This is a genomic window from Achromobacter marplatensis, assembly GCF_002209535.1.
Taxonomy (GTDB): Bacteria; Pseudomonadota; Gammaproteobacteria; order Burkholderiales; family Burkholderiaceae_B; genus Achromobacter; species Achromobacter marplatensis.
On record NZ_NJIG01000005.1, the window covers coordinates 168947 to 226617 of the forward strand.

The following is a 57671-nucleotide window of genomic DNA, read 5'->3' on the forward strand; positions in this document are numbered from 1 at the left end:
GAACTGCCCCACGACGCGCTGATCGGCGAAGCGGGTGCGGGCTGGGCCCAGGTGAGCGCCGAACTCGCGTTCGAGCGCAGTGGGCCCGAGCGCCTGTATTCCAGCATCGCGCTGCTCGAGTGCTGGTTGACGCATTGCCGCGGCCTGTCGGACAACGCCGGCGACCGCGCCACGCTGGGCAGCATCCTGGCGCAGATGGCGGTGCTGCGCGCCATGTCGCTGTCGGTCGCGGGCAAGCTGGCGGCGGGCGGCAGCCCCGCCACGGAAGCCGCGCTGGTCAAAGACCTGGGCACCGAACTGGAACAGCTTATTCCGCGCTTGATCGGCGATGCGCTGGGCCGCCGCCCCGATGTGCCGCCGCCGTTGCCGCTGCTACGCACGCTGGCGTACCTGGAACAGGTCAGCCCCACCTTTTCCTTGCGCGGCGGCACGCGCGAAATACTTCGCGGCATCATCGCCCGCGGCCTTGGCCTTCGATAAGGACGAACATCATGGACACTCTGCTTGGCGACGCCGCCGAACGCCTGTTCGCCCAGACTTGCTCACCCGCGCTGATTCGCGGCATTGAACAAGGCCAACCAGCCGCCGCCGCGTGGCAAGCCTGCGAAGACGCCGGCTTTGCCGACGCGCTGGTCCCGGAGGCGCAGGGCGGCGCGGGACTGGACCTGCCCGATGCGCTGCCCGTGATGCTGGCCGCCGGCCGCCACCTCTGCCCCTACCCGATCGCGCACACGATGCTGGCGCGCGCGTGGCTTGCCGGCGCGGGCCGCGCACGGCCAACGGGATCGATCGCCATCGCTGCGCACGGCCTGTCGATCCAGGGCAGACGCGTGATGGGCGCCAACGTGCCGTGGGTCCGCGTGGCGGACAACGTCCTGGCGCACATCAACGGGCAAGCCTGGCTGCTGGCCACGCAAGCCGGCCAGGTTGAACCGAACGGCGTGCATGGCAGCCTGGACGGCGAGGTCTCGTGGGCACTGGCCGATGCGCAATGCCTGGGCAGCGGCAGTCCGCTGGACGAACTGGCGGCCGCCGCCTATGCCGGCCTGATGGCCGGCGCCATGGACCGAGTGCTCTCGCTGGCGCTGGACTACGCCAACACGCGGGCGCAGTTCGGCAAGCCCATCGGCCGCTTCCAGGCCGTGCAGCAGCAGATCAGTGTGATGGCCGAACAGGTCTGGGCCGTCCGCATGGCCGCGCAGTTGGCGTTCCAAGGTGCAGGCGGCCGGCCACAGGCGATGCTGGCCGCGATGGGCAAGGCACGCGCCAGCTTGGCTGCGCCTGTCGTCGCCGACATCGCGCACGCGGTGCATGGCGCCATCGGCGTCACCGCGGAGTACGACTTGCAGTTGTACACCCGGCGGCTGCGCGAGTGGCGGCTGGCCGGCGGGTCGGAATCCTATTGGCACGAACGCATCGGCGCCCATGCGCTGGCCAGCGGCGCGGATGCGCTGACCTACCTGCGCGCCGTATCATCCACGGGAACCATCCTCCCGGGCCGCCCTCATGGACTTCCGCCATCTACAACAGTTCCTGGTTCTTGCCGAGACGCTGAACTTCCATCGCGCGGCGGAAAAGCTGCACATGTCGCAGCCTCCGCTGTCGGTCTCGATCCGCAAGCTTGAAGAGATGGTGGGCGTGCCGCTGTTCGTGCGCGGCCGCCAAGGCGTGCAATTGACCGAAGCGGGCCTTGCCGCCCTGGACGAAGCGCGCCGCGCCCTGTTCCATGCCGAGCAGTTCCGGCTGGCCGCGCGCGCGGGCGCGGCGGGCGAAGGCGGCACCGTGCGGATCGGTTTCGTGGGGTCGGCCACGCACGGCATCCTGCCGCGCATCCTGCCTCTCTTTCGCCAACGTTATCCCGGCGTGACGGTCGTACTGCGCGAAGCCACCTCGATCCGCATCATGCAGGACCTGGCGGAAGACACATTGGAGGTCGGCATCGTGCGCGTGCCGGTGGCCATGGGGTCAAACGTGCGCCTGGCCCCGCTGACCACCGAGAATTTCGCGCTGGCGGTGCCCAAGGGGCATCCGTTGGCGCGGCGCGGCCGCATCCGGCTGACCGACTTGGCGGACGAGGCCTTCATCATGTACACCGCGACGGAAGCCGCGGGCTTGCGCATGGCGGCGATCAACGCCTGCCAGCTGCGCGGCTTCACGCCCCGCATCACGCAGGAAGCGGTGCAGGTGCAAACGCTGCTGAGCCTGGTCGAAAGCGGGCTGGGCGTGGCGCTGGTGCCCGCCGGCAGCCGCCGCCATCCCGGGCCCAATGTGGTCTATAAGACGCTGGCCGACTTCCCCGCCGATGCCTCCATCGGCATTTCACTGGCATGGAATCCCGATACGGAACGCAGCGCCGCGCGCAACCTGCGCGAGATGGCCAGCCAGGCGTTCCGAGACAAGCCCGCCAAATATCCGGTGCCGCGCTTGCGGCAAGGTGGCCGGCAGGCTTAGGATGGAGCATGGTCGTGCCACAGCACCCCGCGGGGCTGGGCGTGCGGCGCGCGGCCCAAAGTTGAACCTTGCCAGCGATTCGGGAGCACATCGTGAAGACAGTTGCTGAGATTCTCAGGGAAAAGCCGAACCAGTCCGTCGTAACGGTTTCACCGGACTCATCGGTGTACGACGCCATCAAGACCATGGCCGAGCGCAGCATCGGCGCGGTGGTGGTCGTAGAGGGCGATACCGTGCTGGGCATGATGTCCGAGCGCGACTATGCCCGCAAAGTCGTCCTGCAAGACCGCTCGTCGCGCAGCACCAAGGTGCGCGACATCATGACGGACTCGGTCTATTACGTGGGTCCCGGCGATACGCGCGAGCACTGTATGGCCATGATGACCGAGCGGCACTTTCGCCATCTTCCGGTCATCGACAATGAAAAATTGATCGGGCTGCTGTCCATTGGCGACCTGGTCAAGGACGTCATGAGTGAACAGAAGTTCATCATCCACGAATTGGAACGCTACATCAGCGGCGGCCACGCCTGACGCATTGCCGCGGCGCCGATGGCCAAGCGGCGGGTCAGCCCGCCGCCAGGATCCGCGCCGCCGGCACGATCAGCCCCAACCCGGCGGCCAAGAGCAGCACAAAGACCATGCGCTTGATGGTCTTCATCGAACCTGCCGAACCATAACGGCGCGCCACCCAGGTCACGGCGATCACGACCGGAAATGCCTGCACGCTGAGCCAGAACGACGACGCCATGAACGCCCCTTGTCCGGTCACCAGCCCCAAGCGCACCACGGCGTTCAGCGAAAACAGCACCAGCAGGCTGTTGCGGATGGACGCCAGCGGCAAGGGCTGGCGATACAGGTGATAGACCATCGGGGGGCCGGCGCTTGAGAACAAGCCGCCCAGCACGCCGGATATCCCCCCGAAGAATACGAATGACGCCTTGGACGACAGCCGCTCCAGCGGTTTGGCGCGCGCCACCAGCAGGACGGCGCAAGCCAGGATCGTGACGCCCAGCAGCAGTTGCAGCAGCACCGTCGTCGACCCGCTGATCCACGTCAGCACGGCCACGCCCACGCCCACTCCCACCAGGCTGGCCGTCATGGCCGGCCCCATCAGCGACCAGTTCACCTGCGGCTTGGCGCGCGCCAGCGTCACGGCGGCATTCACCAGCGACAGCACGCTGACCACGTTCGCCACTTCGGACACCGACGCCAACTGGAACACGCCTGACAACCCCAGCAGAACGAGCCCGAACGCAAAGCCGGTCATGGTCTGGGCATAGGTGGCAAGCGCCACGCAGGCCAGGAACAGCAGATGTTGGGAGATGCTCATGCGTCGGGGATGTCGGAGGGCGGGCACGGATGGCGTGCGCGGCGCGGGGCTTTCCAAGGCGGCGATGATATCACCGGGGTATCGGCGCCCCCGGCCGGCGCCGCGCGTGTCGCAATCACATATCTTGTCACAAATGGAAGCGTCCCTGCACCCCGTCCCCGACGGACTGCCGCTATTCTTGCCGCCCTGTCAGTCCTTGCCGGTTAGACCTCGCCTGAATGACGCCCAAACACACCACGATCAATACCGTGACCCTGACCTGCTCGACTTGCGGCAGCGCTCAGTTCACCAAATTGGCCCCCAACGAATATCGCTGCAACCACTGCCACGCCTTGACGCTGGTAGAGGACGATGTCGCCCAGCGGCTGGAAAAGATCCTGCGCGGCATGCAGCAGCCCAGCCCGACGCCGCAGGTCCAGCCCGCGGTGCTCGCGGCCATCGGCTTGGCCGTGGCGGCGGTGATCGCCATTCCCCTGGTGGCCTCGCTGCTGAGTTCAGGCCGTGCACCGGTGCCGCAACGCCTGGTGCAACCGCCGCCGATCGATGCGTCGCTGGTGAAGCTGACCGACGTGCGCGAGGTGCAGCAACGCGGCCGCAAGCAGCTCGTCATGATGATGCGCAACGAGACCGGCAAAAAGATCGACGCGCCGCGCGTGACCGCGACCTTCTTCCAGGGCGAATTGACGCTGTCGTCGTCCTGGGGGTCGCCGTCGGCGCGTAGCTTGCAACCCGGCGAATACGCCCCCGTGCTGATTTCCGTGCCGGACAAGGCCTACAGCCGCTACACGCTGGAAGTCGCCACCCCCTCGCCCGCGCGCGGCAAGAACAACGATGTGGCGCCCAGCAAGGTGCAACTGGTGCGCAACGACGGCTCGTACCGGCTGGTCGGCCTGCTGAAGAACCAGGGCGCGACCGAGGCCAACAGCACTCAGATCACCGTCATCCTCTACGGCGACGACGGCGCGATGATCGGTACCGGCAACGGCTACGCCACCGCCAGCCCCCTGGCGTCCGGCGCGCTGACGTCGTTCGACGTGCACTGCGAGATGCTCGGCGACGGCAACGTCGCGTCCTACGATTACATGGTGCAAAGTGAACGCTGACCGCTCCGAAGCGAAACCCCTGTCCCGGCCGGCCAAGGCCGGGCTGGTGCTGATCATCCTGGCCGCCATCGGCTTCGCGCTGTACAAGCACACCCCCGTGCGGCCCTGGGCCATGCAGAAGTTCGCGCCCGCCCCCGCGCCGCAAGCCGCCGCCTCGTCCAAGGACACCCCGCCCAAAGAGGCGGGTCCTGCCAGCCGCATCGTGCGGGTCAGCCCGGCCAATACCCGGGTCATCGACCAGGTGCGCTTGACCACCGAAGAACTGCTGGACCCGGACTTTGCCCTGTTCGACCCGAAGGCGTTCAGCCTGTCCGCGCCGCGCCGGCTGCTGGACGAAATCGAACGCCCCGTCCTGTATACCGAGCTCGTCAACACCAGCGACACCTATGTGGCCCTGTCGCCGCGCGTGAAAATCGCCGTCTTCGACGGGTCGCGCGCGGTGGACTTGCGCCAGGAATGGGAACTGCCTACACACCTGTATCCGGGCGAGCGGGTGCCGATGGCGCTGCCGGGCGGCCGCTATGATCGGGTGACCGAGATGAAGGCGGATTGGCGGCCCGTCAAGCGCGCCGCGATGCCCGGCCCCCGCCCCAAGCTGGCCGTCACGGTGGAGAACACCGAGGCCAACATCGGCACGGGCACCCTCAATTTCAGCTACCGCTACCGTTACAAGTACGTCACCGTCCACGGCCGGGTACGCAATGAGGACCAGGCGGAGGTCGACAACGTGCGGGTCTGGATCAGCTTGTACGACGCCCAGGACCAGTTGTCCGGCGCCACGTTCAAGGAATTGCGGCTGCCCAAGCTCAAGCCGGGTGAGAGCGCGCCATTCGAAGCCCAGGTCAAGCAATACGGCGGCAATTTCGCCCGGGTAGGCCTGGTCTACGACGCCGTGGCTCGCTAAGCCGGGAACGGGCGCCGCCTCTGCGCGTCTGACGAAAAAGGCGGCTCACAGGGCCGCCTTTTCCTTGCCCGCGCCGCACAGCCGCCCGCGCGCCGTCGCCCGCAAGCAACAGCTATCGGCCCAGGTCTTATATAAGATATAAGACATTTGCTTGCGCCCCCCTCTTCCCTCTACAATTCCGCCAACAACCCTTCTTCCAACCCGACTTTGAGCAGGCCTCACATGCTGGATAACTACCGCCAACACGTTGCCGAACGCGCGGCTCTGGGGATTCCCCCGCTGCCCCTTACGGCTAAACAAACCGCTGAACTGATCGAACTGCTGAAGAACCCGCCCGCTGGCGAGGAGCAGAATCTGGTCGAACTGCTGACCTACCGTGTGCCGGCCGGCGTGGACGATGCCGCCAAGGTCAAGGCGTCCTACCTGGCCGCCGTGGCGCTGGGCAAGGAAGCTTGTGCGCTGATCAGCCGTGCCAAGGCGACGGAACTGCTGGGCACGATGCTCGGCGGCTACAACATTGGCCCGCTGGTCGACCTGCTGGATGATGCGGAAATCGGCACCATCGCCGCCGATGCGCTGAAAAAGACCCTGTTGATGTTCGACGCCTTCCATGACGTGAAGGAAAAGGCCGACCGCGGCAACGCCAACGCCAAGTCCGTGCTGCAAAGCTGGGCGGACGCCGAATGGTTCACCAGCCGTCCGGAACTGCCGGAAAGCCTGACCATCACCGTCTTCAAGGTGCCGGGCGAAACCAACACCGACGACCTGTCGCCGGCGCCTGACGCCACGACCCGCCCCGACATCCCGATGCACGCCCTGGCGATGCTGAAGAACAAGCGCGACGGCGCCGCGTTCGAACCGGAAGAAGACGGCAAGCGCGGCCCGGTCAAGTTCATCGAATCGCTGAAGGAAAAGGGCCACCTGGTCGCCTACGTGGGCGACGTGGTCGGCACGGGTTCGTCGCGCAAGTCGGCCACCAACTCGGTCCTGTGGTTCACGGGCGAAGACATCCCCTTCGTGCCGAACAAGCGCTTTGGCGGCGTGTGCCTGGGCAACAAGATCGCCCCGATCTTCTACAACACGATGGAAGACGCCGGCGCCCTGCCGATCGAGCTCGACGTTTCCAAGATGGAAATGGGTGACGTGGTCGAACTGCGCCCCTACGAAGGCAAGGCACTGAAGAACGGCGAAGTCATCGCTGAATTCGAAGTGAAGTCCGACGTGCTGTTCGACGAAGTGCGCGCCGGCGGCCGCATTCCGCTGATCATCGGCCGCGGCCTGACCAGCAAGGCGCGCGAAGCGCTGGGCCTGGCCCCGTCGACGCTGTTCCGCCTGCCCAAGGATCCGGTCGACACCGGACGCGGCTACACGCTGGCCCAGAAGATGGTCGGCCGCGCCTGCGGCCTGCCGGAAGGCCGCGGTATCCGCCCGGGCACCTACTGCGAACCGAAGATGACCTCGGTCGGCAGCCAGGACACCACCGGCCCGATGACCCGCGACGAACTGAAAGACCTGGCTTGCCTGGGCTTCTCGGCCGATCTGGTGATGCAGTCGTTCTGCCACACCGCCGCCTACCCGAAGCCCGTGGACGTCAAGACGCATCACACGCTGCCCGAATTCATCAGCACCCGCGGCGGCATCTCGCTGCGCCCGGGTGATGGCGTGATCCACTCGTGGCTGAACCGCATGCTGTTGCCCGACACCGTCGGCACCGGCGGCGACTCGCACACCCGTTTCCCGATCGGCATCTCGTTCCCGGCCGGTTCGGGCCTGGTGGCCTTTGCCGCCGCCACGGGCGTGATGCCCCTGGACATGCCGGAATCGGTGCTGGTCCGCTTCAAGGGCAAGCTGCAGCCTGGCGTCACCCTGCGCGACCTGGTCAACGCCATCCCGCTGTACGCCATCAAGCAAGGCCTGCTGACGGTTGCCAAGCAAGGCAAGAAGAACATCTTCTCCGGCCGCATCCTGGAAATCGAAGGCCTGCCCGACCTGAAGGTCGAACAAGCCTTTGAGCTGTCGGACGCCTCCGCAGAACGTTCGGCCGCCGGCTGCTCGGTCCACCTGAACAAGGAACCGATCATCGAATACATCAACAGCAACATCGTGATGTTGAAGTGGATGATCGCCAACGGCTACGAAGACGAGCGCACGCTGGGCCGCCGCATCAAGGCCATGGAAGCCTGGCTGGCTGATCCCCAGCTGCTGGCTCCGGATGCCGACGCCGAATACGCCGCCGTCATCGAAATCGACCTGGCCGACGTGCACGAGCCCATCGTGGCCTGCCCGAACGACCCGGACGACGTCAAGACGCTGTCGGAAGTCGCCGGCGCCAAGATCGACGAAGTGTTCATCGGCAGCTGCATGACCAACATCGGCCACTTCCGCGCAGCCTCCAAGCTGCTGGAAGGCAAGCGCGACATCCCGGTCAAGCTGTGGATTGCCCCGCCGACCAAGATGGACGCCACGCAGCTCACCGAAGAAGGCCACTACGGCGTGTTCGGCACGGCAGGTGCGCGCACCGAAATGCCGGGCTGCTCGCTGTGCATGGGCAACCAGGCCCAAGTGCGCGAAGGCGCGACCGTCATGTCGACCAGCACCCGCAACTTCCCGAACCGCCTGGGCAAGAACACGAACGTGTACCTGGGCTCGGCTGAACTGGCCGCCATCTGCTCGAAGCTGGGCCGGATTCCGACCAAGGAAGAGTACATGGGCGATATGGGCGTCATCAACAAGAGCGGCGACCAGATCTACCAATACCTGAACTTCGACAAGATCGCGGACTACAAGGACGTGGCGGACGTAATCGAGGTCTAAGCCTCGCGCGATAGCCAGGTTTTCAGCCTGCACGACGGCCCCGGAGCGATCCGGGGCCGTTTTTCTTTGTCCGCCGCAAACGGATCCCGGCCGAGCGGACCAAAAATTTAAGGGACGGAACTTTTCCGGCGATACGTTTTCATACAATCGCGCTACCTTGTGACACTTAGCCCTTAACCCGGCGCGGCTTGCCGCCTGCGCCCCCCTTATCCAGGAGGACGCCTGCCAATGACCCGGCTTTTGCTGCCGCCGCTGCTACTGCTGGCGCTTGCCGGTTGCGCCACCGCGCCGCCATCCAATCCCGAGAACATCTGCGCGATCTTCCGCGAAAAGCCGGACTGGCATGACGCCGCCCTGAAAGTGCAGAAGAAGTGGGGCGCGCCCGTCCCGGTGCCGATGGCTATGATGTACCAGGAGTCCTCGTTCAAGCAGGACGCCGTGCCGCCCCGCTACTACTTCCTGGGCATTATCCCCTGGGGCCGCGTCAGTTCCGCCTACGGTTATGCGCAAGCCAAGGACGAAACCTGGGCCGACTACAAGAAAGAGGCAGGCGGCTGGGGCTCCAGCCGCGACAACTTCGCCGACGCGCTGGATTTCATGGGCTGGTACATGAGCAAGTCGCAGCGCATCAACGGGGTGTCGAAGTGGGATGCCTACGGCCAATACCTGAATTACCACGAAGGCTGGACCGGCTACCGCAACCGCAGCTACGACCGCAAGGCATGGCTGAAGACGGTGTCGCAAAGGGTGCAGGCGCGCGCGGAGAAGTTCACGTCGCAGTACAAGAGCTGCGAGGCGGATCTGACGCGGGGGGGATGGTTCTGGTGACGTCCGGACACGAGCCAAGGCCTACGTCTGGCTAAATATACAAAAATTTGTATAATCAGGCCATGAAAGTCCGCAAACCCGTGGAATTCGTTGGCACGGCACTCGACGATCTACGGACCTTTCCCTTGTCCGCCCGGCGTAACGCGGGTCACCAGATAGACCAAGTGCAACGGGGTCTTGAACCGGACGATTGGAAGCCTATGGCGACCATCGGACAGGGGAGTCCGCGAGATTCGAATTCGTGATGACTTAGGCGCCTTCCGAGTCATCTATGTCGCGAAACTGGCCGACGCCGTCTATGTCTTGCACTGCTTTCAAAAGAAGACGGCGAAAACTGGTAGACCTGACCTGGATCTGGCGATCAAACGATACCGGAGCTTGTTGAAGGAGTTGGACCAATGACCAAGCAAAGATATGCCAGCGTGTGGGACGCGATAGAAGATACGCCCGCCGAAGCCGAAAACATGAAATTGCGCTCCGAACTGATGCTGGCGTTGAAGAATCACATTGCCCACGCAGAAATGAGCCAGCAAGAAGCGGCGCAACTATTCGGCGTCACCCAACCGCGCATTTCCGACCTGATGCGTGGAAAAATAAACCTGTTTGGATTGGACGCCCTGGTCAACATGGCCGCCGCTGCCGGTCTGCATGTGGAACTGCGCATCCACCAGGAAGCTGCCTGACAAAACGGGAAGTTCCATGCAAAACCCCGGCTTGGCGCCGGGGTTTTGCATGCATGCCGGCTCATGCCGGCCACGATCAGAAGTCCATGCTGGCCGACAGCAGGAACGTGCGCGGACCGCCCAGGACCAGGTAGCCGTTGCCCGGGTAGCCGCCCACCGACGACCAGTAGTTGCGGTTGGCGATGTTCTCGACGCGCGCGCGCAGGGTCACGACGTGGCCGTCGACGTCCATCATGTAACGCAGGCCGGCGTCAAAGCGGGTCCAGCCCGGCACCTTGAGGGTGTTGGCATCGTTCGCATAGGACGAACCGGTGTAGACCACGCGGCCGTCTACAGCCAGGCCCTGGACGCCCGGAATATCCCATTCCACGCCCATGTTGGCTTGGAAGCGCGGCACGCCGATCACGCGGTTGCCGTCCAGCGAAGCCGTGCCGGTCGAGCGCTGCTCGGCGTCCAGCCACGTCAGGCCGCCCAGTACGCGCACGCTCTTGACGGGTTCGCCGTAGACGGTCAGTTCCGCGCCCTGATGGCGGTCCTTGCCCGAGGTCGTCAGCTCGTTGCTGGCGTTGTACATCGCGCGTGGCTTGTCCGTGGAGAAGAGCGCCAGACCGGCGCCCAGCCCGTCGCCTTCGTACTTCACGCCGATTTCCTTTTGCTTGGACACGTAGGGCTGCAGGCTCTGGCCGACGTTGGGCACCGGCCGGCCGTTGGCGTTCGCGGGCGCCGTCGGTCCTGCAACCAGCGCCTCAATGTAGTTCGCGTACAGCGAAACGCTGGGCGCCACCTTGAACACGATGCCGGCGGCAGGCGAATTGCGGCTGGCGTCATAGGCGCCATTTTCCTTGCCGGTGTTGTAGGCGTAGTCGCGTTGCGACAGGCGCTGGTGGCGGATGCCCAGGGTCAGCAGCACCTTGTCGTCCAGGAAGGACAAGGTATCGCCCAGGGCATAGCTGCTCATGCGCGTGCGCCCTTGCAGCGCAGGGTTGTCGATATCGTTGCCGCGCAGCGCGCCGGCGCTGAAGGCAGGCTTGTCGTAAGACACCGGGTCATAGATGTTGGTGGCAAACGTGTTCGCGTAATCCATGATGTAGGCATTCTTCTTCTTCAGATCGAAGAAGGACGCCGACACGACGAACTCATGGCCCACCGGACCCGTGCGCACCTTGGCGCGCAGACCCAGTTCGCCGGTGTTGACGCTGTCTTCGCGGGTATTGTCGAAGCGGTAGAAATTGCCCGCGCCCGTGCTGCCGTTGGTCAAGGTCACGTTGCCCAGCGAGTTCGCTTCATCGCTGCGGCGAAAACCGTAGGCGGCCCAACCGGTCAGCTTGTCGCTGAAGTCATGTTCCGCGCGCACGGTGCCGAACACATCGCGCTCGTTGGAATACGACCACGGCTGCGCATAGTTGGAGCTGGCGTCGGGCGCATCAGGCACGCTGGTCACGCCTGCGCCCATCGTCACGTTCGGACGCGCGCGCTTGAGCTTGTTTTCCTGCCAACCGATATCGCCCGACAAACGCGTATCGGCCGAGCGCCAATCCAGGCCCAACGACACCAGGCTGGTGCGGGAATGTTCGTCATCGATCGCCGTGTCGCCGCTGCGCTGCGCCGCGTTCAAGCGGATGCCCGTGCTGCCGTCCGGACCGAAGCGCCGGGCGATATCGGTGGACACCTGGAACTGGCCGCCGCTGGAAATGCCCGTGGTGACGCGGGTCAGCGGCTCGTTCGGCGCACGCTTGGGCACCAGGTTGATGACGCCGCCGATGCCGCCGCCGCCAGGCGTCGCGCCCGTCAGGAACGCCGACGCGCCGCGCAGCACTTCCACGCGTTCGAACAGTTCGGTAGCGATGTACTGGCGGGGCAGCAGGCTGTACAACCCGTTGTAGGCCACGTCGTCCGAGCTCAGGATGAAGCCGCGGATGAAGTAGGACTCCTGGAAGTTGCCAAAGCCGCGCGCCACGCGCACGCCCGAGTCGTTCTGCAGCACGTCGCCCACGCTGCGCGCCTGCTTGTCCTGGATCAGTTCGTTCGTATAGCTGGTGATGCTGAACGGGGTGCTCAGGTTGTCTTGCGTGCCCAGCACGCCGACGCGGCCGCCCGTGGCCACCTGCCCGCCCGCAAAGGGCGCAGCCAGGCCGCCGGCCGACGCATCGGCGCTGGCCTCGACTTTGATGGCTTCCATCGACACGACTGAGCCGTTGGGCGCGGCGGGTTGGGCTTGGGGTGCGGTTTGACCGTAGACGACACCCAGGCACGGCAGCGTAGCGGCCACGCAGGCAAGAGTTCTGATTTTCATATCGGGATCGAGAGGGGGCAAGAGAAGCGCGTCGCTGCGCAAAGAAACGCAAAATCCCGATGGGTCACGCACGGAAAACGGCTGATCAGTCGCACCACCGCAAGGCCGGAACGGCCTTGCCGAGCCCGTTCACCAAGGGGTCTTGAGGTCTTACGCAGGAAATCTTATCAAACAGAGAATCATTATTATTACATCCCCAATAACAGAAAGACGGTTCGTTGTCGCCACGCAACAAACGCCCCTTATGGCGGCAGGGTCAAGCCGCCTGATCCTGCCGCAACTGTCCGAAGTCGCCCGCCTCGTAGGCGGCCAGTGCCCGCGTCAGGTCCCGCTGACTCGCCATTACGATCGGGCCGTGCCGAAAGACGGGTTCGTCCACGGCGGGGCCGGCGATCAACACAAAATGGGCGGGCACCTTGCCCGCCATCAGCAGCAGCACGCCTTCATCGTCGGCGGATGTCGCCGATGCCGCCAACGCGGCCGCCTCTCTGAGCACGGCAAAATCCGGGTCCCACCCTGCCGCTTCGGCAAGGGCGGCGCTCCATGTCGACGATGCCGGGCGCGCACCCCCAGCTCGCCCTGCACGGCGTAGACCCAGGCGTTCCAGCCGGGCGGCAGCGGAAGCAACTGGGTCGCGCCCGGGCGCAGCCAGCCGTCCAGGATCATCAGCGCCTCGGGGGTGGCCAGCGGCGACTGCCAGCCGCCGTGGCTGCCCGCCACGACGCGGAAGCGGCCGGCGTCCGTCTGAATGACCGGCATCTCCCAGGCGCGCAACAGCGACACGGCCGGTGGCAGGGTCTTCAACCGGTCCGGCAGGTTCAAGGCGATGCGCAGCCCGTTCAAGCGGGCCGGGCCCGTCGGCTGCTGCGTGCGCAGGATGCCCTTGCCAGCGACCGTCCAATGCAGGTCGCCCGCCCTCGCCTCATGGTCGTTGCCCTCGCTGTCCCGGCATTGCATGACGCCTTTGGCATCTTCCAATAGCAGCGTAGCGGCGCACAGGCCGGCGTACGGCAGGGGCGCGGCCGTGGGGCCGGTCATGATGAAGTGATCCACCATGACGACGGGCGACGGGCTATGGGAAAAATCGGTATGCAGGAACTGGCGGAGGGTGCAGGCCTCGCCCACTGACTGGGGCTGGCCGGCAACGACGCTACTGAGATGGATAGTCAAAAAATGCTGCCTGATGAGGGAGTGACGCTAGGGCCTGTACACGTGAAAAGGAAATTCCCTTTTGCGTGGACAGGCCCTAGCTGACGCGAAGCTTATGGGTTCCGCGTAACCCGCGCAATCCCCCATTTCCCCGCAGTCGTCCCGACGCCCGGGTGTGCTCAGTCGAGCTTGATTTGGTTCGCCCGGATCACCGCGCCCCAGCGTTCGCGGTCTTCGGCGACGTACCGGTCGGTCTCGGCCTGGTCGCGCGGTGCCTGGATCACCAGCCCCAGGGTCTGGAAGCGTTCCCGGAAATCCGGCTGCGCCATGACGCGGGCCACGGCATCCTGCAGGGCCTTGGCCTCGGCGGCCGGCGTGGCCAGCGGCACGGCAACGCCGAACCACGTCGCCGCGCGGAAGCCCGGAAAACCGCTTTCAGCCACGGTGGGCACGTCCGGCAGCACGGGCAGCCGCTCAGCCGTGGTCACCGCCAGCGCCTTGATCTTGTTTTCCTTCACCAGCGGCAAGGACGTGCTGATGACGTCGACCATCAATTGCGTGTCGTTGGCCATCAATGAACTGAGCGCGGGCGCGCTGCCGTTGTACGGGATGTGGGCAATATCGATGCCGGTGCGTGTCTTGAGCAATTCGGTCGCCAGCTGCAAGGGGTTGCCGATCCCGACCGACGCATAGTTCAACTTGCCGGGGCGCGCCTTGGCATAGCTGACGAACTGCGCCCAGGTCGTGGCAGGCACCTCGTTGTTCGCCACGACGACCAGCGGCAACTCGGCCACCACCGACAGCACGCGGAAATCGCGCGCCGCGTCGTAGGAAATCTTCTGATAAAGCATGGGGTTAAGCACCATGCTGGCGTTGCTGGCCAGGAACAGCGTATAGCCGTCGGGCTGCGCGCGGGCCACCTGGGTGGCGGCGATCATGGTGTTGGCGCCCGGCTTGTTTTCAACCACGACCGACTGGGAAAGCTCGCGCGACAGGCGCTCGGCCAACACGCGCGACAACTGATCCGCCGCGCCGCCAGGCGTGTAGGGCACCACCAGTTTGACTGGCCTGTCGGGGAATGCCGCCAGGGCCTGCGGGGCGCCTGCGGCGCACACCAGCATGGCGGCCGCGGCGCGTCCGAACCAACGATTCATCTGCAACATGCTTGTCTCCCGAGTCTTTACCGACTCTTATATTGGGTACTGCCTGAAGGGACTGGACGACGGCGCAGGCGGTCTTTCGTAAGGCCGCACCGGGCCGCTACACCTTGCGCGCGTGGCCCTCCCAGAATTCCGCCCGCAGGCGGCGCTTGGCGATCTTGCCGTTGTCGTCGCGTGGGAGCGCTTGCCGCATTTCTAGCCCGCGCGGCACCTTGTAGCGGGCGATCCGGGAGGTCAGCCAAGCCATGGCGTCTTCCAGGTCCAGCGCGGCCCCCGGCGCGGGCTGGACCAAGCCCAGCAGGCGTTCGCCGAACTCCGGATCCGGTACGCCGAAGACCGCGCAATCGGCCACGCCGGGGTATTGCATCAGGTGGTGCTCGATTTCCGCCGGATAGATGTTCACGCCGCCCGAAATCACCAGATCCGATTCGCGATCGCATACGAAGAGATAGCCGTCCTCGTCGACGTACCCCAGGTCGCCCAGCCCGATCAGGCCATCGCGCTCAACCGCCTGCCGCGCCTCGGGATGGTTGCGGTAGGTGAAGTCGGCATACGCCGGCTGGCGTACGTAGATGCGGCCGACTTGGCCGGGCGCGCACACCGAGCCATCCTCCGCGTAAATGCGCACCTGCGCGGGCCCAATCGGCCGCCCAGCGCTGCCGGGCTTGGCCAGCGCTTCATGCGAATCGATCGCGGTCACCATGCCCGCTTCGCTGGACGCGTAGGTTTCATGCACGACCGGCCCCAGCCAGTCGATCATCGCGCGCTTGAGTTCCGGGGCGCAGGGCGCGCCCGTCGAAGCCACGAAGCGCAGCGAAGACAGATCGAATGACGCCCGCGTTTGCGCATCCAGCTTCAATAGGCGCACATACATAATGGGCACGAGATAGACCGTATCGATGCGGTGCGTCTCGATCAGGCGCAAGACCTCGACCGCGTCGAAACGCCGCGTCAGCACCAGCGTGTCACACACGCGCAGCGCCACCTGCGCGAAGACGCTGGGCGCGCTGTGGTAGATCGGCGCCGGCAACAACGCGCGGCTCCCCGGGCGCAAGCCGTAGGCCCGCTCGACCACAGCCTCCACGGCCGCCAGGTGCTCGGCAAGCCGGTCCACCGGAAAAGGCTGGCGCACCACGCCCTTGGGGCGCCCCGTCGTGCCCGACGTATAGGCCATGTGGCCGCGCGGCGCGACCAGCGGGCCGTCATACCGGGGCTGGACGTTACGCCAGGCCTCGTAGTCGTTGGCCTCGAAGGCCGCGCCCGCCTCGGCCATGACCCGCAGCACGGGCAAGCCGGCAGGCAGCGCCGCCCATACCTGGCGCCACAGGTCGTCTTCGGCGATCAACAACTTCGCGCCGCTGTCGTTCACCAGAAAGGCCACCTCGTCGGCCGTGTAGTGCCAATTGATCGGGCAGTAGTAGCAGCCCAGTCGCTTGCAGGCCAGGATGATTTCCAGATAGGGCATGCCGTTGCGCAGCAGCACCGCGATCACGTCGCCTTCGCGTATGCCCATGGCCGCCAGCCCCGCCGCCACCTGCTCGCCTCGCGCGGCGAGCGCGTCGCGGTCAAGCTGGAGGTCGCCCGCGATGATCAGTCCGCTCATGCCGGCTTCCCGGCGCGCAGGGCCTTGTCCTGCGCGGTGCGCGCTTCGATCGCGGCGCGGGCCGCAGCCCAGTCTTCCTCGGTCCATTCGAAGTACTGTTTGAAATACGCGCCGTTGGCCAGATAGTCGCCGCCGTCCAACGCAATCGTCTGGCCGTTGATCCAGTCGTTGCCCGGCCCCAGCAGAAAGGCCGCCAGTTCCCCGATATCGTGCCCCGTGCCCAGTCTCCGCATGGGGTTCTGCTGGATCAGGGCGTCCTGGCCGTCGCCATTCGGGCGCAGCCGCGCGGTCGCGCCTTCCGTGGGGATCACACCCGGCGCGATGGCGTTCATGCGGATCCCGTGCCGGCCCCACTCAACCGCCAGCGATTTGGTCATCGCGTCGATGCCGGCCTTGGACATGGCCGAGGGCACCACGAACGGCGATCCGGTCCAGACCCACGTCACGACGATGGACACCACCGCGCCCTGCGCCCCGGTGGCGATCCAGCGCTTGCCCACGGCCTGGGTCGTATAGAAGGTGCCGCGGAATACCGTATCGGCAATGGCGTTGAAGCCGCGCGCCGACAGCTTTTCGGTCGGGCTGATGAAGTTGCCGGCGGCGTTGTTGATCAGGCCGTCCAGGCCTCCGTGCGAGGTCCAGATCCCCTCCACCATCGCATCGACCGCGTCCGCGTCACGGATGTCCACCGCGTGGGCATGCGCCTCGCCCCCGTGCCGGGCGCGCAGGGCGGCAGCAGCTTCCTCCAAGACGGACAAGCGGCGTCCGCACAGATGGACGGTGGCGCCCAGGGACGCCAATTGATCGGCCATCGCGTAGCCCAGCCCGGTTCCCCCGCCCGTAACGAGGATGCGCTGGCCGCGGAACAAGTCCGCCCGGAACATGCTTTGCGGCATGGTTTGTCTCCTGTTGTCATTGGAATTGCCGGCACCGGACGCGTGGTGCCGATGCGGTTCAGGGCCAGAATATCAACGCACAGATATCGCGACAATCCTTCACCCTGAGTAAACTCTGTTTCCTCACAGGCAACAATCGACGACGCCCATGTCCGCCTTGCCCACGCTAGACCTGAACCTGATCCAGCTGTTCGTGACCATCGTCGAAGCGGGCACGCTCAGCGAAGCGGCGTCGCGCCAGGGCGTCACCCGGTCCCACGTCAGCCGCAATCTGCAGAAGCTGGAGCGGGCGTTCGGGGCGCAGTTGATCCGACGCACCACCCGCCGCCTGGAACTCACGCATCAGGGCACCGTGCTGTACGAGCACGGCGCCCGCATGGCCGGCGAGGTGGAATCGGCGCGCCACGCCTTGCAGAAGCTGGGCGCCGAACCCACCGGCCACGTTCGCCTGTCGCTGCCGACCGGGCTGGGCGAACTGGATGCGCTGCGCCCGCTGTTGGTGCGCTTCGCGCTGGCGCATCCCAGCCTGAGCCTGCGCGTGCTGTTTTCCAACCGGGTCAGCGATTTGATCTCGTCCGAGATCGACGTGGCCCTGCGCGTGGTCTCATCACCCCCGCAGGACTACGTGGCGCGCGAACTGGGGGACGTGAAATGGCATCTATGCGCCGCCCCCGCCTATTTGCAGCGCGCCGGCACGCCCGCGCATCCGCGCGACCTGGGGCGGCTGGACTTTCTTTGCCCGCCCGGCCCCAAGCCCCAGGCGACGCTGCGTCTGCACCGCAAAGGGCAAAGCTACGAGGTCAAGCTGGCGCCCCGGCTGCAATCCGAATACTTCCCGTTCCTGGCCGAGGCGGCCCGCGACGGCGCGGGCGTGGCGCTGCTGCCGGCCTACATCGTGCAGCCCGACCTGCAGGCCCGGCGGCTGCGCGAGGTGCTGCCCGCCTACAAGGCCGAAGGGCCAGGCGACAAGCTCTTCATCCTGACCTCGCCCACCCCCTACCCGTCCACCGCCCAGCGGGCGCTGGTGGATTACCTGAAGGCCGAACTCGAGCCCCTGCTGCGCGATTTCCTCGCCTGAAACGCCCCCGCCCCGCCGGCCGCCGGCCCCCGGCGCGGCCCGCCATGCAACGGTAGGACTTCTTTGGTAAAACCGCGGGGTCTTGCAGGCTTGGCCCTTGTCCGCCAAAGTAGGGGTTTTGCAGCAGTTCCGGCTGCCGCTTTCCGGAACAGGGGCGGAACTTTGACGCGCCACCCAAGTCTTATATAAGATATAAGACATAAGGACGCGCACGGGCCTGTCTCCCCTACAATGACAAACGCGCCAAAACGCCAAAAAATGCCGCCTGCGCTTGGGTAACAGTAAGCCAGGCAAAACCACGGAGTCCATCATGCCGCACAACACCCTCGATACTCTCAAGAATTTCAAGATCGGCAATAAATCCTGTCAGTACTACTCGCTGCCGGCGCTGGGCAAGTCCCTCGGCATCGATGTGCAGCGGCTCCCGGTTTCGATCCGCATCGTGCTGGAATCCGTGCTGCGCAACTGTGATGGCAAGAAGGTCACGGAAGAACACGTCAAGCAGCTCGCCAACTGGCAGGCCAATGCCCGCCGCGAAGACGAGATCCCGTTCGTCGTGGCCCGCGTCGTGCTGCAGGACTTCACCGGCGTGCCGCTGCTGGCTGACATCGCCGCCATGCGCTCGGTGGCCGACAAGATGGGCAAGAGCCCCAAGAGCATCGAACCGCTGGTGCCGGTGGACCTGGTCGTTGACCACTCGGTCATGATCGATTACTTCGGCACCAAGAATGCGCTGGACCTGAACATGAAGCTGGAATTCAAGCGCAACCAGGAGCGCTACCAGTTCATGAAGTGGGGCATGCAGGCGTTCGACACCTTCGGGGTCGTGCCTCCGGGCTTCGGCATCGTCCACCAGGTCAACCTGGAGTACTTGGCGCGCGGCGTGCATCAGGACAAGAAGAACAATGTCTACTACCCCGATTCGCTGGTGGGCACCGACAGCCACACCACGATGATCAACGGCATCGGCGTGGTGGGCTGGGGCGTGGGCGGCATCGAAGCCGAAGCCGGCATGCTGGGCCAGCCCGTGTACTTCCTGACGCCCGACGTGGTGGGCGTGGAACTCAAGGGCCAGTTGCGCGGCGGCGTCACCGCCACCGACCTGGTGCTGACCATCACCGAAATGCTGCGCCGTGAAAAAGTGGTGGGCAAGTTCGTCGAATTTTGCGGTGAAGGCACCGCCAGCCTGACGGTGGCCGAACGCGCCACCATCGGCAACATGGCGCCGGAATACGGCGCCACCATGGGCTTCTTCCCCGTCGACGAACGCACCATCGACTACTTCCGCGGCACCGGCCGCACCGAAGACGAGATCGCCGCCTTCGAAGCCTATTTCAAGGCCCAGAAGATGTTCGGCATCCCGGCCGCCCAGGACATCAACTTCACCAAGCTGCTGACGCTGGACCTGTCCACCGTGGCCCCGTCGCTGGCCGGCCCGAAGCGCCCGCAAGACCGCATCGAAATCGGCAACGTCAAGAACACGTTCATTGACCTGTTCTCCAAGCCCATCGCCGAGAACGGCTTCAACCAGCCCGCCGAAAAGCTGGGTGAAACCTTCACCACCAGCACCGGCACCAAGATCAAGAATGGCGACATCCTGATCGCCGCCATCACGTCGTGCACCAACACGTCCAACCCCAACGTGCTGCTGGCCGCCGGCCTGCTGGCCAAGAAGGCCGTGGAAGCCGGCTTGAAGGTACCCAAGCACATCAAAACCTCGCTTGCCCCCGGATCACGCGTCGTCACCGACTACCTGACCAAGACGGGCCTCCTGCCCTACCTGGAAAAGCTGGGCTTCGACGTGGCCGCCTACGGCTGCACCACCTGCATCGGCAACGCGGGCGACCTGACGCCGGACCTGAACGAAGCCATCACCGGCAACGATCTCGTCTGCTCGGCCGTGCTGTCGGGCAACCGCAACTTCGAAGCGCGTATCCACCCGAACATCAAGGCCAACTTCCTGGCCTCGCCCCCGCTGGTCGTGGCCTACGCGCTGGCCGGCACCGTCACGCGCGACCTGATGACCGAACCCGTGGGCCGCGGCAAGAACGGCGACGTCTGGCTGGGCGACATCTGGCCCACGTCCGAAGAAGTCGAAGCGCTGATGAAGCATGCGCTGGACCCGAAGGTCTTCGAAGCCAACTACGGCCAGGTCAAGAGCAACCCGGGCAAGCTCTGGGAGAACATCAAGGGCGTCAACGGCGACACCTACAACTGGCCGGAATCGACCTACATCGCTGAGCCGCCCTTCTTCGAAGGCTTCGGCATGACGCCGGCCGCCATGCCGGCCGTCAAGGGCGCACGCGCGCTGGGCGTGTTCGGCGACTCGGTCACCACCGACCACATCTCGCCCGCCGGTTCCATCAAGGAAACCTCGCCCGCAGGCAAGTGGCTCAAGGCCAACGGCGTCATGAAGGCCGATTTCAACAGCTACGGCTCGCGCCGCGGCAACCACGAAATCATGATGCGCGGCACGTTCGCCAACGTGCGCATCAAGAACCTGATGATCCCGTCGCTGCCGGACGGCAGCCGCTTCGAAGGCGGCGAAACCCTGTTCCAGCCCACCGGCGAACAGATGTCCATCTATGACGCGGCCATGAAGTACGTGGCCGACGGCACGCCCACCGTGGTGTTCGGCGGCGAAGAGTACGGCACCGGATCGTCGCGCGACTGGGCGGCCAAGGGCACCCAGCTGCTGGGCGTGAAGGCCGTCATCACCCGCAGCTTCGAACGCATCCACCGCAGCAACCTGGTGGGCATGGGCGTGCTGCCGCTGCAGTTCAAGGGCGCCGACAGCGTGCAATCGCTGGGCATCACCGGCGAAGAGACCTACGACATCTCGGGCCTGGAAAATGGCATCAAGCCGATGCAGGACGTGACGCTGACGATCACCCGCAAAGACGGTTCGAAGCAGGACGTGACGGTGCTGCTGCGCATCGACACCCCGATCGAGGTCGACTACTACCAGCACGGCGGCATCCTGCCCTTCGTGCTGCGCCAACTGCTGGCCGCCTGAGTCCGCTCGCGGCCTTCGCAATAGGGAAAGCCCCGGAACCTTGCGTTCCGGGGCTTTTTTTCGCAGGCAATTGGCGGATTCAGTCGTCGAACTGATAGGCGTCCATCGCCAGCGCCCCGTACGAGATCTCGTCGTTCAGCCGCTTGGCTGATGACCCACCCGCCCCCAGCGCCACGTACAGCGGCATCAGGTGGTCGTCATGCGGATGGGCCTGCATGGCGCCAGGCGCCTGGGCCTGCCAGTCCAGCAGGGCCGGCACGTTGTGCTCGGCCAGATTACGTGCATACCAGTCCTGGAATGCCGGCACGTAAGGCACGGCCGGCGCGTTCTGCGGCATCCGCACGTGGCGCAGATTGTGCGTCAACGACCCGGACCCGATGATCAGGATGTCCTCGTCGCGCAAGGGCGCCAGCGCGCGGCCCAGCTCCAGCTGCCCCGCGGCGTCGCGCCCCAGGTCGAGCGACAACTGCACCACCGGCACGTCGACCTCGGGATAAAGATAGCGCAGCGGTACCCAGGCGCCGTGATCCAGCGGCCGGCGCGGATCGCGGTCGGCGGCGATGCCGGATTCGGCCAGCAAGGCCTGCACTCGCGCCGCCAGTTCGGGCGAACCCGGCGCGGCGTACTGCAGGGTGTAGAGCTCGGGTGGAAAGCCGCCGAAATCATGCCAGGCCACCTGCTGGTCACGCGTGGACAGCGCCAACCCCTCCCCCATCCAATGGGGAGACACCACGAGGATGCCCCGGGGCTTGCGGCCTTGCGCAAGGCTCCAGTCCGCCAGCACGGGGCCGGTCAGGCCGGGTTCGACGGCCAGCATGGGCGAGCCGTGGGAAACGAAAAGCGTAGGCCAACGCATGGCGATGCCTCCATAGATCAAGTCGATGAAAGCATTTTCGGATGTTTCTATTCGGCAATAAACCCCCTTCCCGGGGATAATCTGTTGCCATATAGGCATCAATGCAGACACCTGCGCAAACGCATGCCCGCCGGTCTCCATGACAGCGCATGAACCGCACGCCCGGGTCCGCCCCCAATGCCGAGGCGCGCGGCGGGCGTTAAACTACACCGTTACACCACTTACTGGACGTCCTCCGAAGTTATGGCCCGATCCCGCAGCCAATCCGCTCCCCGCATGACCCGTGACGCGACCCGCCTGGTTGCGCTTGCCCAGGCGCTTAACCGCTCGGGCAGCCGCGTCGAAGACGTGTTCTGGGAGAACCAGCTTGGCGAAGCGATTCCCAAGCTGCTCAAGGCTGGGCAGGACGCCCCGCTGGAAGCAGCCCTGGACCACCTCGCGCAAAGCGACATAGGCGCCTACGAAGTCTTGATCGAACAGGCGGAAACCCTGTCCGAATCAATGAAGATCGAAAAGAACGGCGTTCTGTACGACGTCTTGCTGATCGTCGCGCCCATCGTCGCCTGGACCCGTTACGCAATTCCCACCGGCCCCGTTGCGGCGCCCGCCCAGCAGGCACTGCTTGCCCAGCTGCATGGCCATGTGCTGTCCAGCCAGGCGCGCACGGCGTTGATGCCCATGCTGGTCAGCGTGGACCAGATGCCCCGCACCTTCGGCGAAACCTGGCAATGGCTGCAACGCCTGGGCTCGCAGGCGCTGGGTGCCGAAACCACCAAGCCTGCCCTGAACACCGAAGCCGAAACCGCGAACATGCTGGCCGACACGCGCTACATCATCGGCGCCGTGGCGGTGCCCGAGAACGCGCCGATCTTCCGCTGGCAGGAACAGATGGGCGAAGCCGACGCCAGCCGCGACGCCTGCCAGGAACAGTGGGCCGCGCAGGCGCAGCCCACCCTGGCCGCCCTGATGCCGGGCTGCGGCTTCGAAGCGCTGCTGCCTGACGCCTATTACGTCAGCAACCGCGAAGCCGACCGCCGGGTGCGTCCCTTGTCGTTGCGCGCGGCCATCAGCTGGCTGGAAGGCGCGGTCAGCCTGGAAGCGTCTCAGTTGCGCGCGGTCGTGGCCGGCTGCGGCGAAAGCCGCATCGACGAATACCGCATCGGCTTTACGGCGCGCAACAACAATGACGTCTACTACGGCTGCGTGTGGCCCTTGTACGGGCGCGAGGAAGAACTGCCGTCCGACGAAGGCCAGCCCGACGTGGTCGACGAGATCACGGCGTTGCTCAAGGAATACGGCGTGACCGAAGTGCGACGCATCCCCGGCGTGCTGCCGGCGGAATACTGCGAAGACTGCGGCGCGCCCTACTTCCCGAACCCACTGGGCGAACTGGTGCACGCCGAACTGCCCGAAGACGCCGAAGCCGCGCCCGCCAAGTTCCACTAAGCCGCCATGCAAGCAGACATCTTTTGCCGGGTCGTCGACAACTACGGCGACATCGGCGTCTGCTGGCGGCTGGCGCGCCGGCTGTCGCAAGGCCGCGGCTGGGATATCCGCCTGTGGGTGGACGACCTGGCCAGCTTTGCACGCATCCAGCCCGGCATCGAACCCCAAGCGGCACGGCAGCAACTGGGCGGTGTGGACATCGTGCATTGGTCCGATGCGCCGGACCCGGCCCTGACCGCGCGCGACGTCGTCATCGAAGCGTTCGCCTGCGATCCCCCGCCGGTGTTCGTGGACAGCATGCGACGCGTGCATCCGGTCTGGATCAATCTGGAATACCTGAGTGCCGAGGCCTGGGTGGAAAGCTGCCACGGCCTGCCGTCGCAGCGGCCGGACGGGCTGGTGAAGCATTTTTTCTTTCCCGGTTTCACGCCCGCCACGGGCGGCCTGTTGCGCGAACCCGGGCTGGATGCCGAACGCGACGCCTTGCAGGCGTCCATGGACCTGCAGAATGCGTTTCTGCGATCGCTGGGCGTGGACGAAGCCCTGTTGTTGCGTCGCCGCGACGGTGCCCGCACGGTGTCCCTGTTTTGCTATCCCACGGCGCCAGTCGACGCGCTGGTCCAGGCGTTGGCGGCCAACGCGCAACCCAGCGTGCTGCTGGTTCCCGAGGGCGTGGCCCCCGGCCTCGAAGCCGCGTGCGCCGCGCCCGGCTCCCCCCTTCTGGCGCGCCTGCCCTTCGTGGCCCAGCCGGATTTTGACCGCCTGCTCTGGTGCGCGGACCTGAACTTCGTGCGCGGCGAAGACTCCTTCATCCGCGCGGCCTGGGCGGCGCGCCCGCTCGTGTGGCAGATCTACCCGCAAGACGAGAACATCCATCTGGAAAAGCTGGAGTCCTGGCTGGCCCGCTATCCGGCCCCCGATTCTGCGCATGCGCTGATCCGGGCGTGGAACCAGCCCGAAACCGCGCAGACGGCTGCAGCCACTGCCCAAACCCTGGCGCCTGACGCCTGGCAAGCGTGGCGTGCCGCCGCCCGGCAGTGGGATGCCACGCAGGCCAGCCAGCCGGATCTGGCTGAAAATCTGGCGGACTTTTGCGCAGACTTGGCCAAGAAACGTTAGAATAGAGAGTTTTCTGAGTCGCCCTGGATTTGTCGGGCCTCAACAATGAACGCCTCCCGGGGTGTGCATGAAACCGCAAGCAGGGTCTTTTGCTGGGTCTTACGGCCTGTCTTCCGACCCCTTTCTTTTGTCCGTGTCTTTCGCGGCAGCGGCTTTTTGCAAGCACGGCGAGTGCACCCATCACCCCCGGAGTTTTATCGATGAAAACCGCTCAGGAATTGCGAGTCGGCAACGTGGTCATGGTCGGCAAGGATCCCCTCGTGGTCCAGAAAGCCGAATACAACAAGTCTGGCCGTAACGCTGCTGTTGTGAAGCTGAAGTTCAAGAACCTCTTGACCGCCTCGGCCAGCGAATCGGTCTACAAGGCCGACGAAAAGTTCGAAGTCGTCCAGCTGGATCGCAAGGAGTGCACCTACTCCTACTTCGGCGACCCCATGTACGTCTTCATGGACGAAGAGTACAACCAGTACGAAATCGAAGCCGAAAGCATGGGCGATGCCCTGAACTACCTGGAAGAAGCGATGCCCGTGGAAGTGGTCTTCTACGACGGCCGCGCCATCTCGGTTGAACTGCCCACCACGCTCGTTCGCGAAATCACCTACACCGAACCCGCCGTCCGTGGCGATACGTCGGGCAAGGTCACCAAGCCGGCCAAGATCAACACCGGCTACGAACTGAACGTGCCGCTGTTCTGCGCGATCGGCGACAAGATCGAAATCGACACCCGCACGAACGAATACCGCAGCCGCGTCAACAACTGATCCGGCCAGCAGGTACAAAAAAGCCAGACCTTCCGGTCTGGCTTTTTTTTGCCCATATTGCCGACATCTTCTACTGCAAACGCTCATCGTCCAGGAAGTCGGGCACCGCCATGACTTCGATGCCATCGTCGGCCAGCGCTTCGCGCTCTTCGGGCGTGGCCGTGCCGCGGATGGGACGCTCGTCGGCGTCGCCCTCATGGATGCGGCGCGCCTCTTCGGCGAAACGCGGCCCCACGTTTTCGGTATTGCGCAACAGCGCGCGCACCTGCTTCATCACGACGGCCTGCAACGCGGCCATTTTCTCGGCGTCCGACGCACCGGCCGGCACGGCTGGCGGTTGGGCCGGCGCATGCAGGTGGGAGACGTTCAGACGCGGCGCAGACAGGCGCTTGGTGATGCTGGCCGACCCGCAGACGGGACACGTGACCAAGCCACGCGCCTGCTGCGCGTCATAGTCATCGTGCGATCCGAACCAGCCTTCAAAAATGTGGCTGTGCTCGCACTGGAGGTCGAAAACTTTGAGAGCCATGGTTGCTATATGGGGTCCAGCAGCCAGAATACAAGAATCCGCCCGTGGCGGGCGCCCCCCCGCCTCAGGCGGGGATAGGGCAGCCTCCAAGTAAAAACGGGCCCGAAGGCCCGTCCTGACGATTGGCGCCGCTTACTTGCCGCGCTTGGCGGCCGGGCTGGCGTCGATTTGCGCCTGCTGAGCCTGCAACGAATCGATCTGGCGCTGCAGATCGCGCAGTTGCTGGCGCACGTCCTTTTGCTGATCGGCCAATGCCGTGGTTTCCTGGCGCGACTGCTCCTGGCGGGCGGCGACCTGCTCTTCCTGCTGCATGCGCAGCGTGCGGTCGGCCTGCAAGGTGCTGAGCTGCGCGCTGCGGCTGGCCAACAGCTTTTCGGCGTTCGCGTATTCGGCTTGCAGCTTGATACGCTTGATGTCCACTTCGGCCAGGTCCGCGGATTGCGTGGCGAACGCGCGGTACGTGGCTTCCGCCTGCTTTTCCGACACAGTCTTCAGCACGCGCCAGAAGTCTTTCTGTTGGAACAAGGCGACGTAATAGGTCAGGTCGTCCGGCTTGAACAGCAGGCTGGCGCCGTACGTGCCGTTATAGGCGGTACGCAACTCGGAAACCTGGCGGTTCTGGATCAAGCCTTGCAATTCGGCCACGGTGGACGACGGCCGGGCGGCAGCCGTGGGCGCGGCTGCGGGCGGCGGCGGTGTCACCGGGGTGGATGCGGCCGGCTTGTCCTCGACCTGCTTAACCGTGGGCCGTGGCGCTTCGGATTGCGCGCTGGCGCAAGCCGCCAGGCCGGACAGTGCCGTGCCTAACAGCGCCATGCGAGTGGCGGCACGGATAAATTGGACGTTCATGCCTTCCCCAAAAAAATCGTTGCGGAACTATAGCAATTTATTTCGCTCACGGCAGACTCACTTACATTCGCCGCAAGCAAATTTGTGGCCCCGTACGGGCCTTTCCCTATTGCACGATCAGGATGCCTCGACCGTCCCTTCCGTCGTTTCACCCTGGCCGCCCCCCAGATGCAGTTTGCGCATCTTTTCCCAGAGCACCTTGCGGCTGATGCCCAAGGTATTGGCGGTGTCCTGGCGACGCCAGCCGTTGACGTCGAGCGCGGCCAGGATGCGGGCGCGCTCGGCGCGCTCGGCATCGGTGAAGACAGGCGGTTCGCACAGCGTGCCGGCGGCGCGCAGCGGCTCGGCGATCTGGTCAAAAATGCGCTCGATGCGCGCCTGATCCCAGCTCTTGAACTGCCGCCGCATGATGGCCACGCGCTCGGCCACGTTGGACAGTTCGCGCACATTGCCCGCGTAGCGGGTGCGCGCCACGCGCTCCAGCAGCCAGTCCGGCGGGTCGCCCTCGCCACCCAGGCGCTCCAGCAAGGCGCGGAAAATCGCGATCTTCTCTTCCGCCCCCCGCTGTTCCAGGTTCGGAATACGCAGTTCGATCACGGCCAGGCGGTAATACAAGTCCGCCCGGAACTCGTCCTGGCCCACCAGCACCCGCAGATCCTTGTTGGTGGCAGCGACCAAACGGAAATCTACCGGGATCTCCACCGTGGAACCCAGGCGCGTAACCGCGCTCTGCTCCAGTACCCGCAGCAGCTTGACCTGCTGATACAAGGGCAAATCGCCGATTTCGTCCAGGAACAGCGTGCCGCCGTTGGCCTGCTCGAAATACCCCTTGTGGGCGCCGACCGCGCCGGTAAAGGCGCCCTTGGCGTGGCCGAAAAAATGGGCTTCGAACAGGCCTTCCGGAATGGCGCCGCAATTGACCGCCACGAACGGGCCGTCCGACCATTCCGCCCGATCATGCAGGAGCCGGGCGATGCGCTCTTTGCCGACGCCCGTTTCGCCGTGGATCAGCGCGTTGCTGCGGCAATCGGCGAACATTTCGGCTTCGGCCAGCAACGCACGCATCGGCTCGGACACCGCGATCAAGGGCTGTTCGCGCTTGGGCGCGGTACGGTTGAACTGGTCCAGCGTTCCCAGCAATTCGAACAGCAGCTTGCGCAAGTCCGCCGTCGTGAACGCCAGCGGCAGCGTGTAGGAATATTCAGGCGGGTAATAGCGCGAATCGCGTCCCCGGGATTCGGCCGCGACCCAGATCACCGGCAGCGCCTGCACCGCCAGCCAGTCGTAGCCGCTGAACCGGTTGTCGCCCATCACCGACACGGACACCAGCGCCACGGCCGGACGCGTCGGATCGCGCGGCGGCGGAAACGCGGTGCCGGCGTCCGCCCGCACCAGCGATACATCCATGCCGGCCAGGCAACGCTCCGCCCGGGAGGCAATATCGGAAGTGCCTTCCCACACGTACACGTCGAACTCGTCGCGGGCGAATTTCTGGGTCATGGCTTGGACCCTGGCAGGCAAAACATAAGAAACATCACGGAACTCATCATCAATACACCAGACGGGGCTTGCCGCAATCCACGGAAAGCAGCGATACATCGGTCTGGCCGATGCTGACACCCAGCACGTTGAGCGCCTGGTTCAACACAAGGGACAACGTGTTGAGCACGGGCGTCAGCAAGGTCATCACGATGGTTTGCAAGCCTGCGTTCGTACCTCCCGATGCCCCACCAAGCGCATTTGCCGCGATGTAGTTGATCCGGCACTCGCGGATTTTTCCCTGGTCGAACAAGCCACTCAGATTGCACGTGGTGTCGGCCACGATGGTCACAACTCCGCCCAGGAGGTTTCCAACCAGTTGCAACGTGCCGCCCAACAATCCGCCAATAGGACCTGTTTTCAATTTGTCGGCGTCGCTTTTCAAGCCTGCGAGCACATCCGCGATGCTCTTGCCGGCATTCGTGGCGCTGCCGCCGACCAGCGTAGCCGCCAACTCGCGGTTGTCCGTGCTGATCACATTGCCCAGGAGATCGTTGAGCACCGCACTCAGGACGCTGGATGCCAATGCCGCCAGATCGATACTCGTCGCATTGATCGTGGTGCTGGAGTTGGGCGACGGCGGCTCGGTCAGGGTCACGGATTTGGGTTGCGATGAACTGAACGCGAACACAGTCGCTTTCGCCGTGAAAGGCAGGCCCAGGACCTGCAGTATCCGATATCGCCCGATGGCGCTCGCCGCGCCGGGTTCGCAGGTATTCGTCAGCGAGGCAAACTCCCCCGGAGGCGCGTTCGCGGCAGGCATCCCGGGGAAGCGCCCCAGGCAGACGTTGGCCACCGAGGACGTCACCGAGATCGTGGCCTGGTCCTGGGGCAGCGGCGCTTCACATAGCTTGGTCAAGGTGCCGGTGGATTGCGCCACATTGATGATGATGGGCAAGTCCACGTTGGTATTCAGGAGGTTTCCCAGGATTGACCCCACAACAGGAATATTGCCGGCATTGATCCGCAAATACACACGGATGCCCGCGCTGGTCGCCTGCGTGCCCACGCCGCCGATCGCCACGGTCGGCGGCTCCACGATGCGGACCCGGGCGTCCACGCCCAGCAGCGGGACGCTTAGCCCCAGATTGATCAGGTTCTGCCCGTTGGCAACGACAAGCGCCGTCTCGAGAATGTTGAGCGCATTGACATTGGCCTGCAATGCAGAGGCCGCTCCGCCCCCGACGACCGACAGGTCCAGCACGCCCCCGTTGCCGAACAGTTTGACGGGCAGGTTCAGCGGCATCAGCGCCAAGACCGTATTGATGGCATTCTTCAATAGCCCCACGTCGGCACCGACCGTGCCCGCCTTGTCGATGACGGTCAGCGTGGCGTTGAGCAACTGACCCAACGTCAGGTTGTTGACTGCGGCAAGTTGCTCAGGCGTCCCCACCCCGGTGGCGACGGACAACGGCAGCCCGAGCGCTTGCAGCAGGCCCGCCGGCGTAATGTTGACGGACGCCAGGCCGGCCGCGTCCAACACGTCCAGCTGCGCAGGCGAGGCGCCCACGGAGGTCAGCAGCTGAGACAACAAGCCGCCCCGCTCCAGGCGCAATAGCCTGGACCCCACCGAGAACGCCGCGACGGGTTGCGTATTGGTGGCCACGGCAGTCGTCGCGACGAGGGTTCCGCCGTCTGAACCACCCGAGAAAGTGGGGATGATTGTGGCCAGTCGCTTGCGTACGCCCACGCGCACCGCGTTGAACGACTGTCCGCTGGCAGCATCGAACACATGCATCCCGGAGGCATCGGCCCGCGTCGAATCCCAGACTTTGCACTCAACCGTGATGTCGGCAGCGGTGAACGTGGCGAAGAAGCCGGGCACGTTGGCCAATGCCGAAATCCGACCCGCAGTCACGGCTCGCGCGCAATCCGCCGGCGTCCCCATGCCGAGCACCTGGACGGCCGACAGCGCAGCCAGATCCGCCCCCTTCTGCATTTCGCGCTTCATGTAGAAGCTGTAGGCAAGATGCGCCACGCCAAGCAGCACCAGCCCCACCAGCACTGCGAACACGACAGCCACGGTAATACTGCCGCGCTGGCGCAACAGAAAAGCGGATCGCAAAGGGGCGGCTGGCATGATCTGGCGGCTCCGGCTCGTCTCCAAGCCTTAATTGGTGTTCTTGGTTTCGACCCGCTTCTGGAACCAGTCCGGGATAGGCTGCTTGAAGCTTTCCACATAGCGGTTCCAGGCCGCTGACGACACCGGCCCGAGGATGGGCAGCACGCCCCCAGCGCGGCGACCGTCGGCCTGCGCCGCCAGCAATCCCCGCGTGACATCGCCAAAGCCTTCCTGGACGTCGGCAGCGGCCGGTTGCGGGGCAGCCTGCGCCGCTGCTTGCGGCGCGGCCGGCGCCTCTACCTGTGGCATCGGCGTCTGAACTTGTTGCACCACCGGCCGGTTCGGCAAGGAGGCGGCCGGCGGCGGCGCGGGCTGCGCACCGCCGCCGGCGGCGCCGCCCGACATGTTGCCGGTCAGTGGCGCATTCGACTGGGCCTGCGCGTTCACAGGCGCCAGCGCGGCCAGCGCCATGACCAGGGTGGAGCAACCGAACAATCGAGTGTGAGACATGAAAATATTCCTGAACACGGAGTTAACGCACGATGGGCCCATTGCCCAGGCCATCCATCAACGGACTCATCATTGGCATCACGGCGCCCTCACCGCTGGACACGCGCGTCGGGACCGCACCGCCAACGGCAGCGGCCGCCGGCATCGGCGCCGGCGCGCGATGGCTGCGGATCTCGGAGGCCAGGCGCAGCACCTGGCTGCGCGCGTCATCGCCGAGCCGCGCCCGGTCCATCAGTTGCTGCGCTTTGACCGGGTCCCCCTCGACCAGCAGCAACACCGCCATGTTGGCCAAGACCTTGCCGTTCTCCGGCGCCAGCTCGGCCGCCTGGCCAAGGGGCACCCGGGCGCCGTTCACGTCGCCCGCGCGCAGGCGCGCATAGCCCAGGTCTCCCAGGATCCGTGCGTTCATCGGCGCCAACTTGGCTGCCCGGGAAAAATCGTCGATCGCCTGATCGAACTGGCCGCGGCCACCCGCGATCAGGCCCAGACCATGCCAACCGTCGGCCGCCTGGTCACCGCTGGTCAAGGCGCGATAGGCCTGCTCGCTCAAGGCAATCTGCCCGGTCTGGCGCAAGGCGTCGGCACGCATCACCGCCACGCGGCTGTCATTGCCGAACTTCTGCTGATAGGCGTCGATATAGGCCAGCGAGGCGAAATAGCGTTCCTGACGCTGCGCCTCGGCGATCAGAGACAGCATCATTTCAGGCTCTTTGGGTCGGCGCCGCCCTTCAGCCTCGTCTTCTTTCTGGCGCGCCAGCGCTTGCTCCTGCTGCTGTTGCTGCATCAGTTGCCAGGCGGACTCTGCACTATTGGTCTTGCATCCGCTCAAACCGACCATTGCCGCCATCACCACAAGGCTCCAGCGCAACGCGCTCTGCTTGGTTCCTGTCGCGCTTGCCATCACGAGCCCCCCATGCGCGCAAACGCGCGAAGTACCGCCACAAACCCCGACCCGCCGGTAATGATCAGCAACGCCGGCAACAAGGTAACGATCATGACGCCCGTCATCTTGACCGTCGTCTTGCCCACTTTTTCTTTCAGTTCCAAGCGCCGGGATTCGCGCAACCGCTCCCCGAAACGATTCAGCGGCTCTTGCACCGCCCCACCGTGCTGGTCCACCTGCGCGATCAGGCGGCAGATGGCCGAGAGGTCGTCGTTGTCGAAACCCGTCGCCAACCTCGCCAGTGATTGTTCGCGCGTGCGTCCTCGCACGTAGAGTTCGGATGCCAAGCGCAGTTCCTGCGACAGCACCGGCAATACCTGACCGAATTCGGTCACGAGCACCTGCATGCTCTGGTCGATCGATAGCCCCACTCCCTGCAACAGGCGCAACAGGTCGATCAACAAGGGAAGTTCGTCCGCCGCCATCCGCCGACGCCGGGCCACGCGCCGACGCACAACCCATTTCGGCAGCATGTAGCCGAGCGCGAAGCCCAGGAAAGCCGAAATGGCTATTCCGCTCACTGAATCGACATGGCGATAACGTATGCCCAGCGCCACGGCGACGAGCGGCAGCAAGATCGCCAAGCCGAACCGGACGACGACAAAGCGTGATCGTGCCGTGGCGGAATCGGCGTAACCGGCCAAATCCACCAGTTTGCGGTCCTCGGCGGCCAGCAAGGATTCCGCCAGCCGGCCCTCGCTCAAGCGCTTGCCGAAAGAATCCGCGGCGCGCGTGGCGGCCGCGAATTTTCCTTCCGCGTCCTGGGCCGGCAACGCTTGCGGCGCCGCACCGCCTCCCTGACGCGCCAACGCATGGTCCACGACCTGACGGCTTCTGTTCTGGCCGCGCAGGCGCCGCGCCATGCCAAAGCCCAACACCAGCATCGCTGCTGCGACCAGCATCAAAGCCATCGCCAACACGGTGGAGACATTCCAGGAATGCAGGAAATCCATCACGCGTCTCCCTTCAAATGGACTTGGCCATGCGATACAACCAGTAGCTGCCACCGATCTGCAGGACAACGGCGGTCACCAGCATCTTGAATCCGGACGGATCGCGCCACAGGCCCAAGAACAGGTCGTTGTTCGCCATCATGATGAAACCGGCGATGCCCACCGGCAGCAAGGCCAGGATCCACGCCGACAGCCGGATTTCGGCGGAACTCGCCGACAATTCGTTGCGCGCCTGGGCCACGTCGCGCATAAAGGCGGCCATGCGCTCCAGCACCTGATCGCTGCGGCCACCGAAACGCATTGCCAGGGAAACGACGGCGGCAATCATGTACAGCTCTTTCAACCCGTACAAGCGGGACACGTGCACCAGGGCTGCGTCCAATTCCTTGGCCGAACGGCTCAGGCTGGCCGCCGTCTCCATCACCTCACGCAAGGGCTCGTCCGTCGTCGCAGCCGCCGTCTGGAATGCCGACCCCATACTGTTGCCGATGGTGATCAAACGCACGATGTTGTCCAGGAATGCCGGCAACTGCGAGATCATTCGACGCTGCCGCTTGTCGGCGCGCAACCACAACAGGAAATATTCCAGGATCGCCACCAGCACTAGGACCACCACGCCGGACAAGGCGCCCAGGAACAGCCAAGCCAGCGTAGCCGCGCCTACCAGGGGCAAGGCCAGCCGCGCGTAAAGGCCAGCGCTCTGGCGCACGCCCGCCAGCAGCAACAGCCGGTCCCACTTCGGGAGACCGCTGCGTACCGCCCGTGAATTGCTGGAAAATGAATCGCTCGCGGCAAGCGCTTCCCGCCCGCGGTTGAGTTGATTGTCCAGGAACGTCGAACTCGCCGCCCGGCGCGCGCCGCTGTTGGCATGGCGCCAAAGCAGCACCGCGCCGATGGCCAGCACCACCGCCAGGCCTGCCAGTACCAGGGCTTCCATCATCAGCGCCTCCGGCTCCAGAACCCGCCGCCGTCGTTGTCGCCCGGCGCGGGATCGTTGTTGCGCGCCTCGGTGCGCATCTTGGCAAGCTTGGGCGTGTGGGGATGGATTCCCAGCCAGTTCCAGCGGTCCTTTTCTTCACCTTCGGGTGTCGTGAACGTTTCGTGGCGATAGAGTTCCTGCGTGGAAATCACGTTGTCGCCCATGCCGGTGACCTCGGTCACCGACAGCACGCGGCGCTTGCCGTTGGACAGGCGGCCGATCTGCACAATGAAATCCAGCGCGCTGGCAATCTGCCTGCGCAAGCTGTCTTCGCTACCCTGGAAGCCCGCAAAGCCCGCCAGCATTTCGATCCGGTACAGGCATTCGCGCGGAGAGTTCGCGTGGATGGTTGCCATTGATCCTTCATGGCCGGTGTTCATCGCCTGCAGCATGTCCATGACTTCGGCGCCGCGCACTTCGCCCACCACAACGCGGTCCGGCCGCATCCGCAAGCTATTGCGGATCAGTTCGCGGATACTGACCGCGCCGCTGCCGTCGAAGCCGCCCTGGCGCGATTCCAGACGCACGACGTGCGGGTGGTTCAGCGACAGTTCCGCCGTGTCCTCGACGGTGACGACGCGTTCCGTTTCCGGAATGAAGAACGCCAGCGCGTTGAGCAGCGAGGTCTTGCCGGAACTCGTCCCGCCCGACACGAGCACGTTGCAGCGGTTCTTGACCGCTTCATGCAGCAGCCGGTAGATCTCTTCGTCAAACGAACCCAGGGTCAGCAAGTCCGCGGGCTTCAACGGGTCTTGCCGGAACTTGCGGATCGACACCATCGGCCCATCCACGGCCAGCGGTTCGATCACCACGTTCAAGCGGCCGCCATCGGGCAGGCGCGCATCCACCATGGGGCTGGATTCGTCCAGCCGGCGGCCGATGGGCGCCAGGATGCGCCGCACGATGCGCAGCACGTGCTGGTTGTCGGTGAACCGCAGCGTTTCGCGCGCCAGCACGCCGCGGCGCGAGACGAACACGTTGTCGTAACCGTTGATCAGGATGTCTTCGACAGCCGGGTCGGCCAGCAGGTCTTCGAGCGGCCCCAGGCCTGCCAATTCTTTGGTGAGGGCCTCGGCGATCTGCCGCATTTCCCCTTCGTTGATCGGCACGCGGCGCAGGCGAACGAAACTCGCGACCTCGATATCGACGAATTCCTGGATCGCCGAGCGCGCCCACCGGCCGAACTCCGCGCCCAATTCCTCGATACGGGAAAGCAGGTGCTCGTAGGCTGCCGTCTTCACTTCCTGGAAGCGATTCGACGCCGAAAATCCCTTATCGCCGTCACCGCCAAACTCTATCGTCGCTGTCATGATCATGTCGGCTTCCGTTGCAGTCCTTGCGTCGTTGCGTTAACCGACGACCATACGGCGGTGTACGCCGGGCAGCCAGGTGGCCAGCCAGCTTGCCCGCCCGCCGGGCGTGCTTGCTTCCGCCCCCAGCTTTTCCACCAGCCCCTGCACGGCGCGCACGTAGATATCGCGCTCGGCGTCTTCATGCAGCAGGTGCCCCTGGTTTGTGCACACCATCAAGGCCAGCGTGCGATCCGGCAAGGTGCCCACCAGCTCCAGTTGAAAGCGCTCGGCAATCTGCTGCGCAGTCATGCCGTAGCGTTCGTCGTACCGGTTGACGATCAGCCCCAGGCTGCGGCGATCCACATGCAACTGCTCAAGCTCTTGCAGCAGGCCGGCCAGCGACACCAACGCGCCGACGCTCTGGTCGGTCACGATCCAGTTCTGTTCCGAGGCGCGCGCTAGGCCCGCCACAAACTCGGGGTTCGTAAAGCCGCCCGAGTCGGCGATCACCACGCCGAAATGCTGGCGCATGCGTTCGAATACCAGGAGCGAGTCCGATTGCGAGACATCGCGCATCAGGCCCAGATCGCGGGGCAGCGACAGGACGCTGAGGCCGTTTGCCGTGTGCGGCATGGCAGAGGCCAGTAACGTGGAATCCAGGCGGCGCAGGTTGCGCGCGGCTTCAGAAAAATCGAACTCGCCGCCAATGTTCAGATAGAGCTGGCAATCGCCCACGGGCCAGCCAAGGTCCATCAGGGCGACACGGCTGGACAGCGGCAGCGAGGCCCCCGATTCCACCGCCGCCTTGGCGCCCTTGCTTCCGTTGGCCATGGCGCGCGCGCCGTGTGCCTGCTTCAGGCGATCTTGCGCCATATGCGCCAGATGCACGGCCAGGGTGCTGGCCCCCACGCCGGGCCGCGCGCCGAGCAGCAGGACGCTGCGCCGCGAGCCATCGCTGCGGCCGCCGTCCGTCTGCGCGTCCAGCAGTCGAAGCACAATCTCCTTTATTTCCTGCGGCGCGACCGTCGGATCGACAAAATCACTGACACCTGCCCGCAACGCAGCGATCGCCCCCTCGGGCTGGCTCAACAGGCCCACCGCCACGCGCGGCAATGTCGGCGCGATACGCGCCAGCGTGCGCGCCAACTCGGCCGACTTGAACAGTTTTCCCGGCTCGTCTTCGCTAAGTGTGAAATCCAGAAACACCACCTGTGGCGAAATCTCCGCCAGGCGCCGCGCCAACTCTTCCGTCCCGGGAGACTCCTGGGTCAGCATCCCTATGTCGCCCAGCACCTGCCCCAATTGCACGGCGACATCCGCGCCTTTGGAGCAGAACAGAAACCGCTTGCTGTTTTGCAGGCCAACCCACTCGCTTGCATGTGTCTTCATATTGTTCACCGCGAAAAGCCCGGCATTTGCTGGCCGCCCATGGGACCCGTCAGGTAGTAGCCCCAGGCGTTAAAGCCGTTGTCCGCACGCTCTTGCTTTTCCCCCGGCAATGGCAAATTCACCCCGCGTGCGATGGGGCGGACAAGCCGCGGCGTCACCACGATCACCAACTCCGTTTCTTCCTGCGTGTAATCAAGGCTGCGGAAAAACGACCCGATGATCGGCAAATCGCCCAGCAAGGGGACCTTGCTGACCATCGCCTTGGTCTGGCGCGACACCAGGCCGCTAATCACGAAGCTTTCGCCATCGCCCAACTCGACGGTCGTGTCGGCGCGGCGGGTGCGCAGCGCCGGGATGATCGAACTGGATTCCGTGCCGCTGTTAAGCACGATGCCGTTGCTGTAGTCCAGTTCGCTAGCCTCAGGCGCCACTTTGAGCGAAATGCGGTCACGCGACAGCACCGTCGGGGTGACCGTCAGCCCAATGCCGAAGGGCTTGAACGTCACCGACACTGTCCCCAGACCGCCGGATTCGGGAATCGGCAGTTCACCGCCCGCCAGGAAACTGGCGCTTTGGCCGGTCATCGCGACCAGCGTGGGTTCGGCCAGCACGCGCGCCATGCCGTTGGTCTGCAGCAAACGCAGGTTGGCGGAGAAATTCCGGGTGTCGTAGAACAGTGAAAAGCCCGATGCCACCGACGCCAGGTTCGATGGGACCAGACTGTTGGTCGCGCTCCAGGGGCCGCTGCCGCCCGCGCTCCAATTGATGCCCGCCTCCTTCATCACCGAACGCGACACCTCGACGACCTTGACCTCAACCTGCACGATGCCGCCGGTGCCCGCGGAGGACACGTCCACCACGTTCTTCTCTCCGCCTACGGCGGAAGCCGCGATGGCGGCGGAGGCCACCTGCCCCATCGGCGTTTCGGCGTGACCGGAGACAACCGCCCGATCTCCCGCGATGTCGACATTGGCCCCCCCCGCGATGCCCCGAGTGGCCAGCGCGCCTTGGACGCTACCGCCCACACGCAGGTTCCAGACTTGCGGGGCCGCGTTGTTGCCGCTCCAGATCTGCAACTGCGTCGTGCCCGCTTTCTTGCCGTAAATCAGAAGGGATCCCGCGCGCTTTCCCGAGGCGGGCAAAACCTTCACGTCCGCCACCTCAGGATCGCCGATCGCGATGCGCGACGGCGCCGTGCCGTCCAGCAGCAATGTCTGTTGCCCCTTCACGGACAAGGCCAGATCGCGCACTGGCGCTGGCGCATTCGCACTCGGCGCGGGTGTCGTCGTCTGTGCGGTGGCGATGACACCGTAGGACGTTGCCGCTGCCGCCGACAGGATGCAGATCAGGGTGGTGTGCTGATATTTCTTCATTGTGCTGAATCTAGTCATGAGAGAGAGTCCAGCCACGCGCGGCGGCACGCCGCGCGGAGCCACGATCAATAACGCACACGTTCGGATTTGTCCCCGCGCAAGATTTCCACCGTCCTGCCCGCACCTCCGCCCGAATTCGCGCCGCGCACAGGGGCGGCGGAGGCTCGCGCGGCAGGCGTCGTCCCATCAAGCTGGAGCAGGCTTTCCCCGGCAAATGCGCGGTTCGGCCCTTGCTTGAGCGCTTCGCGCTGCTCCGGCGTCAAATCCGCGCGCGTCTGCAACACCGTGCCGCGCTGGGCGAACAATTGGGTATCGGGCACGCTGTCATCATTCAGAGGACGCAACGCCAGTTGCAGGCGGCCGGAACGGCTGGCCAATATCAATGCGTTCACGTGCTCGATCGGAACCGCCAGCACGGCAGTCCTGGCAGGCTGGTTCGATGCGTTGCCCGGCTGGCCCACCGGTTTTTCCTCCGGGCCGTCGACGGAGTCCTTGCCGTAAGCCAGCACACGCAATTGCGACTGGAGCAGCCGCGCCTGACCTCCGGGCACTTCCTGGCCCTTTTCGACCATGAAGAACACATCCACCCAATCACCCGGGGTGACCCGATTGCCGCCGCCGATCACTTCGTCCACGGCGATCGCCACGGCACGCTCTCCCGGCTTGAGCTGGCGGGCCAGCCCCTGCGCCAGAAGGCTGGGGAGGATCGGATCGCCCGCGGCGATGTCGACTTTCGTCACAGTGCCTTCCAGCGGCCCAATCGAGTCATAGCCGCCTGACAATGCCGTCTGCCACTGGGCCACCGTCAACATCTTTGCGCTGTCGATGCGGGTGCCTGCCGGCATCGGTTCCTTTGCCACGACAACGGGATATAGTTTCACGGGCGCGGCGACCGGCGCTGCGGAAGACGCGGGCGCGACACTGGCAGGGGGAGTATTGGGCGCGGACGCAAGCCGCCAGGCCACGAAGGCAAGCACAAGGCCCGCCACCAACAACACACCTGCGACGATCTTGCTCAAACTGCTCATGGGGTCCCCTGCGATATCTGGACGACGGCTTGCGAATGCAATCGGGTGGGAATCCAGTTCTGACCCATGCCCGGCAACGCGTTGATCAGGCTTTGCAGGGTGGCCAGCAGCGGCCAGGACTGGGTGTTGTAGGTCAACGCCACGGTGGCGCAATTGGCTTGCTGTCCCCCTGAGCCGGTCCAACTGCACGGCGCACTGGTGGTCGAACAGATGACGGCGGAGCCGGACGAGAACGCACTCATCGCCGCAGAGCAGGCCGCCGCCGGCACGTTCGCCTGGCCGTTGAATTGGGCAAACACGGCTGCTCGGGCACCGTCAGTCGCCGCCGATGCCAATTGCTGCTGCATCCAGAACAAGGCGCCAAAGCTCAGTACGCCGAAGATGAACATCAGCAACATGATCAAGGTCAACGAGAACTCCAGCGCCGCGACGCCGCGCTGCCGCGCGAATGCACGGGGGCTGGCACGTGGGGGGGTAGGCGTGTACATATCAACCTTCCCCGTTCAGATGCACGGTCGCCCGGGCTTTCAAGACACTGGAGGCCGGCATCAACACGACCTGCAGCAAGGGAAGCGAAGGGATAAGCGGATGCGCGCCATAGGCATAGGACACAGTCACCTCGACCTGCCCCTCCGCCAGCGGCAACCCGCTGCAAGCGCCGCCGGCCGAACTGCTCAACTGGCCTTTACTGCCGCAAACTGCCACTTGAACCGGCGCGGCGGACATCGAGCTGATCCATTGCGCCTGATACAGGGCGGCGTCGCGCCCGGCATTGGCCCTCACCGTCAACGGCGTCTGCCCGTCCTGCCATTGCAAGACCTTGCGCGCACCGTCCTGCGCGGCCAGCGCCATGGATTGCTGCGCGGCGGCCACCAGCGAATACGTCAGAATCGCGTAGAAAACCAGGAAGAACACCACGAATACCAGGCCGAATTCAACGGCATAAACGCCACGCTGATTGCGGCGGCTCCCAGGTACGCAGCGTAGGGAATCTGGCGACTGCGGTTCGTCAGCGCCCTGTACTTCGACACGGTCATGTGCAGCACTGCGTGCAGCCCGGCGAGCAGGCTCGCTCCCAGTAGCACCAGCACCAGAGACGGAAATCCCAGCAGCAGCCCCAGTATCGCAATGGCCTTGACGTCGCCCGCGCCCATCAGGCGTCGGCCCCACAAAAGCAGGAACGGCACCGCGGCCAGAAACCCTGCCAGCGCCATTGCCCATCCGAACCAATGAGGGGGGTAGACCCAACCGGGCACCGCCCAGGCGGCTGAAAGCCAAAGCAGCTGTGCCACGAACCCCGTAACGATCAACGTATTCGGGACGCGGCGATAGCGCAGATCGTTGTAGATCAGCACCAGATTCCAGCATGCGAACAGCAGCCACCACAATACATCCCCTGGATACAAGGCCGGACCTTCCGAAAATTCGAATTCAATTACGGTTGTGCTTGTCCAGACAAGCACGGATCTCTTCAATAATCACGATCAAAGCAAAGGCGCACCGTGGTAGCGGACAGCGCCCGGCCACCACGGCACCTGCGCTGGCAGGATTAGCTGCCGCCCCCCGTGGAACCCGTCAGTTTTCCGGCGAGATCCGTGAACAGAGTTTGGAGTCCTCCCGTAAATGCCCCGATCGCGATAAGGATCGCTGCTGCCATCAAACCCGCGATCAGCCCGTATTCCAGGGCGGTGATGCCTTCTTCGTCATTCCAGAACTGCGCAAGTTTCGCTTTCATGTCGAGCTCCTAAGACTCGATTGATAATTGAGCTGCGCCGTCTAGCGACACCAGCCCCCTATGCCCGGTACTGCTTGCCTTGCGGGAGCATTCCTTGCCCGCGAGCAATCCGGGGCCCTGCTAACCCGGCCCCAGCGTGGACCCTGGCACCTTGCCAGGCTCCGACACCGGTGCCGATTCAATAATCGAGTCTATCCGCTGCGCCATGCGCGCACGGAACCGCGTCGATGCCCGCTGCAACTGCCAGCGCATGATCAGCAGCGTGACGGCGGACAACGCAAAAGCGATATACGGCAGCATGAGCCCGCCGATTTGCAGACTGGAATACTCACGCGGGGTCGTGCAGATAACGGTGCCGGCAGCCGCGCCCGTGTAATGCATGCCGCACACGGCGATTGCCATCAAAATGGCGGCTCCGCCGCGCTGAAATTCATTCTGCGTATTGAAAGCCAGCCACAGCGCGGCTGACGCCGCAATTACAGCGATCAGAACCGATAAAACCACCATCGGCAGATTCCAAAGCAATACGGCCGGCATGCGCATGGCGCCCATACCCAGATAATGCATGGCAGCAACGCCCAGGCCGGCGGCAAGTCCACCGACCAGGCAACGCCCGAAGGTGAACCGGTCGCGCCCGACATACCAGAAAGCCCATCCGGAAAACCCGGCGGCAACCACGAAGCTGAGTAGGGTGAGGCCGACCTGATAACCCACTTCGAAGGGCAGGTCCTGGGCCTGCATGCCGATGAAATGCATGCTCCAGATACCTACGCCCCCCATGGCGACGGCGCCGATGAGGATGTAACCGATGCGCATTTCACCGTCCTGGGTTTCAGTGCGGATACCCGCCGCGGCAAGCAGCGCCACATACGAGCCAAGCACCGCCGTCAGGAACGAGAGCGCGACCAGACCGGCATGAAACGAAAGGGGAACGATGTCGCCCGGGTTCATGAACGGCCCCAATGAAATGCCCTGCAATCACAGCGTTCCGCCGTCAGGCATTTCCGAGAAGTACTGCAGTCACACGCATCCATCCTGTGGACCCCCGATTGCCCGTAAAACCGATGTGTTTTGATACGTTTATATAGTCTTATCTATTAACATTTAATACACATCAGGGTTTACGCGAATATTGTCGATACTTAGGCCATAGACATGTAACGGATATCCTGAAATTTATATCAATCTTATTAAAAACCTCTAGTTAACCCTGATATTTCGCATATGCATTGGTTCCTGAGCATTTCGCAATGTTGTTATCTTGTCCTTTCCAAGCGGTCACAATGAAATAAATTGTCATTATCCCGGGCGGCTGGCACCATAACCGCCTGTGGCGTTAGCAAGCACTACTTACCAATGTTGTGTCCCTATATATATTCAATATTTAATGAATATCGAATACATGGCCGGACAGCGCCTGAAGAAATGAGAGATACAAAGGCATGAGACGTTCGTACCCGGCAAGTCCGCTTACCCTCGCCCTTATCTGCGCCCTTGCCTTCAGTGCGAATGCACGCGCGGATGGCCCGCTACGGGGAAATCCCGTCGACTCGCTGCCGCAGTTGGAAAGGCCCCCTGGCGCCCAGCAACCTCCACCTGTCGTAGAGACGGCCACGCCCGAACAATTGGCGTTGCAAGCCAGATTGGCGCAACGCATCGTCCCGCTTAATTTCGACGTCAGTGGCGTCCACGCCATTCCTTTTGAAGAGGTATCCGGCATCCTTGCGCCGTTGTCCGGCAAGGAAATCAGCCTGGGCGAATTGGTGCAGCAGGTCGACAAGATCACCCAGCTCTACCGCGACAAGGGGTATCCCCTATCGTTTGCGCTGGTGCAGAACCAGACATTCGCCAATGGACTGGTCGTTGTGACCGTGGTCGAGGGGTATATCGGTACCGTGCGGATCGAAGGCGATATCGGCAATGCGCTGGACCGCCTGGAAACGCTGGCTGGCCCGTTGAAAGAAGACCGTCCGTTGCAGCAAGCCACGCTGGAACGCCAACTGAATCTGATGCGCACGGTGCCGGGCGTGAAGTTCACGCCTAACCTGGATCTGCCGCGCCGCGCGGACGGCGCGACGGAACTGGTGCTGACGGCATCACGCCAACCGGTGAGCGTGACAGGCGGCGTTGCCGATCTGGGCACCGGCATGCAGCCGATAGTGAACCTGGGCACCAACAGCCTGACGCCGCTGGGCGAGCAGGTGAAACTGACCGCATCCGTCCCGTTCAATACCGACGACGTCAAATACGTCATGGGCGAAGTCCGCGTGCCGATTGGGCCAGACGGTTTGGCGATCAAGGTCGACGGTTATCACTATGACGCCAAGCCCCAGGACGATGCGATCGAATACCTGGGATTCGAGCGGCGGGTGAAAAATGACCGCATCGGTATCGGCGTCAGTTATCCCTTCCTGCTGAACAACACCCGTTCCCTGACGGGCACACTGGGTGTCTACGCCGCAAACTCCAAAGACCGGTACGACTCGCGCACCTCGGACCTCTGGCTGCAGCAGGACGCAAGAGTGCGCGCCGCCAACGCCGAGCTTCGATATATTCAGGTCTCCGAAAGCAAGACAACCGACGTTACTGCAAGCGTATCCAAAGGCTTTGACGCGGCGGGTGCGAAAAAGGACATATCGACCAACTATGGGTATTCGGCCACGCCGATTCTTGATCTGGATTTCACGCGCTACAACCTGAACGCCAAACAAACGTTTGCGTTGCCGGCGCAGTTCGGACTGACATTTTCGGGGGCCGCGCAATATTCCAGCAATATCCTGCCTTCGTCCGAGCAAGTCTCCTTCGGGAGCTGGCGGTATGCCATGGGGTATGCGCAAGGCGAGCAAAGCGGCGACAAGGGCGTGGGCGTGTCGGCCGAGGTCAACCGCCGTTTCGGCACGGGTTGGGAATACCTGTCGAGCGTGCAGCCGTATGCCTTGGTGGACTATGCGCGCACTTGGTACAACAACAAGGGCTTGCAGGCCATTAACCAACGGCACCTGTCATCGGTCGCCCTGGGCTTGCGGTTCACGGACGATAAATACTATCTGTTCGATTTCAACGTCGCCAAACCGATCGGGTCTGCCTCGGTCAACAATGACCGGGACGTGCGCTTCAATGCCAACTACTCCCTGTTCTACGACGCATTCTGACCCAGGGACGATTCCTTCTCGACTGACCCGCGCCTGTGTTCACAGGCGCTTTTTTTTGCGCATCCCACACACCACGTTACGTAACGTCGCCCGTAACGTAACGGGAAATAACCTGCCATTCGTAACATTCGCAGGGTTTTTGCCGTCGCAAAAATGCGGGTTTCTCAAGCTTGGTACAAACCCTCAAGATGGCCTACAAGGCAATGATTTATAAGGAATTTATTTAGTAGCGAATATCAACCACAAGCAAAAATCCGGGTGTGGGAAAAATGTTGGCACGGTTTATGCATGGAGAGACGTATCGGGCAGTTTCAGCGCCCGACCTATCCAACCCGAGGAGCTCGCCATGTATACCAAAGTAGACGCAAAGCGCATTCAACGTATTTTGACCTCCACCGTCATGGCCGCTGCTCTGATGAGCGCGCTGGCTGCTTGCGGCGGCGGCGGCGGAAGCGGCAAGAAGTCGGCCGGCCTGCCTGGCACCGATATTCCGACGAATCCGGGTGGCAACAATCCTGGCGGTACCGATCCTACCAATCCTGGCGGCACCGATCCGAATACGCCCGTCAATCCCGTGACGGCCGGACTCCTGCAAACCACGTTGGGCAATACCGGCAAAGCCGTGGACAACACGCTGCCGCTGAATCTGGGCACGACGTTGGGCGGCGTGGGCAAGGCGCTGGATCCCACCTTGGCGCCTGTCGTCAATACGGTGGTCGGGCTGACCCAGGAAGTGGGTGCCACAACCGGCTTGGGCCAACCGGTGGACGGCGTCACCAAACAAGTGGGCGGCCTGGTCAGCGATTTGGGCACCACGGTCAAGGGCACCGGCCTGCCGGGCGGCTTGAGTTCCGGCCTGGGCGGCTTGGTCGATGGTTTGGGTAAGACGGTGGCCAGCACCGGCGGCCTGCTGAACGCAGACCCCGCCAATCCGCAACCCTTGACGACCATCCTGGGCAACGCGACGAACGCCGTGGGCGCTTTGACCGCCGGCCTCTCCGGCCAAGGCGGCCTGTTGAACCCGGTCACGCAAGCCGTTGGCGGCATCACCGGTGGCGTGCTGGGTGGCCCCTCCAAGCCGATTCTGGAACCTGCGCTGGGCAATGTGGGCAAGACCGTGGACAACGTGCTGCCGCTGGGCCTGCAGCCCACGCTGGCAGGCCTTGGCGCCGCGCTTGATCCCACCGCCAGCCCGCTGGCCGGCACGGTCACTGGCCTGACGCAACAGCTGGGCGCGACCACCAAGCTGGGCGCCCCGGTCGCCGGGCTGCTGACGAACCTGGGCGGCACCCTGGCCTCGGCCGGTAGCTCCTTGCCTGGCAATACGGCAGGCCTGAACGGCGTGCTGCAAGGGCTGGGCGGCGCAGTCGCCAGCGCGGGCGGCTTGCTCAACGCCACCCCGGGCAACCCGAATCCGCTTGGCGCGACGTTGGCCAACGCCACGGGCGCAGTCGCTTCGCTGACCTCCGGCCTGGGCCTGGGCGGCGTGACGGGCGGCCTGACCGGCGGCGCGGGCGGCACGGGTGGCTTGCTGAGCCCGATCACCGGCCTCCTCGGCGGCGTGGGTGGTGTGGGCGGTACGCCGGCGGCAGGCGGCGTGGGCGGCCTGCTGGCACCGGTGACGGGCTTGTTGGGCGGTGTGACCGGCGCAGTGGGTGGCGCGACGGGCGGCACGGCCAACGGCGGTTTGCTGGGCGGCTTGCTGGGCGGTGTCACTGGCGGAACTACCGGCGGCACCTCGGGCGGCACGTCCGGCGGCACGGCCAACGGGGGCTTGCTGGGCGGCCTGCTGGGCGGCGTGGTCGGTGGTGTCTCGGTCAGCGCGACGACGGGTACGGGTGCCAGTGCTGGCGCCAGCGCCGGCGGCGCAGCCGGTGCCGGTACGACCAACGGCGGGTTGCTGGGCGGCTTGCTGGGTGGCGTCACCGGTGGCGTGACCGGTTCGTCGACGACGGGCGGCGCGGCGAACGGCGGCCTGCTGGGTGGCCTGCTGGGCGGCCTGTCGGCCAAGAAGTAAACCACCACATCCGCAAGGGAGCGACATCATGCTGCAACAAGAAACCATCGTTCACCATGAGCATGTGACCGTGATGCCTGAATCTCGCACGAGTGACCTGCGCCCGGGAATGCTTGACGATATCGCCCTGATGCTGGGTCGGCAGTTTTCGGTGTACAACGCCGCATGCCAGTCGGCCCTGGCGGAAAAGCTGGGGATCCCCCTGGCGGATCTGAAGGCGCTGGAACTGGTGATGGAGTTCGATGCCTTGCCCACCGGGCAGCTCGCCCAGTTGATGGGCATCAGCTCCGGCGGCGCGACCGCCTTGATCAACCGGCTGGAGGCGGCAGGCTACGTGCAGCGCGGCCGCCACCCGCTGGATCGCCGGATGATCGTGATCCGGCCGGTCGAGGAACAATGCCAGCACCTGTCGCAGGAGCGCCAGTGGATTGCCGAAGCGGTCATGCTGATGGCGCGCCGCTACGACACCACTGAACTGGAAACGGTGCATGCCTTCCTGGCGCAATGCGTCCGCACCTTGAGGCACGACACGCTGGTTTGGCTGGAAACGCGCAGCGCGCATCACGACGATCACTGACCCCGATCCGCGCGCACGACGCCGAGTGCCCCGCACGCCCTGATCCGACAGGATCAGGGCGTGTTTTTCATGGCCTCAGCCGGGCGGCGTACCGAACTGCAGCCGGGGAACAGCGGCCAGCAACCGGCGCGTCAGTTCCTGCTGAGGCGCGTGCAGCACGGCATCGGCCTGCCCCAGTTCGATGATGCGTCCGCCGTCCATGACGGCGATGCGGTCCGCCAGATACTCGACCACGCCGAAGTTATGCGTGATGAACAGATAGGCGATACCCAGTTCGTCCTGAAGCTCGCGCAACAGGTCCAGGATCTGCGCCTGGACGGAAACATCAAGCGCTGACGTGGGTTCGTCGCAGATCAGGACCTTGGGTTCGACCGCCAGCGCCCGCGCAATCGCGATGCGCTGGCGCTGCCCGCCCGAGAATTCATGCGGATAGCGCGTCAGCGTGTTGACCGGCAGCCCCACCCGCTCGATCAATTGCGCCGCATGCGCGGCACGCGCCTCCTTGCTCATGCCACGGCGCAGGGATGCCAGGCCTTCGTCCAGAATGTCGCCCACGCGCATGCGCGGATCGAGCGAGGCGTAGGGATCCTGGAACACGATCTGGATGTCCTGGCGCAGGTCGCGCAGCGTGCGCCGGTCGGCCGACAGCGCATCCTTGCCTTGCAGCATTGCCCGGCCGGAAATCCGCGCCCCGTCGATCAGACGCAGCAGCGCCTTGCCGGTGGTGGTCTTGCCACAACCGGATTCGCCCAGCAAGGCCAGCGTTTCCCCGGCCCGCAACGAGAACGTCACGCCGTCGACCGCTTTTACCCACGATACGATGCGGCGCAGCGGACCTTTGCGCACGGGGTAATGCACCTTGAGGTCTTGCACGTCCAGCACCACGTCGCCGGGCTTGCGCGCCGCGCGGCCGGCTTCGCGCGCCATCGCCTGGCGGCGCTGTTCCGTCAGCGGAGTGCCGCGCTTTTCAAAGGTCGGAATGGCCTCGAACAACTGCCGCGCATAGGCGTGCTTGGGCGCCCGGAAGAATTCCTCGGCACTGGCGCTTTCGACGATTTCACCGCCACGCATGAGCGCCACGTGATGCGCTACGTTCTTCACCACCGCCAGATCGTGGGTGATGAGCAGCACGGCCATGCCCATTTCCCGCTGGATGTCGGCCAGCAGGTCCAGCACCTGCGCCTGCACCGTGACGTCCAGCGCGGTCGTCGGCTCGTCGGCGATCAGCAGCAGGGGTTCCGCCGCCAGCGCGATCGCAATCATGACACGCTGCTTCTGCCCACCCGAGAACTGGAACGGGTAGTCGTCCACGCGCCGTTCGGGCTCGGGAATGCCCACCCGCCTCAGCCAGTCCACCGCACGGGCACGAGCGGCCGCACCGCGCAGGGGCGTGTGCGCCGTCAGCGTTTCGATGATCTGGTCGCCCACGCGCATGACCGGGTTCAGGCTGGTGGACGGCTCCTGGAAAATGATGCCGATCCGCCCCCCGCGCACCCCGCGCATGGCGCTTTCGGGCAGGCGGTTCAGGTCTTCGCCGTCCAGGTCGATCTGCCCGCCGACGATGCGGCCGGCGTCCGGCAGCAGACGCAGCAACGCCAGCGCCGTGATGCTCTTGCCGCATCCGGATTCACCCACCAGCGCAAAGGTCTGCCGCTGGGAGATGGCCAGCTGCAAGCGCTTGACCGCGTGCGTCATGCCGCTTTCGCCGGCGATGTCTACATCAAGGCCCTGCACATCGAGCAAAGGCGCGTCGTAGCTCATGGCGCTTCTCCCGACTTGGATGGACGTGGTTCTGCGGCCAGCGCCGGCGCCGGACGGCGACCGAAGAGACCGCCCAGACGAGCCATGCGGCTGGGCTTGTAGCGGCGCGTGCGCGGATCGAACGCATCGCGCACGGCATCAGCGAACAGGTTGGCCGCCAGCACCAGCGCCAGCATGAAAATGAAAGCGGTCATCAGGCTCCACCAGATCATGGGATCGCGCGACATCTCCAGCCGGGCGCCATTGATCATGGAGCCGAAGGAATTCATGCTGGGATCCACGCCGATGCCTAGATACGACAGCACGGCCTCGTAGAGCACCAGGCCCGAGAATTCCAGCACCACGGTGATCAGCACCAGATGCGCCACGTTAGGCAGAAGATGGCGCGTCATGATGCGCCAGTGCGATACGCCGAACGCGCGTGCGGCCTGCACGTATTCCAGTTCCCGCAGCTTGAGTGTTTCCGCGCGCAGCAGGCGGCATAGCCCGGCCCAACCAGTCAGGCCAAGAATCATGCAGAGCAGGAACAGCCGCAGGTCCGCGCGCGCGACCGAGGTGTCGAACAGGTCGGCGTGGTTGTCGATGTAGACCTGCATCATCAGTGCGCAAGCCGCCACCAGCAGCACGCCGGGAATCGAGGTAATGGTGGTGTACAGGTACTGGATAGCGTCGTCGACCTTGCCCTTGAAGTAACCCGCCGCAATGCCGAAGATGATGGCTGGCGGCAGCATGGCGATGGTGGTCAGGCTGCCGATGACCAGCGCCGTGCGGATGCTTTTCAGCGCCTGCCACAGCACGTCGTTGCCGATGCGGTCGGTGCCCAACGCGTGATAGCCGCTGGACAGGCCGGCCAGCGCGCCGGCCGTCAGGCACAGCAACGTGAACGTCACCGCCATGGCGCGCCACGGGATGTCGGCATGGCCCCCCAGCAGTTGGCTGGCCGCCTCGGAAGCCGACCTGGTGCGCCGCGCCAGGCAGGCGTACAGGATGATCGTGGCCAGCAACGCCACCCCCAACCCGCCGGCCAGGCCGATTCCCAAGCGCTTCAGGACATCGCCCGTATGCTGTTCTTCGGGGTGGGTCAGATGGGTAGCCGCGCCGCGCAAACGCGGATAGTCGCGCACCGGCTTGCCATCGACCACCATGGTCTCTTTCAGGAACAGGTTCGCCGCCAGCGGCTGCGAGTAGTTCTTTTCGGGGCTGGTCAGCACGGTGCCCGCCAACAGGCCATCCAGCGCCGACTTGACGACAGGCGCATAGACCGGTGGGGCATCGGCCGCGGCGCCCGCAACGGGAGGCAACTGCGGACGGTAATGCACGGAGTCCAGCAGGCCCACCAGCGTGAACGCGACCAGGATCACCGCGGAGCACATGGCGGGCGTGTCGCGCGCCACACGCCCCCAGGTCGCGCGCAGGTTCGGACTGCGGCGGACATGCCAGACGTAGGCCAACGCGCAAAGCGCCATCAGCCACAGCGCAACATCGGTCCATAGGAAGACGATCTTCGGCATGGCGGCTACTCGAAACGGACGCGGGGGTCAGCCAGCGTGTAGGAAATATCGGCCAGGATCAGCCCCACGATGTAAAGCGCCGCGCCCAGGAACACCATGGCGCGCACGACGGAAAAATCCTGTGCGTTGATGGCGTCGATGGTGTAGCTGCCCAAGCCGGGGATACCGAAGAAAGACTCCGCGATCAGGCTGCCCATGAACAGCAGCGGCAAGGCGGCGACCGTGCTGGTCAGGATGGGCAGCATGGCGTTGCGCAGCACGTGCCGGAACAGCACGACGCGTTCGGCCAGCCCCTTGGCGCGCGCGGTGCGCACGTAGTCTTTGCCGATTTCTTCCAGGAACAGGGTGCGGTAGAAGCGCGCCTCGGGCCCCAGCCTCGACACGATCGCCACCAGCACCGGCAACGCCAGGAACTTGACGACGTCCAACCCGCCCGCGAAGCCCGAGAATGGCACCAGGCGCATGAGCTTGGCGAAGACCCATTGGCCGGCGATGATGTAGAACAGGCTGGAGATCGACAACAGCAGCACGCACACCACCACGCCCCAGAAATCCAGTCGCGTCGCCCGGAAATACACCAACGTCAGTGAAAAGACGATGCTGACGAAGAGTCCCAGGATGAACGTGGGCACCGCCAGCGCCAGGCTGGGTCCCATCCGGGTCTTGATCTCGCGGCCAATATCGCGGCCGCTGTCAGACGCACCAAACTCCATCACCAGCAGAGGCACCGACCGCTGATAGAACACGGTATCGGTCAACTGGGCCGCCCCTTCGGCTTTGGCGTTGAAGAAGAGCGGCTTGTCGTAGCCGCGCTCGACCTTCCATTTTTCCACCGCATCCTGGCTGGCGCGCTGTCCGCCGATGGCCAGGCGCGCCATGTCGTCCGGAGTGTTGACCGCGAAGAACAGGATGAAGGTGAAGAGGTTCACGCCGATCAGAATCAGCACGCCATACAGCAGCCGGCGGATCACATAGCCGATCATGATTGATGCTCCTTACGGACGCCCGGTCCAAAGGCCGTCTGGCGTTCGCGGCGCTTGAGCGCGACGTATGACGGCCAGATCGCCAAGGCCAGCAGCAGCACGAACAGGCCGATGGGCCACCACCTTGGGAAATTCCATTCGTCGATCTTCTGCTGCCGCAGCGCGGGGTCCAGCTTCAGGTATTGGAGGGTGTTGCGCACCATCTGCGTCGGCTTGGCGTTGCCGACCCATTGCTGGTAGGCGCCGCCCGACATTGGGAAGAAGCCGAACATCCACGGCGCGTCGCGCTGCACGATATCCACCATCCTGGCAATCAGCTTTTCCTTTTCCGGGCCGTCATCCAGAAACTTCATCTGCTCGAACAGCTTGTTGAATTCGGGGCTGTCGTAGTTGGCCGCGTTCTCGCCGCCGCCTTTTGCCTTGGCGTTGGGGCCGTACAGCAGGAACAGGAAATTTTCGGCGTCGGGGTAATCGGCATTCCAGCCCCACAGGAAGATCTGCGCCGCGCCACGCGTCATCTTGTCCTGGAAGCGGTTGTAATCGGTGGACCGCAAGTCCAGCTGCACGCCGATCTTGTTCATCTGACGGCGCATCCAGTCGAACTGCGGATTCGACCCGCCCCCCTGCATGGCGTCGTAGTACAGCACCAGCGGCGCCCCCGTCTTGGCATTGCGGCCATCGGGATAGCCGGCTTCGGCCAGCAGGCGGCGGGCCACGTCGACGGACTTGCGCTCGGGTTTGCCGTCCACCAGGTCGTACACGATGGGGTTCAAGCCTTCAGGCAGTTCGCGATAACCCAGCACACCGGGCGGCACCGGCCCCTGCGCCACGGAGGCCTGGCTGTTCTCGAACACGGCCACATATTCTTCCCAATCGAACACGATGCTGATGGCCTGGCGCAGCTTGCGGTTCTTTTCCGCCTGCTCGGGCGTATCGCCCTTGCCCACGACAGGGTCCAGCCAGTTGAACCCCATGTACCAATTGGCGGTTTCGACCGTGGTGGGCAGGCGGATGCCGCGCTCGCGGTACTGGCGGGCCTTGTCCTGGCTGTCGCCGGCGGCGACCAGCATGGCGACGCCGTACTCGCCGCGTTCGATCTGCGGCGCGTCGTAATAGCCCTGCATGAATTTGCCGATCAGCGGGATCGCTTCCTTTTCCAGGCTGAACACCGCGCGGTCGATGAATGGCGTAGGCTTGCCGCAATCCGCCAGCAGGCCGGCTGCCTTGTCGCCGGGTTCGCCGTCGCAAGGGTACGGTTCACCGTGGAAATTGGGGTTGCGCACCAGCACGTGGCGGCGGTTCGGCAGCGATTCGGCCAGCATGTAGGGGCCGGTCCCCACCGGCCAGGTGTTCAGCGACAGGTCGTGCGAGGCCATGCCAGGCTGGTTGTAGAAACGGTCGGCCTCCCAGGGGATGGGCGCCGTGAACGTCATGGCCAGCCAGTACTTGAATTGGGGATACTTGCCGGTGACCCGGATGCGCAGGGTATGCGGGTCCAGCGCCTGGACGCCGGTAAAACCATCGGCTTCGCGGAGATCCAGCCAGGGCGGCGTGCTGCCGCCGGGCAAGTCGCGCCGCATGTCGCGGTCGCGTTGGCGCAGGCGGTCGCCGTATTCCTTCATGCCTTGAACATGGTCGGCCATCACTGAATAGATGGGCGACACCACGCGCGGGCTGGCCAGGCGGCGGAACGCGTAGACATAATCGTCTGCGGTGAGTTCGCGCGTGCCGGTGCGCGGAAAATCAGGGATATAGAACTTGTCGTCCAGTTCGCCCGCGGCCAGCGGGAAGTAGTCGTAGCTGCCGTCGGTCTTGCGGGCAAAGGCCGGATGCGGCTGAAAGCGCACGCCAGGGCGGATCTTGATGTCGTAGACGCTTTCGGCGATCTGTTCGCCCGGCGCGTCGGCAGGCAACGGTTTTCCCTGCGCATCCAAATAGAGCGGCGGGGCAATGGCCTCGGCCGAGCGCGGCACCAGCTCGTAGGGCCGCTTCAGGTAGTGATAGCCGTACAACGTCTCATAGATGTTGTAGGTATAAGGCGTTTCGTCCACGGAATAAGAACTGGCCGGGTCCAGATACTTCGGCGAACGCTGCGTGAACGCGGAGTAGAACGTGTTCTGGCTTTCCGCACCAGACGGATACGGGCTGTTGATCGGGCTTTCTTGCGAGCAGCCCGCCACTGCCAGCAACAGCAGCGTGGCCGTCGCCCAGAGCCGCTTGAATGCACGCATGGAAACCTTCCCTTCAAATCGTTGCGACAGAGAATAGCAAACGCGGGACGGAGCCAGTACCCAGGCATCCCCCTAGCGGCCGCGCCAGGCAGCCCGACGCAGTCAGGCTCAGCCGCACTGCCGCTGACGCCAGCAGTCGTAGCGCCATTTCCAGGGCTGCATGGCGCCCTGCTGCACCCACAGGCCACGGCCGGCATCCTTGGCCTGGCGTTGCAGGTCCGGCATGGCCTTGTCGCGCAGGTAGTCGCCCTTTCTGGCGGTATAGGCCCAGGCGTAGCCGGCCTCGACCTGCAGGCGGTTGGCCGAGCGGCCGTCTTCAAGGATCAGCGCGCACACGTCACGGCCGTACTGGTCTTTCTCGTAGCACTGGGCGGTCAGGGTCTTGCCTGCCACCAGGCTGGCCAGGTTCTTGCGCGCGGCCTCGGCATACGGTTGCCCGGGCTGGTCGGCGCCGTGGCCTTCCTCCGGCGCATCGATGCTGTCCATGCGGATGCGCCGCTGGCCGTCCGGCGCGCGCAGCGTGACGGTATCGCCGTCGGCCACGTTGACGATGGTGCCGGTCAGTGTGTAGCTGCCCTGGGGTACGCCGCCCGCCGGCGCAGGGCCAGAGCGGGAGGGGGTCTGGGTTTGGGTTTGGCCAGGAGCCGACGACGTGCCCGTAGCCGGCGGACGGGGCGCATCACGCCCCGAGGGCTGCAGCCAATTGACGATGGCGCCTGCCGCCGCAAGGATCACGGCGACGATCAGGGCGGTCAGCTTGCTGCCGCCGCGAAAGGAAGGTTTGCCACGCACCGGCCGGGCTCCAGGTTAGAAACGCTGGAAGTTTGCCACACGCCGCGTGCCGCCAACCGCCCGGCGTGCAGAAAAGGACTGCGTCCGGTCCTACAGCCAGCCCGATTTGCGGAAACGCCAATACAGGATGGAACAGACCGACACGATGACACCCAGCGTAATGGGATAACCCCAAGGCGACTTCAGTTCGGGCATGAATTCGAAGTTCATGCCATAGATGCCGGCGATCGCCGTGGGCACGGCCAGAATGGCGGCCCAGGACGCGAGCTTGCGGGTGGTGTCGTTCTGCGCGGCCTGGCCGATCATCAGGCTGGCTTCAAACGCGAAGGCCAGCGACTCGCGCAGGGCGTTGAACAGTTCGTCCACGCGCAGTACGCGGTCGGCGACTTCGCCGAAATACGGGCGCGCATGTTCGTCCACCGCCGACATCTCGACCCGCGCCAGGCGGCGGCAGATCTCGGCCATCGGTGACACCACGGTGTGGATGCGCAACAGGTCGCGGCGCTGGCGGTACAGCCTGCGAATGTCGGAATCCTTGGCGCCGCGGATCAGCAGCTTCTGCTCGGCGCCTTCCACCACGCTTTCGATCTTGCCGGCGGCGGCCACATAGCGGTCGACCAGCCAGTCCAGCACCTCGGACGCCACGTAGTCGCTGCCGCGCTTGAGCAGGTCGGGCGACGCCTCCAACCGTTCGCGCAAGGGACTGTGGGCGGCCGTTGCGCCACGGCGCACGGTCACCAGGAAGCCGTCGCCGATCAGCAATTGGGTCTCGCCGAAGATCGGGCGTTCAGCCTCGACCTCGACGGTGATGGTCACGATGAGGACCATATTGCCGTAGTCGATGATCTTCGGGCGCCGGTGCGGTTCCAGCATTTCTTCCTGGTTCTTGCCGCAGGCGCCGAGTTCTCCGGTAACCCTGGCCAGCAATTCCGGCGTGGGATTGCGCAAGCCGATCCACAGCATGCCGGGCGGCTGCCCCTGCGGCTGGCTGTTGTACCGGCTGATGTGCTGCCCCACCTCGTCGATGGGCACTTCCCGGTCGCGACGCCCGTTGACATAGGCTATCGACGCGACGACCTCGCCCTTGTGGGCGTCGGCGAAATTCTCTTCAGCGGACATGGACTACCTCAGGCAATGCGATCCCTACCGGACAACTTATGGGTATCGGCCGATGATAGCCCAGGCTCGGGCCTGTCAACGTTCGAAGGCGCCGCGCACAGGCCCTAGGAAAACAGGCTGCGGACCCGTTTGGTCACGTCGATGCTGGGCGCCTGCGGTTCCTTGGGCTGGCCGCCAGGCAGATCAGGCAGCGCGGGCGGCTTGGGCAGATGGTCGAACAGCGGCAGCATGGCATTGGTGATGTAGCGCGTGCGCGAACCATAGACGTGGCGGTCGCCCATGCCCGTCTGCTGGTGCACGTAGAAGCGTTGCGGCACGATCAGCTGCAAGCGCTCTTTGGCCCGGGTCATGGCCACGTACAGCAGGCGGCGCTCTTCCTCGATCTCTTCGGCGGTGCCCGTGCTCATGTCGGACGGGATGCAGCCGTCGACCACGTTCAGCACATAGACCGCCTTCCATTCCTGGCCCTTGGCGGAGTGAATGGTGGACAGGATCATGTAGTCTTCGTCGCGCGACGGGGCGCCGGATTCGTCGCTGGTGGCGTCGGGCGGGTCCAGCGTCAGTTCGGTCAGGAAACGTTCGCGCGACGGGTAACCCGCCGCCAGCCGCACCAACTGGTCCAGGTCAGTCTTTCGCACGCGCGCATCGTCGTACAGGCGTTCCAGCTGGCCGGCATACCAGCGCAGGGCCAGGTCCACGTCGGCCGGCCAACGCAGGGCGGGATCGCACAGCGCCGCATAGGTGTCGGCAAACGCGCCCCACTCTTCCTGCGCCGCCGCCCCCGGCTTGAATTCGCGCAGCGCTCGCAACGGTTCGGCGGACGCGGCCATGGCGTCCATCAACTTGCCCGCCGTGGCCGGCCCGATGCCCGGCATCAGTTGCGCCACCCGGAAGCCCGCCATGCGGCCGCGCGGATTTTCGGCCCAACGCAAGAGCGACAACAGGTCTTTCACATGCGCGGCTTCCAGGAAGCGCAGGCCGCCGAATTTCACGAAGGGGATGTTGCGGCGGGTCAGTTCCAGTTCCAGCGCGGCGCTGTGGCTGGCCGTACGGAACAGCGCCGCCTGCGACTTCAGCGTGGCGCCGCCCTCGCGCTGTGCCAGCACCTGGTCGGCCACCCACCGCGCCTGCCCAGCTTCGTCGCTGACCGTCACCAGCTCGGGCAATTGCGACGAGGCGCGGTCGGTCCAGAGGTCTTTGGCGAAACGTTCCGTCGCCAGCCCGATCACGGCGTTGGACGCGTTCAGGATGGGCTGGGTTGAACGGTAGTTGCGGTCCAGCGTGATGACGCGCGCCGGTTCGGGAAACTGATTGGGAAAGTCCAGGATGTTGCGCACGGTGGCGGCGCGGAAGGAATAGATGGACTGGGCATCGTCGCCCACCACCGTCAGGCCGCGGCCGTCCGGCTTCATCGCCAGCAGGATGGCCGACTGCAGCCGATTGGTGTCCTGGTATTCGTCCACCAGCACATGGTCGAAGCGCGCGCCGACATCAGCGGCGATCCCGGGGTCGGACATCATCTCGGCCCAATACAGCAGCAGGTCGTCGTAATCCAGCACCTGCTGATCCTGTTTGGCGGCGACATAGCCACGGAACAGGTTCTTCAGTTCGTCTTCCCACTGGACGCACCAGGGAAAGGACGTCTTCAGCACGTCAGCCACCGGCGTCTGGCTGTTGACCACGCGCGAGTAGATGGCCAGGCAGGTGCCCTTCAACGGAAAGCGCGACTTGGTGGACGACAGGCCTTGCTCGTGCCGGACCATGCCCATCAGGTCTTCGGCATCGCCGCGGTCATGGATGGTGAAGGCTTCAGACAAACCGATGCGCAGTGCGCAGTCGCGCAAGAGCCGCGCGCCGATAGCGTGGAAGGTGCCCGCCCAAGGCAAGGACGGCGCCTGCTGCGAGCCGCGCAGGTTCATGACCCGCTGCAGCACGGATCCCACGCGGCGGTCCATTTCCTGGGCGGCGCGGCGCGAAAAAGTCAGCAGCAGCATGCGCTGCGGGTCCGCGCCATTCAGGATCAGGTGCGCCACCCGGTGGGCCAGCGTATTGGTCTTGCCCGAACCCGCCCCGGCGATGACCAGGAGGGGGCCTCCATCGCCCGACGCGCCATGCGCGCCATTGACGCCGAATTCGGCGGCTTCGCGCTGGGCGGGGTTCAGGTCGGCCAGGGGGTCGGGGCGGCTGTTTGAAGGGGCGGGATTCTGTTCGGGCATGACGCGTAGGGGGCCGCTTGGCGCGCCGCGGCGCCGCGCGCACGATGCGCGGCCACGGGCCAAATGACTGGCTATATATCCAGCTATCATAGCAGCGTGGCCCCCCCCCCTTCACGCCCCCCGCCCTTTCCCATGCGCATCCTGACCGGCACCGCCTCCTGGACCGATCCCACCTTACTGGCCTGCGGTCGCTTCTACCCGCCCGGCGTCCGCAGCGCCGAGGCCCGGCTGCGGTTCTACGCGTCGCGCTTTGCCATGGCAGAGGTCGATTCCAGCTATTACGCCCTGCCCTCCGCGGAAAATGCCTATCTGTGGGCGCAACGCACGCCGGATGATTTCGTCTTCAACATCAAGGCGTTCCGGCTGTTCACCGGCCACCAGACGCCGCTTGCCGCATTGCCCGCAGACATTGGCCGCGAGTTGGCCGACTGGCCGGACCCCGTCATCTATCACGGCCAGATGCCCGAAGACCTGCGCGACGAGCTCTGGCGTCGCTACCAGATGGCGCTGGAGCCGCTGCGGATGCCGGGCAAGCTGGGCGCGGTGCATTTCCAGTTTCCGCCCTGGATCCGGCGCGATGCGCGCGGCCGGGCGCACGTGGCCGATTGCGCACGGCGTATGGAAGAACACCTGATCTCG

Annotated in this window: 50 protein-coding genes and 1 pseudogene (2 of these 51 running past the window's edge); 19 read left to right on the forward strand and 32 right to left on the reverse strand. The window is 64.8% G+C overall.

The genetic code is table 11. The annotated features are described in order from the left end of the window. From CEY09_RS13595 to CEY09_RS13610, 4 genes are all read left to right on the forward strand, one after another. A protein-coding gene (locus tag CEY09_RS13595) for an acyl-CoA dehydrogenase family protein (RefSeq protein WP_088589013.1) crosses the window boundary here: on the forward strand, positions 1 to 480 show its 3' end. The gene continues 669 nt to the left of window position 1, outside the view; only the last 480 of its 1149 coding nucleotides appear in the window; its start codon lies off the left edge, out of view; it ends in the stop codon at positions 478 to 480. 11 nt (positions 481 to 491) lie between these two features. After that, positions 492 to 1625, forward strand: coding sequence for an acyl-CoA dehydrogenase family protein (locus tag CEY09_RS13600; protein WP_143219556.1), 1134 nt, complete (start codon positions 492 to 494; stop codon positions 1623 to 1625). Next, positions 1507 to 2451: a LysR family transcriptional regulator gene (locus CEY09_RS13605; protein ID WP_052017895.1), complete on the forward strand. Its 945-nt coding sequence runs from the start codon at positions 1507 to 1509 to the stop codon at positions 2449 to 2451. The genes CEY09_RS13600 and CEY09_RS13605 overlap by 119 nt, the downstream gene beginning before the upstream one ends. 92 nt (positions 2452 to 2543) lie before the next feature. After that, positions 2544 to 2984, forward strand: coding sequence for a CBS domain-containing protein (locus tag CEY09_RS13610; RefSeq protein WP_088589014.1), 441 nt, complete (start codon positions 2544 to 2546; stop codon positions 2982 to 2984). 34 nt (positions 2985 to 3018) lie between these two features. On the opposite strand, the gene CEY09_RS13615 is transcribed toward CEY09_RS13610, so the two are convergent. Next, on the reverse strand, positions 3019 to 3783 hold the full coding sequence (locus CEY09_RS13615; protein ID WP_006225626.1) for a TSUP family transporter: 765 nt from the start codon (positions 3781 to 3783) through the stop codon (positions 3019 to 3021). 218 nt (positions 3784 to 4001) lie between these two features. On the opposite strand from CEY09_RS13615, the gene CEY09_RS13620 reads away from it, so the two are divergent. From CEY09_RS13620 to CEY09_RS13645, 6 genes and pseudogenes are all read left to right on the forward strand, one after another. Beyond that, positions 4002 to 4886, forward strand: a complete 885-nt coding sequence (locus CEY09_RS13620; protein WP_088589015.1) for an FxLYD domain-containing protein — start codon at positions 4002 to 4004, stop codon at positions 4884 to 4886. Further along, entirely contained in the window at positions 4876 to 5790 is a 915-nt protein-coding gene (locus tag CEY09_RS13625) for an FxLYD domain-containing protein (RefSeq protein WP_088589016.1), read from the forward strand. The genes CEY09_RS13620 and CEY09_RS13625 overlap by 11 nt, the downstream gene beginning before the upstream one ends. Positions 5791 to 6012: 222 nt before the next feature. Then, positions 6013 to 8604 (forward strand): bifunctional aconitate hydratase 2/2-methylisocitrate dehydratase, encoded by a 2592-nt coding sequence (gene acnB, locus CEY09_RS13630; RefSeq protein ID WP_088589017.1) that lies wholly within the window; start codon positions 6013 to 6015, stop codon positions 8602 to 8604. Between the two features lie 228 nt (positions 8605 to 8832). Then, positions 8833 to 9432 carry a transglycosylase SLT domain-containing protein gene (locus CEY09_RS13635; protein WP_088589018.1) on the forward strand — a complete coding sequence of 200 codons (600 nt, stop codon included), beginning with the start codon at positions 8833 to 8835 and terminating at the stop codon, positions 9430 to 9432. Between the two features lie 62 nt (positions 9433 to 9494). Continuing rightward, positions 9495 to 9834, forward strand: a pseudogene (locus CEY09_RS13640) (type II toxin-antitoxin system RelE/ParE family toxin). Next, positions 9831 to 10115: a helix-turn-helix domain-containing protein gene (locus CEY09_RS13645; protein ID WP_088589019.1), complete on the forward strand. Its 285-nt coding sequence runs from the start codon at positions 9831 to 9833 to the stop codon at positions 10113 to 10115. The pseudogene CEY09_RS13640 and the gene CEY09_RS13645 overlap by 4 nt, the downstream one beginning before the upstream one ends. A gap of 76 nt (positions 10116 to 10191) precedes the next feature. Here CEY09_RS13645 and CEY09_RS13650 read toward each other — a convergent pair whose 3' ends face one another. The 6 genes from CEY09_RS13650 to CEY09_RS13670 all read right to left on the reverse strand — a co-directional run bounded on the left by CEY09_RS13650 (position 10192) and on the right by CEY09_RS13670 (position 17204). Further along, positions 10192 to 12408, reverse strand: a complete 2217-nt coding sequence (locus tag CEY09_RS13650; protein WP_088589020.1) for a TonB-dependent receptor — start codon at positions 12406 to 12408, stop codon at positions 10192 to 10194. A 256-nt stretch (positions 12409 to 12664) separates the two neighbouring features. Further along, positions 12665 to 12847, reverse strand: a complete 183-nt coding sequence (locus CEY09_RS32495; RefSeq protein WP_234818295.1) for a pirin-like C-terminal cupin domain-containing protein — start codon at positions 12845 to 12847, stop codon at positions 12665 to 12667. Beyond that, the gene (locus tag CEY09_RS13655; protein ID WP_234818296.1) at positions 12835 to 13578 is read right to left on the reverse strand and encodes a pirin family protein; all 744 of its coding nucleotides are present in this window, start codon (positions 13576 to 13578) and stop codon (positions 12835 to 12837) included. The genes CEY09_RS32495 and CEY09_RS13655 overlap by 13 nt, the downstream gene beginning before the upstream one ends. Before the next feature lie 158 nt (positions 13579 to 13736). After that, complete coding sequence (locus CEY09_RS13660) at positions 13737 to 14720, reverse strand: Bug family tripartite tricarboxylate transporter substrate binding protein (RefSeq protein ID WP_088589021.1); 984 nt, start codon at positions 14718 to 14720, stop codon at positions 13737 to 13739. 97 nt (positions 14721 to 14817) lie between these two features. Continuing rightward, positions 14818 to 16320 carry an AMP-binding protein gene (locus CEY09_RS13665; RefSeq protein ID WP_088589022.1) on the reverse strand — a complete coding sequence of 501 codons (1503 nt, stop codon included), beginning with the start codon at positions 16318 to 16320 and terminating at the stop codon, positions 14818 to 14820. Next, complete coding sequence (locus tag CEY09_RS13670; RefSeq protein WP_167390081.1) at positions 16317 to 17204, reverse strand: SDR family oxidoreductase; 888 nt, start codon at positions 17202 to 17204, stop codon at positions 16317 to 16319. The genes CEY09_RS13665 and CEY09_RS13670 overlap by 4 nt, the downstream gene beginning before the upstream one ends. A gap of 160 nt (positions 17205 to 17364) precedes the next feature. Here CEY09_RS13670 and CEY09_RS13675 point away from each other — a divergent pair, with 160 nt between their 5' ends. Both CEY09_RS13675 and acnA read left to right on the forward strand, forming a co-directional pair. Then, on the forward strand, positions 17365 to 18294 hold the full coding sequence (locus tag CEY09_RS13675) for a LysR family transcriptional regulator (protein WP_088589024.1): 930 nt from the start codon (positions 17365 to 17367) through the stop codon (positions 18292 to 18294). A 310-nt stretch (positions 18295 to 18604) separates the two neighbouring features. Continuing rightward, a complete protein-coding gene (gene acnA / locus CEY09_RS13680) occupies positions 18605 to 21310 on the forward strand; it encodes an aconitate hydratase AcnA (RefSeq protein ID WP_088589025.1) in 2706 nt (901 codons plus the stop codon). 79 nt (positions 21311 to 21389) lie between these two features. On the opposite strand, the gene CEY09_RS13685 is transcribed toward acnA, so the two are convergent. Next, a complete protein-coding gene (locus tag CEY09_RS13685) occupies positions 21390 to 22166 on the reverse strand; it encodes a DODA-type extradiol aromatic ring-opening family dioxygenase (RefSeq protein WP_088589026.1) in 777 nt (258 codons plus the stop codon). A gap of 243 nt (positions 22167 to 22409) precedes the next feature. Here CEY09_RS13685 and CEY09_RS13690 point away from each other — a divergent pair, with 243 nt between their 5' ends. From CEY09_RS13690 to efp, 3 genes are all read left to right on the forward strand, one after another. Further along, on the forward strand, positions 22410 to 23612 hold the full coding sequence (locus CEY09_RS13690; protein WP_088589027.1) for a DUF2863 family protein: 1203 nt from the start codon (positions 22410 to 22412) through the stop codon (positions 23610 to 23612). A 6-nt stretch (positions 23613 to 23618) separates the two neighbouring features. Then, positions 23619 to 24731, forward strand: coding sequence for an elongation factor P maturation arginine rhamnosyltransferase EarP (gene earP / locus CEY09_RS13695; protein ID WP_088589028.1), 1113 nt, complete (start codon positions 23619 to 23621; stop codon positions 24729 to 24731). Between the two features lie 200 nt (positions 24732 to 24931). Continuing rightward, on the forward strand, positions 24932 to 25492 hold the full coding sequence (efp, locus tag CEY09_RS13700; protein WP_006225610.1) for an elongation factor P: 561 nt from the start codon (positions 24932 to 24934) through the stop codon (positions 25490 to 25492). 70 nt (positions 25493 to 25562) lie between these two features. Here the strand turns inward: efp and CEY09_RS13705 are convergent, their stop codons facing one another. From CEY09_RS13705 to CEY09_RS13785, 17 genes are all read right to left on the reverse strand, one after another. Next, positions 25563 to 26021 carry a DUF1178 family protein gene (locus tag CEY09_RS13705; RefSeq protein WP_088589029.1) on the reverse strand — a complete coding sequence of 153 codons (459 nt, stop codon included), beginning with the start codon at positions 26019 to 26021 and terminating at the stop codon, positions 25563 to 25565. 132 nt (positions 26022 to 26153) lie between these two features. Then, the gene (locus tag CEY09_RS13710; RefSeq protein ID WP_088589030.1) at positions 26154 to 26870 is read right to left on the reverse strand and encodes a DUF2968 domain-containing protein; all 717 of its coding nucleotides are present in this window, start codon (positions 26868 to 26870) and stop codon (positions 26154 to 26156) included. Positions 26871 to 26987: 117 nt separating this feature from the next. Then, a complete protein-coding gene (locus tag CEY09_RS13715; protein ID WP_088589031.1) occupies positions 26988 to 28370 on the reverse strand; it encodes a sigma 54-interacting transcriptional regulator in 1383 nt (460 codons plus the stop codon). A gap of 49 nt (positions 28371 to 28419) precedes the next feature. Continuing rightward, a complete protein-coding gene (locus tag CEY09_RS13720) occupies positions 28420 to 30489 on the reverse strand; it encodes a pilus assembly protein TadG-related protein (RefSeq protein ID WP_088589032.1) in 2070 nt (689 codons plus the stop codon). A 30-nt stretch (positions 30490 to 30519) separates the two neighbouring features. Then, positions 30520 to 30981: a DUF3613 domain-containing protein gene (locus tag CEY09_RS13725; protein ID WP_088589033.1), complete on the reverse strand. Its 462-nt coding sequence runs from the start codon at positions 30979 to 30981 to the stop codon at positions 30520 to 30522. Positions 30982 to 31003: 22 nt separating this feature from the next. Next, positions 31004 to 31882: a tetratricopeptide repeat protein gene (locus CEY09_RS13730; RefSeq protein WP_234818297.1), complete on the reverse strand. Its 879-nt coding sequence runs from the start codon at positions 31880 to 31882 to the stop codon at positions 31004 to 31006. After that, complete coding sequence (locus CEY09_RS13735) at positions 31882 to 32877, reverse strand: type II secretion system F family protein (protein ID WP_088589035.1); 996 nt, start codon at positions 32875 to 32877, stop codon at positions 31882 to 31884. Before CEY09_RS13735 ends, CEY09_RS13730 begins: the two co-directional genes overlap by 1 nt. Before the next feature lie 13 nt (positions 32878 to 32890). Next, complete coding sequence (locus CEY09_RS13740; RefSeq protein WP_088589036.1) at positions 32891 to 33817, reverse strand: type II secretion system F family protein; 927 nt, start codon at positions 33815 to 33817, stop codon at positions 32891 to 32893. Beyond that, positions 33817 to 35172: a TadA family conjugal transfer-associated ATPase gene (locus tag CEY09_RS13745; RefSeq protein WP_088589037.1), complete on the reverse strand. Its 1356-nt coding sequence runs from the start codon at positions 35170 to 35172 to the stop codon at positions 33817 to 33819. The genes CEY09_RS13740 and CEY09_RS13745 overlap by 1 nt, the downstream gene beginning before the upstream one ends. A 33-nt stretch (positions 35173 to 35205) precedes the next feature. Further along, entirely contained in the window at positions 35206 to 36546 is a 1341-nt protein-coding gene (locus CEY09_RS13750; RefSeq protein WP_167390076.1) for a response regulator/pilus assembly protein, read from the reverse strand. Beyond that, positions 36543 to 37910 (reverse strand): type II and III secretion system protein family protein, encoded by a 1368-nt coding sequence (locus CEY09_RS13755; protein WP_088589039.1) that lies wholly within the window; start codon positions 37908 to 37910, stop codon positions 36543 to 36545. Before CEY09_RS13755 ends, CEY09_RS13750 begins: the two co-directional genes overlap by 4 nt. Before the next feature lie 65 nt (positions 37911 to 37975). Beyond that, positions 37976 to 38938, reverse strand: a complete 963-nt coding sequence (cpaB, locus tag CEY09_RS13760) for a Flp pilus assembly protein CpaB (protein WP_088589040.1) — start codon at positions 38936 to 38938, stop codon at positions 37976 to 37978. Beyond that, the gene (locus CEY09_RS13765; protein WP_088589041.1) at positions 38935 to 39426 is read right to left on the reverse strand and encodes a TadE/TadG family type IV pilus assembly protein; all 492 of its coding nucleotides are present in this window, start codon (positions 39424 to 39426) and stop codon (positions 38935 to 38937) included. Before CEY09_RS13765 ends, cpaB begins: the two co-directional genes overlap by 4 nt. A gap of 1 nt (position 39427) precedes the next feature. After that, positions 39428 to 39853 (reverse strand): pilus assembly protein, encoded by a 426-nt coding sequence (locus tag CEY09_RS13770; protein ID WP_415830667.1) that lies wholly within the window; start codon positions 39851 to 39853, stop codon positions 39428 to 39430. Beyond that, the gene (locus CEY09_RS32500) at positions 39823 to 40326 is read right to left on the reverse strand and encodes a prepilin peptidase (RefSeq protein WP_234818299.1); all 504 of its coding nucleotides are present in this window, start codon (positions 40324 to 40326) and stop codon (positions 39823 to 39825) included. Before CEY09_RS32500 ends, CEY09_RS13770 begins: the two co-directional genes overlap by 31 nt. Positions 40327 to 40487: 161 nt before the next feature. After that, positions 40488 to 40673 (reverse strand): Flp family type IVb pilin, encoded by a 186-nt coding sequence (locus CEY09_RS13780; protein ID WP_088589043.1) that lies wholly within the window; start codon positions 40671 to 40673, stop codon positions 40488 to 40490. A 120-nt stretch (positions 40674 to 40793) separates the two neighbouring features. After that, a complete protein-coding gene (locus CEY09_RS13785; protein ID WP_088589270.1) occupies positions 40794 to 41624 on the reverse strand; it encodes an MHYT domain-containing protein in 831 nt (276 codons plus the stop codon). A gap of 491 nt (positions 41625 to 42115) precedes the next feature. On the opposite strand from CEY09_RS13785, the gene CEY09_RS13790 reads away from it, so the two are divergent. From CEY09_RS13790 to CEY09_RS13800, 3 genes are all read left to right on the forward strand, one after another. Further along, positions 42116 to 43825, forward strand: coding sequence for a ShlB/FhaC/HecB family hemolysin secretion/activation protein (locus CEY09_RS13790; RefSeq protein ID WP_088589044.1), 1710 nt, complete (start codon positions 42116 to 42118; stop codon positions 43823 to 43825). A gap of 346 nt (positions 43826 to 44171) precedes the next feature. Next, the gene (locus CEY09_RS13795; protein ID WP_006225591.1) at positions 44172 to 45842 is read left to right on the forward strand and encodes a collagen-like triple helix repeat-containing protein; all 1671 of its coding nucleotides are present in this window, start codon (positions 44172 to 44174) and stop codon (positions 45840 to 45842) included. Positions 45843 to 45870: 28 nt separating this feature from the next. Next, positions 45871 to 46419 carry a MarR family winged helix-turn-helix transcriptional regulator gene (locus tag CEY09_RS13800; protein WP_088589045.1) on the forward strand — a complete coding sequence of 183 codons (549 nt, stop codon included), beginning with the start codon at positions 45871 to 45873 and terminating at the stop codon, positions 46417 to 46419. Positions 46420 to 46494: 75 nt separating this feature from the next. On the opposite strand, the gene CEY09_RS13805 is transcribed toward CEY09_RS13800, so the two are convergent. The 7 genes from CEY09_RS13805 to CEY09_RS13835 all read right to left on the reverse strand — a co-directional run bounded on the left by CEY09_RS13805 (position 46495) and on the right by CEY09_RS13835 (position 57032). Further along, positions 46495 to 48180: an ABC transporter ATP-binding protein gene (locus CEY09_RS13805; protein WP_088589046.1), complete on the reverse strand. Its 1686-nt coding sequence runs from the start codon at positions 48178 to 48180 to the stop codon at positions 46495 to 46497. Continuing rightward, complete coding sequence (locus CEY09_RS13810; RefSeq protein ID WP_088589047.1) at positions 48177 to 49691, reverse strand: ABC transporter permease; 1515 nt, start codon at positions 49689 to 49691, stop codon at positions 48177 to 48179. The genes CEY09_RS13805 and CEY09_RS13810 overlap by 4 nt, the downstream gene beginning before the upstream one ends. A gap of 5 nt (positions 49692 to 49696) precedes the next feature. After that, on the reverse strand, positions 49697 to 50674 hold the full coding sequence (locus CEY09_RS13815; protein WP_088589048.1) for an ABC transporter permease: 978 nt from the start codon (positions 50672 to 50674) through the stop codon (positions 49697 to 49699). Next, the gene (locus CEY09_RS13820; protein WP_088589049.1) at positions 50671 to 52905 is read right to left on the reverse strand and encodes an ABC transporter substrate-binding protein; all 2235 of its coding nucleotides are present in this window, start codon (positions 52903 to 52905) and stop codon (positions 50671 to 50673) included. The genes CEY09_RS13815 and CEY09_RS13820 overlap by 4 nt, the downstream gene beginning before the upstream one ends. Positions 52906 to 53013: 108 nt before the next feature. Then, positions 53014 to 53697 (reverse strand): thermonuclease family protein, encoded by a 684-nt coding sequence (locus CEY09_RS13825; protein ID WP_088589050.1) that lies wholly within the window; start codon positions 53695 to 53697, stop codon positions 53014 to 53016. A gap of 90 nt (positions 53698 to 53787) precedes the next feature. After that, positions 53788 to 54816, reverse strand: coding sequence for a magnesium and cobalt transport protein CorA (locus tag CEY09_RS13830; protein ID WP_088589051.1), 1029 nt, complete (start codon positions 54814 to 54816; stop codon positions 53788 to 53790). A gap of 104 nt (positions 54817 to 54920) precedes the next feature. Next, complete coding sequence (locus CEY09_RS13835; RefSeq protein WP_088589052.1) at positions 54921 to 57032, reverse strand: ATP-dependent helicase; 2112 nt, start codon at positions 57030 to 57032, stop codon at positions 54921 to 54923. Positions 57033 to 57164: 132 nt separating this feature from the next. Here CEY09_RS13835 and CEY09_RS13840 point away from each other — a divergent pair, with 132 nt between their 5' ends. After that, positions 57165 to 57671, forward strand: partial view of a DUF72 domain-containing protein gene (locus tag CEY09_RS13840; protein ID WP_088589053.1) — the 5' portion only. It continues 390 nt past the right edge of the window; 507 of the gene's 897 nt are visible here — the first part of the coding sequence; its start codon is at positions 57165 to 57167; the stop codon falls past the right edge of the window.

Coding starts and splice junctions, on each gene's coding strand:
- CEY09_RS13600 (WP_143219556.1), top strand. CDS start 492: ATGGACACTCTGCTTGGCGACGCCGCCGAACGCCTGTTCGCCCAGACT.
- CEY09_RS13605 (WP_052017895.1), top strand. CDS start 1,507: ATGGACTTCCGCCATCTACAACAGTTCCTGGTTCTTGCCGAGACGCTG.
- CEY09_RS13615 (WP_006225626.1), bottom strand. CDS start 3,783: ATGAGCATCTCCCAACATCTGCTGTTCCTGGCCTGCGTGGCGCTTGCC.
- CEY09_RS13620 (WP_088589015.1), top strand. CDS start 4,002: ATGACGCCCAAACACACCACGATCAATACCGTGACCCTGACCTGCTCG.
- acnB (WP_088589017.1), top strand. CDS start 6,013: ATGCTGGATAACTACCGCCAACACGTTGCCGAACGCGCGGCTCTGGGG.
- CEY09_RS13635 (WP_088589018.1), top strand. CDS start 8,833: ATGACCCGGCTTTTGCTGCCGCCGCTGCTACTGCTGGCGCTTGCCGGT.
- CEY09_RS13645 (WP_088589019.1), top strand. CDS start 9,831: ATGACCAAGCAAAGATATGCCAGCGTGTGGGACGCGATAGAAGATACG.
- CEY09_RS13650 (WP_088589020.1), bottom strand. CDS start 12,408: ATGAAAATCAGAACTCTTGCCTGCGTGGCCGCTACGCTGCCGTGCCTG.
- CEY09_RS13660 (WP_088589021.1), bottom strand. CDS start 14,720: ATGTTGCAGATGAATCGTTGGTTCGGACGCGCCGCGGCCGCCATGCTG.
- CEY09_RS13665 (WP_088589022.1), bottom strand. CDS start 16,320: ATGAGCGGACTGATCATCGCGGGCGACCTCCAGCTTGACCGCGACGCG.
- CEY09_RS13670 (WP_167390081.1), bottom strand. CDS start 17,204: ATGTTCCGGGCGGACTTGTTCCGCGGCCAGCGCATCCTCGTTACGGGC.
- CEY09_RS13675 (WP_088589024.1), top strand. CDS start 17,365: ATGTCCGCCTTGCCCACGCTAGACCTGAACCTGATCCAGCTGTTCGTG.
- acnA (WP_088589025.1), top strand. CDS start 18,605: ATGCCGCACAACACCCTCGATACTCTCAAGAATTTCAAGATCGGCAAT.
- CEY09_RS13685 (WP_088589026.1), bottom strand. CDS start 22,166: ATGCGTTGGCCTACGCTTTTCGTTTCCCACGGCTCGCCCATGCTGGCC.
- CEY09_RS13690 (WP_088589027.1), top strand. CDS start 22,410: ATGGCCCGATCCCGCAGCCAATCCGCTCCCCGCATGACCCGTGACGCG.
- earP (WP_088589028.1), top strand. CDS start 23,619: ATGCAAGCAGACATCTTTTGCCGGGTCGTCGACAACTACGGCGACATC.
- efp (WP_006225610.1), top strand. CDS start 24,932: ATGAAAACCGCTCAGGAATTGCGAGTCGGCAACGTGGTCATGGTCGGC.
- CEY09_RS13705 (WP_088589029.1), bottom strand. CDS start 26,021: ATGGCTCTCAAAGTTTTCGACCTCCAGTGCGAGCACAGCCACATTTTT.
- CEY09_RS13710 (WP_088589030.1), bottom strand. CDS start 26,870: ATGAACGTCCAATTTATCCGTGCCGCCACTCGCATGGCGCTGTTAGGC.
- CEY09_RS13715 (WP_088589031.1), bottom strand. CDS start 28,370: ATGACCCAGAAATTCGCCCGCGACGAGTTCGACGTGTACGTGTGGGAA.
- CEY09_RS13720 (WP_088589032.1), bottom strand. CDS start 30,489: ATGCCAGCCGCCCCTTTGCGATCCGCTTTTCTGTTGCGCCAGCGCGGC.
- CEY09_RS13725 (WP_088589033.1), bottom strand. CDS start 30,981: ATGTCTCACACTCGATTGTTCGGTTGCTCCACCCTGGTCATGGCGCTG.
- CEY09_RS13730 (WP_234818297.1), bottom strand. CDS start 31,882: ATGGCAAGCGCGACAGGAACCAAGCAGAGCGCGTTGCGCTGGAGCCTT.
- CEY09_RS13735 (WP_088589035.1), bottom strand. CDS start 32,877: ATGGATTTCCTGCATTCCTGGAATGTCTCCACCGTGTTGGCGATGGCT.
- CEY09_RS13740 (WP_088589036.1), bottom strand. CDS start 33,817: ATGATGGAAGCCCTGGTACTGGCAGGCCTGGCGGTGGTGCTGGCCATC.
- CEY09_RS13745 (WP_088589037.1), bottom strand. CDS start 35,172: ATGATCATGACAGCGACGATAGAGTTTGGCGGTGACGGCGATAAGGGA.
- CEY09_RS13755 (WP_088589039.1), bottom strand. CDS start 37,910: ATGAAGAAATATCAGCACACCACCCTGATCTGCATCCTGTCGGCGGCA.
- cpaB (WP_088589040.1), bottom strand. CDS start 38,938: ATGAGCAGTTTGAGCAAGATCGTCGCAGGTGTGTTGTTGGTGGCGGGC.
- CEY09_RS13765 (WP_088589041.1), bottom strand. CDS start 39,426: ATGTACACGCCTACCCCCCCACGTGCCAGCCCCCGTGCATTCGCGCGG.
- CEY09_RS13780 (WP_088589043.1), bottom strand. CDS start 40,673: ATGAAAGCGAAACTTGCGCAGTTCTGGAATGACGAAGAAGGCATCACC.
- CEY09_RS13785 (WP_088589270.1), bottom strand. CDS start 41,624: ATGAACCCGGGCGACATCGTTCCCCTTTCGTTTCATGCCGGTCTGGTC.
- CEY09_RS13790 (WP_088589044.1), top strand. CDS start 42,116: ATGAGACGTTCGTACCCGGCAAGTCCGCTTACCCTCGCCCTTATCTGC.
- CEY09_RS13795 (WP_006225591.1), top strand. CDS start 44,172: ATGTATACCAAAGTAGACGCAAAGCGCATTCAACGTATTTTGACCTCC.
- CEY09_RS13800 (WP_088589045.1), top strand. CDS start 45,871: ATGCTGCAACAAGAAACCATCGTTCACCATGAGCATGTGACCGTGATG.
- CEY09_RS13805 (WP_088589046.1), bottom strand. CDS start 48,180: ATGAGCTACGACGCGCCTTTGCTCGATGTGCAGGGCCTTGATGTAGAC.
- CEY09_RS13810 (WP_088589047.1), bottom strand. CDS start 49,691: ATGCCGAAGATCGTCTTCCTATGGACCGATGTTGCGCTGTGGCTGATG.
- CEY09_RS13815 (WP_088589048.1), bottom strand. CDS start 50,674: ATGATCGGCTATGTGATCCGCCGGCTGCTGTATGGCGTGCTGATTCTG.
- CEY09_RS13820 (WP_088589049.1), bottom strand. CDS start 52,905: ATGCGTGCATTCAAGCGGCTCTGGGCGACGGCCACGCTGCTGTTGCTG.
- CEY09_RS13830 (WP_088589051.1), bottom strand. CDS start 54,816: ATGTCCGCTGAAGAGAATTTCGCCGACGCCCACAAGGGCGAGGTCGTC.
- CEY09_RS13835 (WP_088589052.1), bottom strand. CDS start 57,032: ATGCCCGAACAGAATCCCGCCCCTTCAAACAGCCGCCCCGACCCCCTG.